At 40.5% G+C, this 57,671-nt stretch carries 58 protein-coding genes, 2 pseudogenes and 1 other annotated feature (2 of these 61 only partly in view); of the genes and pseudogenes, 18 read left to right on the top strand and 42 right to left on the bottom strand.

Features of this window, described 5'->3' with window-relative positions; all coding sequences use genetic code 11:
* The 7 genes and pseudogenes from MKY11_RS04270 to fabL all read right to left on the bottom strand — a co-directional run.
* Positions 1-468, bottom strand: partial view of an ABC transporter ATP-binding protein gene (locus MKY11_RS04270; RefSeq protein WP_080673806.1) — the 5' end (the start) only. It extends 510 nt beyond the left edge of the window; 468 of the gene's 978 nt are visible here — the first part of the coding sequence; the start codon lies at positions 466-468; its stop codon lies off the left edge, out of view.
* Entirely contained in the window at positions 437-1,459 is a 1,023-nt protein-coding gene (locus tag MKY11_RS04265) for an ABC transporter ATP-binding protein (RefSeq protein WP_342501892.1), read from the bottom strand. Before MKY11_RS04265 ends, MKY11_RS04270 begins: the two co-directional genes overlap by 32 nt.
* 112 nt (positions 1,460-1,571) lie before the next feature.
* Positions 1,572-3,314: an ABC transporter ATP-binding protein gene (locus MKY11_RS04260; RefSeq protein WP_282900890.1), complete on the bottom strand. Its 1,743-nt coding sequence runs from the start codon at positions 3,312-3,314 to the stop codon at positions 1,572-1,574.
* Positions 3,315-3,409: 95 nt separating this feature from the next.
* Complete coding sequence (locus tag MKY11_RS04255; RefSeq protein WP_008341956.1) at positions 3,410-3,940, bottom strand: DUF402 domain-containing protein; 531 nt, start codon at positions 3,938-3,940, stop codon at positions 3,410-3,412.
* A 147-nt stretch (positions 3,941-4,087) separates the two neighbouring features.
* Positions 4,088-4,348 (bottom strand): YgaB family protein, encoded by a 261-nt coding sequence (locus tag MKY11_RS04250; protein ID WP_039167929.1) that lies wholly within the window; start codon positions 4,346-4,348, stop codon positions 4,088-4,090.
* Positions 4,349-4,522: 174 nt separating this feature from the next.
* Positions 4,523-4,672: pseudogene (locus MKY11_RS04245) on the bottom strand (gamma-type small acid-soluble spore protein); the annotation flags it as partial.
* A gap of 76 nt (positions 4,673-4,748) precedes the next feature.
* Positions 4,749-5,501, bottom strand: a complete 753-nt coding sequence (fabL, locus tag MKY11_RS04240) for an enoyl-[acyl-carrier-protein] reductase FabL (protein ID WP_007496726.1) — start codon at positions 5,499-5,501, stop codon at positions 4,749-4,751.
* 81 nt (positions 5,502-5,582) lie between these two features.
* On the opposite strand from fabL, the gene MKY11_RS04235 reads away from it, so the two are divergent.
* Positions 5,583-5,807, top strand: a complete 225-nt coding sequence (locus MKY11_RS04235) for a hypothetical protein (protein WP_008341962.1) — start codon at positions 5,583-5,585, stop codon at positions 5,805-5,807.
* On the opposite strand, the gene mutY is transcribed toward MKY11_RS04235, so the two are convergent.
* A complete protein-coding gene (gene mutY / locus MKY11_RS04230) occupies positions 5,794-6,894 on the bottom strand; it encodes an A/G-specific adenine glycosylase (RefSeq protein ID WP_045034508.1) in 1,101 nt (366 codons plus the stop codon). The genes MKY11_RS04235 and mutY overlap by 14 nt on opposite strands.
* Positions 6,895-7,085: 191 nt before the next feature.
* Here mutY and MKY11_RS04225 point away from each other — a divergent pair, with 191 nt between their 5' ends.
* A complete protein-coding gene (locus tag MKY11_RS04225; protein WP_342501891.1) occupies positions 7,086-8,066 on the top strand; it encodes a metal-dependent hydrolase in 981 nt (326 codons plus the stop codon).
* Between the two features lie 18 nt (positions 8,067-8,084).
* Here MKY11_RS04225 and rsoA read toward each other — a convergent pair whose 3' ends face one another.
* Together rsoA and MKY11_RS04215 are read right to left on the bottom strand one after the other, a co-directional pair.
* Entirely contained in the window at positions 8,085-8,306 is a 222-nt protein-coding gene (gene rsoA / locus MKY11_RS04220) for a sigma-O factor regulator RsoA (RefSeq protein WP_034647223.1), read from the bottom strand.
* The gene (locus tag MKY11_RS04215) at positions 8,254-8,856 is read right to left on the bottom strand and encodes a sigma-70 family RNA polymerase sigma factor (RefSeq protein WP_342501890.1); all 603 of its coding nucleotides are present in this window, start codon (positions 8,854-8,856) and stop codon (positions 8,254-8,256) included. Before MKY11_RS04215 ends, rsoA begins: the two co-directional genes overlap by 53 nt.
* 166 nt (positions 8,857-9,022) lie before the next feature.
* Between MKY11_RS04215 and MKY11_RS04210 the strand changes: the two genes are divergently transcribed.
* The 3 genes from MKY11_RS04210 to MKY11_RS04200 all read left to right on the top strand — a co-directional run bounded on the left by MKY11_RS04210 (position 9,023) and on the right by MKY11_RS04200 (position 10,935).
* Positions 9,023-9,187 (top strand): YvrJ family protein, encoded by a 165-nt coding sequence (locus MKY11_RS04210; protein WP_003217819.1) that lies wholly within the window; start codon positions 9,023-9,025, stop codon positions 9,185-9,187.
* 94 nt (positions 9,188-9,281) lie between these two features.
* Complete coding sequence (locus MKY11_RS04205; protein ID WP_025206971.1) at positions 9,282-10,445, top strand: oxalate decarboxylase family bicupin; 1,164 nt, start codon at positions 9,282-9,284, stop codon at positions 10,443-10,445.
* 67 nt (positions 10,446-10,512) lie between these two features.
* Complete coding sequence (locus MKY11_RS04200; RefSeq protein WP_342501889.1) at positions 10,513-10,935, top strand: regulatory YrvL family protein; 423 nt, start codon at positions 10,513-10,515, stop codon at positions 10,933-10,935.
* Between the two features lie 4 nt (positions 10,936-10,939).
* Here MKY11_RS04200 and MKY11_RS04195 read toward each other — a convergent pair whose 3' ends face one another.
* Complete coding sequence (locus MKY11_RS04195; RefSeq protein WP_342501888.1) at positions 10,940-11,407, bottom strand: DinB family protein; 468 nt, start codon at positions 11,405-11,407, stop codon at positions 10,940-10,942.
* A gap of 206 nt (positions 11,408-11,613) precedes the next feature.
* On the opposite strand from MKY11_RS04195, the gene MKY11_RS04190 reads away from it, so the two are divergent.
* A complete protein-coding gene (locus MKY11_RS04190) occupies positions 11,614-12,747 on the top strand; it encodes an NAD(P)/FAD-dependent oxidoreductase (RefSeq protein WP_342501887.1) in 1,134 nt (377 codons plus the stop codon).
* 23 nt (positions 12,748-12,770) lie between these two features.
* Here MKY11_RS04190 and MKY11_RS04185 read toward each other — a convergent pair whose 3' ends face one another.
* From MKY11_RS04185 to MKY11_RS04175, 3 genes are all read right to left on the bottom strand, one after another.
* Positions 12,771-15,365, bottom strand: coding sequence for a YfhO family protein (locus MKY11_RS04185; RefSeq protein WP_342501886.1), 2,595 nt, complete (start codon positions 15,363-15,365; stop codon positions 12,771-12,773).
* Between the two features lie 87 nt (positions 15,366-15,452).
* Positions 15,453-16,436, bottom strand: a complete 984-nt coding sequence (locus tag MKY11_RS04180; protein ID WP_008341983.1) for a glycosyltransferase family 2 protein — start codon at positions 16,434-16,436, stop codon at positions 15,453-15,455.
* A 301-nt stretch (positions 16,437-16,737) separates the two neighbouring features.
* Positions 16,738-17,010: a YfhJ family protein gene (locus tag MKY11_RS04175; protein WP_017366871.1), complete on the bottom strand. Its 273-nt coding sequence runs from the start codon at positions 17,008-17,010 to the stop codon at positions 16,738-16,740.
* 116 nt (positions 17,011-17,126) lie between these two features.
* Between MKY11_RS04175 and MKY11_RS04170 the strand changes: the two genes are divergently transcribed.
* Both MKY11_RS04170 and MKY11_RS04165 read left to right on the top strand, forming a co-directional pair.
* Positions 17,127-17,276, top strand: coding sequence for a small, acid-soluble spore protein K (locus MKY11_RS04170; protein WP_003217849.1), 150 nt, complete (start codon positions 17,127-17,129; stop codon positions 17,274-17,276).
* A 25-nt stretch (positions 17,277-17,301) separates the two neighbouring features.
* Positions 17,302-17,475, top strand: a complete 174-nt coding sequence (locus tag MKY11_RS04165) for a YpzG family protein (protein ID WP_003217811.1) — start codon at positions 17,302-17,304, stop codon at positions 17,473-17,475.
* 226 nt (positions 17,476-17,701) lie between these two features.
* On the opposite strand, the gene MKY11_RS04160 is transcribed toward MKY11_RS04165, so the two are convergent.
* Positions 17,702-18,016 carry a YfhH family protein gene (locus tag MKY11_RS04160; protein WP_008341991.1) on the bottom strand — a complete coding sequence of 105 codons (315 nt, stop codon included), beginning with the start codon at positions 18,014-18,016 and terminating at the stop codon, positions 17,702-17,704.
* 3 nt (positions 18,017-18,019) lie between these two features.
* Positions 18,020-18,811 carry a recombination regulator RecX gene (recX, locus tag MKY11_RS04155; protein ID WP_342501885.1) on the bottom strand — a complete coding sequence of 264 codons (792 nt, stop codon included), beginning with the start codon at positions 18,809-18,811 and terminating at the stop codon, positions 18,020-18,022.
* Positions 18,812-18,906: 95 nt separating this feature from the next.
* Here recX and MKY11_RS04150 point away from each other — a divergent pair, with 95 nt between their 5' ends.
* The 3 genes from MKY11_RS04150 (at position 18,907) to MKY11_RS04140 (ending at position 20,183) form a co-directional block, all read left to right on the top strand.
* Positions 18,907-19,803: a TIGR01777 family oxidoreductase gene (locus MKY11_RS04150; protein ID WP_024720284.1), complete on the top strand. Its 897-nt coding sequence runs from the start codon at positions 18,907-18,909 to the stop codon at positions 19,801-19,803.
* Positions 19,804-19,855: 52 nt separating this feature from the next.
* The gene (locus MKY11_RS04145; protein WP_017358836.1) at positions 19,856-19,966 is read left to right on the top strand and encodes a YfhE family protein; all 111 of its coding nucleotides are present in this window, start codon (positions 19,856-19,858) and stop codon (positions 19,964-19,966) included.
* Between the two features lie 61 nt (positions 19,967-20,027).
* Entirely contained in the window at positions 20,028-20,183 is a 156-nt protein-coding gene (locus MKY11_RS04140) for a YfhD family protein (RefSeq protein ID WP_342501884.1), read from the top strand.
* Between the two features lie 34 nt (positions 20,184-20,217).
* Here the strand turns inward: MKY11_RS04140 and MKY11_RS04135 are convergent, their stop codons facing one another.
* Entirely contained in the window at positions 20,218-20,805 is a 588-nt protein-coding gene (locus MKY11_RS04135) for a nitroreductase (RefSeq protein ID WP_342501883.1), read from the bottom strand.
* A 270-nt stretch (positions 20,806-21,075) separates the two neighbouring features.
* On the opposite strand from MKY11_RS04135, the gene MKY11_RS04130 reads away from it, so the two are divergent.
* Positions 21,076-22,332, top strand: a complete 1,257-nt coding sequence (locus MKY11_RS04130) for a transcriptional regulator (protein WP_008341668.1) — start codon at positions 21,076-21,078, stop codon at positions 22,330-22,332.
* 35 nt (positions 22,333-22,367) lie between these two features.
* Here the strand turns inward: MKY11_RS04130 and MKY11_RS04125 are convergent, their stop codons facing one another.
* The 3 genes from MKY11_RS04125 to mprF form a co-directional block, all read right to left on the bottom strand.
* Positions 22,368-22,835, bottom strand: a complete 468-nt coding sequence (locus tag MKY11_RS04125; RefSeq protein ID WP_327855156.1) for a DUF393 domain-containing protein — start codon at positions 22,833-22,835, stop codon at positions 22,368-22,370.
* Positions 22,836-23,172: 337 nt separating this feature from the next.
* Positions 23,173-23,721, bottom strand: a complete 549-nt coding sequence (locus tag MKY11_RS04120) for a thioredoxin family protein (protein WP_008341670.1) — start codon at positions 23,719-23,721, stop codon at positions 23,173-23,175.
* Between the two features lie 93 nt (positions 23,722-23,814).
* Positions 23,815-26,385, bottom strand: a complete 2,571-nt coding sequence (gene mprF, locus MKY11_RS04115) for a bifunctional lysylphosphatidylglycerol flippase/synthetase MprF (RefSeq protein ID WP_017366868.1) — start codon at positions 26,383-26,385, stop codon at positions 23,815-23,817.
* Positions 26,386-26,553: 168 nt separating this feature from the next.
* Here mprF and MKY11_RS04110 point away from each other — a divergent pair, with 168 nt between their 5' ends.
* Complete coding sequence (locus MKY11_RS04110) at positions 26,554-27,033, top strand: MarR family transcriptional regulator (RefSeq protein ID WP_008341672.1); 480 nt, start codon at positions 26,554-26,556, stop codon at positions 27,031-27,033.
* Between the two features lie 17 nt (positions 27,034-27,050).
* Here MKY11_RS04110 and MKY11_RS04105 read toward each other — a convergent pair whose 3' ends face one another.
* From MKY11_RS04105 to MKY11_RS04080, 6 genes are all read right to left on the bottom strand, one after another.
* A complete protein-coding gene (locus tag MKY11_RS04105; RefSeq protein ID WP_041506577.1) occupies positions 27,051-27,335 on the bottom strand; it encodes a hypothetical protein in 285 nt (94 codons plus the stop codon).
* A gap of 12 nt (positions 27,336-27,347) precedes the next feature.
* Positions 27,348-27,875, bottom strand: a complete 528-nt coding sequence (locus MKY11_RS04100; protein ID WP_074041635.1) for a YfiT family bacillithiol transferase — start codon at positions 27,873-27,875, stop codon at positions 27,348-27,350.
* Between the two features lie 13 nt (positions 27,876-27,888).
* Positions 27,889-28,896 carry a zinc-binding alcohol dehydrogenase family protein gene (locus MKY11_RS04095; RefSeq protein WP_342501882.1) on the bottom strand — a complete coding sequence of 336 codons (1,008 nt, stop codon included), beginning with the start codon at positions 28,894-28,896 and terminating at the stop codon, positions 27,889-27,891.
* Positions 28,897-28,985: 89 nt separating this feature from the next.
* The gene (locus tag MKY11_RS04090; protein ID WP_326242035.1) at positions 28,986-29,483 is read right to left on the bottom strand and encodes a hypothetical protein; all 498 of its coding nucleotides are present in this window, start codon (positions 29,481-29,483) and stop codon (positions 28,986-28,988) included.
* A 99-nt stretch (positions 29,484-29,582) separates the two neighbouring features.
* A complete protein-coding gene (locus tag MKY11_RS04085; RefSeq protein ID WP_342501881.1) occupies positions 29,583-30,341 on the bottom strand; it encodes an anti-sigma factor in 759 nt (252 codons plus the stop codon).
* On the bottom strand, positions 30,338-30,904 hold the full coding sequence (locus tag MKY11_RS04080; protein ID WP_017358828.1) for a sigma-70 family RNA polymerase sigma factor: 567 nt from the start codon (positions 30,902-30,904) through the stop codon (positions 30,338-30,340). Before MKY11_RS04080 ends, MKY11_RS04085 begins: the two co-directional genes overlap by 4 nt.
* Positions 30,905-31,258: 354 nt before the next feature.
* On the opposite strand from MKY11_RS04080, the gene MKY11_RS04075 reads away from it, so the two are divergent.
* Positions 31,259-31,585 carry a YnfA family protein gene (locus MKY11_RS04075; protein ID WP_017358827.1) on the top strand — a complete coding sequence of 109 codons (327 nt, stop codon included), beginning with the start codon at positions 31,259-31,261 and terminating at the stop codon, positions 31,583-31,585.
* 251 nt (positions 31,586-31,836) lie between these two features.
* On the opposite strand, the gene MKY11_RS04070 is transcribed toward MKY11_RS04075, so the two are convergent.
* From MKY11_RS04070 to MKY11_RS04040, 7 genes are all read right to left on the bottom strand, one after another.
* Positions 31,837-33,552, bottom strand: a complete 1,716-nt coding sequence (locus tag MKY11_RS04070; protein WP_255816953.1) for an ABC transporter ATP-binding protein — start codon at positions 33,550-33,552, stop codon at positions 31,837-31,839.
* 12 nt (positions 33,553-33,564) lie between these two features.
* Complete coding sequence (locus MKY11_RS04065) at positions 33,565-34,491, bottom strand: ABC transporter substrate-binding protein (RefSeq protein ID WP_024720274.1); 927 nt, start codon at positions 34,489-34,491, stop codon at positions 33,565-33,567.
* A 111-nt stretch (positions 34,492-34,602) separates the two neighbouring features.
* Positions 34,603-36,207 (bottom strand): AraC family transcriptional regulator, encoded by a 1,605-nt coding sequence (locus tag MKY11_RS04060; protein ID WP_341015327.1) that lies wholly within the window; start codon positions 36,205-36,207, stop codon positions 34,603-34,605.
* Between the two features lie 75 nt (positions 36,208-36,282).
* Positions 36,283-37,323 carry an NAD(P)/FAD-dependent oxidoreductase gene (locus tag MKY11_RS04055; protein ID WP_024720272.1) on the bottom strand — a complete coding sequence of 347 codons (1,041 nt, stop codon included), beginning with the start codon at positions 37,321-37,323 and terminating at the stop codon, positions 36,283-36,285.
* Between the two features lie 153 nt (positions 37,324-37,476).
* Positions 37,477-38,106, bottom strand: coding sequence for a rhamnogalacturonan acetylesterase (locus MKY11_RS04050; RefSeq protein WP_039167979.1), 630 nt, complete (start codon positions 38,104-38,106; stop codon positions 37,477-37,479).
* Between the two features lie 150 nt (positions 38,107-38,256).
* Positions 38,257-38,721, bottom strand: coding sequence for a DUF6884 domain-containing protein (locus tag MKY11_RS04045; RefSeq protein ID WP_025206957.1), 465 nt, complete (start codon positions 38,719-38,721; stop codon positions 38,257-38,259).
* The gene (locus MKY11_RS04040; RefSeq protein WP_045034495.1) at positions 38,718-39,266 is read right to left on the bottom strand and encodes a VanZ family protein; all 549 of its coding nucleotides are present in this window, start codon (positions 39,264-39,266) and stop codon (positions 38,718-38,720) included. The genes MKY11_RS04045 and MKY11_RS04040 overlap by 4 nt, the downstream gene beginning before the upstream one ends.
* Before the next feature lie 172 nt (positions 39,267-39,438).
* On the opposite strand from MKY11_RS04040, the gene MKY11_RS04035 reads away from it, so the two are divergent.
* From MKY11_RS04035 to MKY11_RS04025, 3 genes are all read left to right on the top strand, one after another.
* Entirely contained in the window at positions 39,439-40,017 is a 579-nt protein-coding gene (locus MKY11_RS04035) for a TetR family transcriptional regulator (protein WP_125590608.1), read from the top strand.
* A gap of 80 nt (positions 40,018-40,097) precedes the next feature.
* Positions 40,098-40,442, top strand: a complete 345-nt coding sequence (locus MKY11_RS04030; protein WP_003217798.1) for an SMR family transporter — start codon at positions 40,098-40,100, stop codon at positions 40,440-40,442.
* Complete coding sequence (locus MKY11_RS04025; RefSeq protein ID WP_007496650.1) at positions 40,443-40,757, top strand: multidrug efflux SMR transporter; 315 nt, start codon at positions 40,443-40,445, stop codon at positions 40,755-40,757.
* A gap of 40 nt (positions 40,758-40,797) precedes the next feature.
* On the opposite strand, the gene MKY11_RS04020 is transcribed toward MKY11_RS04025, so the two are convergent.
* The 4 genes from MKY11_RS04020 to MKY11_RS04005 form a co-directional block, all read right to left on the bottom strand.
* Positions 40,798-41,610, bottom strand: coding sequence for a hypothetical protein (locus MKY11_RS04020; RefSeq protein WP_047946535.1), 813 nt, complete (start codon positions 41,608-41,610; stop codon positions 40,798-40,800).
* A gap of 310 nt (positions 41,611-41,920) precedes the next feature.
* Positions 41,921-42,247, bottom strand: coding sequence for a hypothetical protein (locus MKY11_RS04015; RefSeq protein WP_024720266.1), 327 nt, complete (start codon positions 42,245-42,247; stop codon positions 41,921-41,923).
* Positions 42,240-42,842 (bottom strand): class D sortase, encoded by a 603-nt coding sequence (locus MKY11_RS04010; protein WP_041506702.1) that lies wholly within the window; start codon positions 42,840-42,842, stop codon positions 42,240-42,242. The genes MKY11_RS04015 and MKY11_RS04010 overlap by 8 nt, the downstream gene beginning before the upstream one ends.
* Before the next feature lie 21 nt (positions 42,843-42,863).
* Positions 42,864-49,016 carry a SpaA isopeptide-forming pilin-related protein gene (locus MKY11_RS04005; protein ID WP_342501880.1) on the bottom strand — a complete coding sequence of 2,051 codons (6,153 nt, stop codon included), beginning with the start codon at positions 49,014-49,016 and terminating at the stop codon, positions 42,864-42,866.
* A 700-nt stretch (positions 49,017-49,716) separates the two neighbouring features.
* On the opposite strand from MKY11_RS04005, the gene MKY11_RS04000 reads away from it, so the two are divergent.
* Complete coding sequence (locus MKY11_RS04000; protein ID WP_342501879.1) at positions 49,717-51,225, top strand: helix-turn-helix domain-containing protein; 1,509 nt, start codon at positions 49,717-49,719, stop codon at positions 51,223-51,225.
* Positions 51,226-51,281: 56 nt separating this feature from the next.
* Here the strand turns inward: MKY11_RS04000 and MKY11_RS03995 are convergent, their stop codons facing one another.
* From MKY11_RS03995 to MKY11_RS03975, 5 genes and pseudogenes are all read right to left on the bottom strand, one after another.
* Complete coding sequence (locus tag MKY11_RS03995; RefSeq protein WP_017366847.1) at positions 51,282-51,563, bottom strand: hypothetical protein; 282 nt, start codon at positions 51,561-51,563, stop codon at positions 51,282-51,284.
* Between the two features lie 354 nt (positions 51,564-51,917).
* A complete protein-coding gene (locus MKY11_RS03990; protein ID WP_342501878.1) occupies positions 51,918-53,201 on the bottom strand; it encodes a hypothetical protein in 1,284 nt (427 codons plus the stop codon).
* Between the two features lie 26 nt (positions 53,202-53,227).
* A complete protein-coding gene (locus MKY11_RS03985; protein WP_144668000.1) occupies positions 53,228-53,794 on the bottom strand; it encodes a hypothetical protein in 567 nt (188 codons plus the stop codon).
* Positions 53,795-53,966: 172 nt separating this feature from the next.
* Positions 53,967-55,885 (bottom strand): annotated as a pseudogene (gene thrS, locus MKY11_RS03980) (threonine--tRNA ligase).
* Positions 55,886-56,197: 312 nt separating this feature from the next.
* Positions 56,198-56,421 (bottom strand) — a binding site (T-box leader).
* Positions 56,422-56,495: 74 nt separating this feature from the next.
* Positions 56,496-57,671, bottom strand: the 3' portion of a protein-coding gene (locus tag MKY11_RS03975) for a DUF1835 domain-containing protein (protein WP_342501877.1). Its footprint extends 9 nt past the window's final position; 1,176 of the gene's 1,185 nt are visible here — the last part of the coding sequence; its start codon lies off the right edge, out of view — the gene reads right to left on this strand; it ends in the stop codon at positions 56,496-56,498.

Below are 57,671 nucleotides of genomic sequence, written 5' to 3'. Positions count from 1 at the left end.
CTGCCTCTGACCGCCGCTGAATTGGTGCGCATAACGGTCTCCATAGGATGGGTCAAACCCAACAATGTGCAGCATCTCCTTTACCCGCTTTTGTCTTTCTGCTTTTGTTCCATGTTTATGAACAATGAGCGGTTCTTCTAAAATGTCTTTGATTTTCATTCGTGGATTTAAGGAAGCGTATGGATCTTGGAAAATCATTTGAATGTCTTTTCTGAAGGAACGCATGTCTCGTTCTTTCAGAAGCGTCACTTCTTTTCCTTTCATTTGGATTGAGCCAGAAGTCGGTTCGATTAATCTCATTAAGCTTTTGCCAAGGGTTGATTTCCCGCAGCCAGATTCGCCCACAATGCCGAGCGTCTCTCCTTCTTTCACGTGAAAGGACACTTGATTTAAAGCCAAAGTCGTCTGTTTGTGTTTAGAAAAAAATGCCGATGTGTCATAACGCTTCGTCAGTTGATTCACTTGCAACAGTGGGTGATTCAGTGTCTTCTCCTCCTTCCATTAGAAAACATGCGACGCGGTGATTGTGTGAAATGGATTGTAAAGATGGGTCTTTTTCAAGACATTGCGTCATTTGATATGGACAGCGTGGTGCAAATTGACAGCCGGACCGAATAGCTCCTGGCTTAGGTACATGACCCGCAATAGACATGAGTTTTTCTTTTTTCTCTTTAAATGATGGAACAGAGGCGAAAAGACCTTTCGTGTAGGGATGGAGAGGTTTTTGGAAAATACGGTCAACGGTTCCTTCTTCTACGATTCGACCGGCATACATAATCATGACACGCTGGCATATTTGCCGCACGACGCCTAAATCATGAGTAATAAATAAAATAGCGGTGTCCATCTCTTCATTTAACTTTTTGAGCAAACGAAGAATTTGTGCTTGGATGGTGACATCAAGTGCAGTCGTTGGTTCATCTGCAATCATGAGCTTTGGGTGACACAGCATCGCCATCGCAATCATCACACGCTGACGCATGCCGCCCGATAGTTCATGTGGATATTTTTTGAGTAATGACGCTGCTTGTTTCAGGCCAACCGTTTGAAGCAAATCTACCGCCTTCACTTTTGCTTCTTTTTGGCTGGTAGTCTGATGTGTGAAAAGGGCTTCTGTCATTTGCTTGCCGATGGACATGAGTGGATTGAGAGAAGTCATGGGTTCCTGGAAAATCATTGAGATGTCATTCCCTCTGACCTCTCGCCATTGTTTCTCCGACAGTGACAGCAGGTTTTGACCTTCAAATTGTATGTGACCTGTTGTTTCTGTTTGGTGATTCAGCCCCATTAAAGACATCGATGTGATGCTTTTCCCGCAGCCAGATTCGCCCACAATACCTAAGGTTTCTCCTTTTTGAATAGAGAATGAGATGTCATGGACGATCGGCACTCTCTGCTTTTTTTGCTGAAAAGCAATAGACAGCTGTTTGACATCTAGCAATACTTTTTGTTCTTTCACATCTTCACCACCCCGTCATACTTTTTAAAATTGTATTGAGACAAGCTGGGAAATATGTCATGTTTTTGACAAGCATAAAAAAGCCTATCCGCTAGAATCGGATAGGCTTTTACTAATTTAATGTTTGAATGGTAAATAGATGACGATAGTGGCTGTCTCGGTTCATTAATTCTTCATGTGTTCCTTTTTCCACAATCTCCCCTTGTTCCATGACCACAATGAGGTCCGCATGTGTAATCGTTGATAAACGGTGCGCAACAATAAAAGTTGTGCGATCTTTTGCCAGCTTTTGCATCGCTTCTTGAATGTAATGTTCACTTTCTAAATCAAGTGCAGACGTCGCCTCGTCTAAAATAAGAAGCGGTGGATTTTTAAGAAATACCCTCGCAATTGAAATTCGTTGTTTTTGACCGCCTGATAGCTTTACGCCACGTTCTCCTACCTTTGTGTCATATCCTTCGGGAAGAGACATGATGAACTCATGGGCATTAGCCGCTTTGGCCGCCGACACAATTTTCTCAAAGGATGCTTCCGGGTCTCCCACAGCGATATTTTCTTTAATGGTGTCACTGAATAAGAATGTATCTTGGAGCACCATCCCGACTTGATTCCGCAGGCTTCTTGCCTTGTACTCTTTAATATCAATGCCATCAATTTCGAGTGATCCGCTTGTGACATCATAAAATCTTGGAATTAAGCTGACGAGCGTCGACTTCCCTCCGCCGCTCATTCCTACAAGCGCAACGGTTTGACCTTTTTCTACTTTCAAGGAGATATTGTGTAAAATTTCTTCCTGTGTATGTTCGTAACGGAACGACACATCTTTAAATTCTACATCTCCTTTTAAGTGATTGGCTTCTTTTGCATTCGGCTTGTCTGTTACTTCATACGGTTCATCAATAAACTCAAAAATACGATCCATTGATGCTACTGACTGAGTTAAAGTCGTCGATGAGTTAATGAGACGGCGAATCGGGTTGTACATCCGATCAATGTAGCCGACAAAGGCAATCATTGTCCCAATTGAAAGCGACCCGTTAATGACGGTATAACCAGCAAAAGCAATGATGAGCAGCGGCGCAATGTCTGTGATCGTATTGACGACAGCGAATGTTTTGGCATTCCAATTCGTATGATTGATCGCTTTGTTTAAGAAATTTTTATTTTCATCGTGAAAATTCTCTTGTTCGTATTCTTCAATCGCAAAGCTTCGAATGACAGGCATTCCTTGTACTCGCTCATGCAGGTGCCCTTGTACCTCAGCCAGTGCCTGCGACCGCTCTTTTGTCAGCTTGCGAAGCCGTCCGTAAAAATACTTCACTGCTAACGCATACAGCGGAAAAATAATGACAGACACAATGGTGAGTTTAAGATCCAGTGTACACATAATGGCTATCACAATCAGGACGGTCATCAAATCAAGCCAAATGTTCATAAGCCCTGTGATGACAAATTCCTTTGTTTGCTCCACATCGTTGATGACCCTTGAAATAATTTCCCCTGTTCTCGTGTTGGCGTAATAACGAAGGCTTAACTTTTGAATGTGCGAGAAAAGCTTTTCCCGAATATCAAATAATACTTTACTGCCTGTCCACTGCGCATAGTATTGTCTGTAGTACTCAACAGGCGGTCTCATCACTAAAAATAATACAAGCATGATTCCCATAATAATAAAGAGAGTGGATGTTTTTTCTTCAGCCGATCCAGAGCCTTGAATGACATCATCTATGACATACTTTAAAAGCAGAGGCAATGTTAAGGGAATCGAGAACTTAATCATTCCGATCACCATTGTCAATGCAATCTGTTTTTTATACGGTGTTACAAAAGCCATGTAACGTTTTATGACCCCCATGTAAATCTCCTTCCCAATCTATCAGTGCCTCTTATCCGTACGCAATCAAAAACCTGTTGGCTTTGAAAAGCCAAACAGGTTTTAGCTGCTGTTACTTATTTTGTATAACGCAAAAAACGTTCATACCACATATCCACAAATTCTGGAGCAAACGGTCCCTTCCGCTGGTGAATCCAATGCAGTAATGTATTTAGATGCTCTCGTAAGATACTATCGATTTCTTTTGGATAATTCATCTGCCTCTTATGATCCGCATATTCATCCTCATCCAAAATATTATACGTCATGTCCGGAAAGACTTTGACATCTAAGTCGTAATCAATATACTTAATCGCCTCTTCATCTGTCGCAAAAGGAGAGCTGATGTTGCAGTAATAATACACCCCATCATCTCGAAGCATCCCAATGACATTAAACCATTGTTTTGCATGAAAATAGCAAATAGCCGGTTCTCTTGTCATCCATGTTCGGCCATCGGATTCAGTCACCATTGTTCGATCGTTTGCACCAATGATACACAATTCCGTTGCTTTCAGAATGGTGGTTTCATTCCAAATCCTGTGGATCAAGCCATTATGTTTATAGCTTTGAATTTGGATGGTTTCTCCTTCCTTGGGATAGCCCATATTTTCTCCCCTACTTTCTATAACAAACAAACCTAACAGTCCAAAGACCTAATTTCCCAACTAAACATGTCTCTATTATATTATACCGTTACATCATTAAAAAATGAAATGAAAAAGCCATTCAACCCAATTGAACGGCACACTCTTTTACATCACGGTTGAGCTCTTCTCCATTTGTTTATACGAATTGATGACTTGTTCAGTCTGTTTTGTAAATAGTGTTTGGACTTTTTGCAGTTCTTCTCGTTTCTGTTTGATTTGATCATGAAGCTTATGCCGCTCTTCCTTTTTTTCACCTTGCAGCAATCGTTTTTCTGTCTCTAAGTACAGATCAAGTTCTCCTTGTACATCGAGCAGCTGATCCATAAGCTGCATTTGTTCTTTGACAAGCTGGTCGAAATCAGACATCTAACTCCTCCCTTTCATTCGTATCGACTTTTTGTATCTATACCATTTCTTGAAAGAAGGAAGAAGTCCTTTGACTGTTTATGTAGAGGTTTTACAGGTTTTGTCGGATGGTGGGGAGAGGCAAAAAGAAAAGCACTTCATTCGTAGATGAAGTGCTTCCCTTTGTTTCAGTGATTAGCTGTTTTGTTGTTTGTTTTGCTCAGCTTTTTGGTTGTATTTTTTTACGTGCTGTGCGTCAGTCTCGCTAGCAAATTCAGTGCCATATTGACCGCCTTGTGCAGCAGCTTGGTTTTGTTTTTTCACTTGTTGTGCGTTTGTTTTGTTTTGTTGTTTATCCATCATTATCACCTCCACGCACATTAATTTGTGCAGAAGGTGTACATCTTATTCATGATTTTTTTTAAACAAGCAAAGAACGTCCGCCATCGACGATAATCGTCTGTCCTCTAATCATATCTGCTTTGCCTGATACAAGGAATTCTACACTGTCGACCATGTCTTTAATTTCCACCATACGGCCTGCTGGTGTATTTTTCTTAGCGTCTTCTAATAACTCTTCACGATTTGGGAAGTGCTTGAGTGCATCTGTATCGATGGCGCCGCCTGATACGGCATTTACGACGATATTTTTTTGTGACAGCTCAACGGAGAGGTAGCGTGTCAAAGCTTCTAGTGCTGCTTTAGATACACCGACCACCGTGTAGTTTTCAAGGTAGCGGATAGAGCCTAGTGAGCTAATGCTGACGATATGTCCGCCGCCGTTTTTCTCCATTAATTTGGCTGCTTCTTGTCCACAAAATAACAAGGCTTTCGCATTGATATTCATGGTCCAGTCCCAATGATTTTCTTCAAGATCCATGATTGGACGCTGAACGCCAGATGCCGCATTGTTCACAAATACGTCTAAACGGCCAAACGTTTCGTCAATTTGCTGGAACATGTCTTTGATTTTCTCTGGCTGACCAACGTTGGCTTTGACAACTAATGTTTTAACACCCATCGCTTCAATTTCTTCAGCTGTTTCAAGTGCTGCTTTTTTGCTTCTTGCATAGTTAATGACAATGTCATATCCTTTTTCAGCCAGGCGAAGGGCTACTTCTTTCCCAACACCTCTACTGCTGCCTGTAATTAGTGCACATTTACGCTTGTTCATTATGGTTCATCTCCTGATTTGAATAGTTTTCGTCCATTCGCTTCACACTAATAGGAAAGTTCCTATTAGGAGGTTACATTCATGTATGTCGGACGCGATTTAAGCCAGCTTGGCATGATGTCAAAGGATCAATGGAAAGATACTGAGCTTGCTTTTTTTCATCATGCTTTCCAACAAATTTTACCTTATTTAAACGAAGAAGGGCAATCTAAGTATCGAGAAATCATTTCTGAAATTGAAAACCGCGGGGGTCTGCACCGAAATGAAGCCGATTATACCCATGGTACAACGGTTAAATATGACTAGGCTGTTCAAGTGCCATCTTCCATATTTTTTGATGTGAGACTGGCAAAGCATATGCCTCAAATTCTTCTGTTGTGACTTTTTTCAGCATCGTGTCATCAGATACAGAGGTCACACGTCCAAAGAAAACAGAAATATTCCAGATGAGGTGGGTAAATACATGTTGAATGGTGCCTTCTAAATCACCAAGTTCTGCTTGTACACCCGCTTCCTCTTTTAAGAAATCAATCAGCTGCTCTTTTTCCGTTTTTCTTCCCTTCATTGTTTCCATGTTTGGGAACTCCCATAAATTCGCAAGCAGACCTGTACTTGGACGCTTATGAATATAGAGATGGCCTGCATCGTCAAATAACACCGCTGCTGCCATTGATTTCGCAGTCGGCTTTTTCTTTTTACTTTTCACCGGCAGCTCATGCTGAACGCCTTCCTCAAGTGCCGAGCAATGCATGTTTACAGGACAAATGAGGCATGCAGGAGAGGTTGGGGTGCAAATAAGTGCACCTAGCTCCATTAGCCCTTGATTGAATTCTGACGGCTTTTCCCGGGAAATGAGCTGATCAACCGCAAATTCGAAAATGTTTCTCGTTTTTGGTTTTGCAATATCATCCCATATGGACAAGATACGGGAAATGACCCTCATCACGTTGCCGTCTACCGCAGGGTATGGCTTGTTATAGGCGATACTCAGCACTGCGCCGCTCGTATACGGGCCTACACCTTTCAGTTTTGAAAATTGTTCTTTCGTATCAGGGACAACGCCCCCGTAGGATTCATAGACTTCTTTCACAGCTGCCTGTAAATTACGCACTCGTGAGTAGTAGCCAAGACCTTCCCATGCTTTCATGACCTTTTCTTCATCAGCTAAAGCAAGATCTTTCACCGTCGGGAATTGCTCCATAAACCGATTGAAGTACGGAATGACCGTATCCACTCTCGTTTGCTGGAGCATCACTTCTGATACCCAGACGCGATATGGATCTTGATTTTCACGCCATGGAAGTGTACGTTGTTCTTTTTCATACCAATCGATTAAATCATGCTGAAAGCCCGCAATATCTTTGCGGTCCAGCTTTTCTTGAATGTCTTTCATATCTATACTCCTTCTCATTGGACCGAGGGCTAACGTTCTGAAAAGAACCTTATTTGTTGTATACTGTTTGTAGATACGTTAACATGTTACATTAAATCGAGATAAAGCAAAAGTGATTTTGCACATAGTCTTGATTGGAGACGTATACTTTGTATGATTGTTCCTAAGCATGACAACTAGGAGGTAATCAATTGGATACTGGTACTCATGTAGTAATGGGCATTTCTCTTGGGGGACTTGCGCTTTTAGATCCAGCCGTCAGCGCAGATCCACACATGGCACACGCCGTGATGATCGCGACCATCGCCGGCTCCCAATCACCAGACATTGATACTGTGCTAAAACTAAAAAATAATGCAGTTTATATAAGAAATCACCGGGGATTTACTCATTCCATTCCGGCTGTACTGTTTTGGTCATTGCTAATTCCGGCTGTGATTTTCCCATTTGTGCCGGGGGCGAATTTACTTCACCTCTGGCTATGGACACTATTAGCCGTTGTGCTTCATGTGTTTGTCGATATTTTCAATGCATACGGCACACAGGCCATTCGCCCATTTTCAAAGAAATGGGTAGCGCTTGGGATCATTAATACGTTTGATCCGTTTATCTTTTTTACACACCTTGTCGCCATTGTCGTTTGGGCGATTGGCGGTCATCCCGGCTATACGTTCATTACGCTGTATGCCGTGATTTTCTGTTACTATATCGTCAGGGTCATCATGCAGCTTCAGATTAAACGTCAGCTGCGTGCACGATTCGATGAGATTGAAGACATTATTATTTCGCCTACAATGAAGTTCAGACAATGGCGCATTGCTGTGAAATGTAAATCCTCTTTCCATGTTGGACGCAGTATGAATGGTGAGATCATCATTTTAGACACCTTTAACCGTGTGCCGGTCCCTGATACTGAGATTATGAAAATTGCCAAACAGGATGAAAACATTTCAGCCTTTCTCTCCTTCTCCCCTGTCTACCGGTGGGAAGTAGATAAATACAAGGATCATTATGAGGTACGGTTCATTGATTTGCGCTACCGCAGCAAAGGTCACTATCCTTTTGTTGCGATCTGCCATATCGACATGGACCACCAAATCAAAAATTCCTATACCGGCTGGATTTTCAGTGAAGAAAAACTGCAAAAAAAATTAAGACTCGGCTCTGTGTGAGCGAGTCTTTTTTTGTGCTTACATCTTCGTCATATATTCCACAATAAACTCCCAAAAGCCAGGTCCTTCTTGGTAAATCAGCCGGTCTATTTTTTCGATGAGTTTGATGTAGAGTTCTTGTTCGAGGTCTTCTCTTTCTTGATATGCCGTGTTTTGTAGTTTCTTTTTGATCATGGGTGTGAAGGTTTCAATGAGTTCTTCCATTTCTCCATTGGTCATTTTGTCTTCGTTCACGGACATTTCCCCCTGTTTCTTCTTTTAGTTTGTTGAGCGCTTTTTTGTGGATGTTTGAGATGTTTTGTCTTGATTCGCCCAGCCGGTCGGCTATTTCTTTCATTGTTTGACCTTCAACATAAATATGGGTTAAAACCATTTTTTGTTTGTCTGTGAGCTGCTGATAGGCCTTGTACAATCTTGGGTCTTGCAGGTGCTCCCCTAAGTCTTGTTGGTTAAAGAGCACAGCTTCATACGTATCTGTTTGAACAGGGTCTTTCACTTCTTGCGTATCAGGATGATCGAGTATGAGCGGAAAACGCTGCTGCTTTTTTTTCACTCGTTTGTCAAAGTCGACTGAAAAGATGCGGATCATTGTGGAAATATACTTGATGATGCGGATTTTTTGATAAAACTGCTTGAACTCGGAATCTAGTTTTTTCGCATTTTCTTCGTTTGGCTCTTCCATGACTTGCCGGAGCAGCTGCTGGTTTTTAGGATTGCTTAAAAATTGCTGAATGAGCGGGTGATCAACGATTTCCTTCCATTTTGCTTTCAATAACAGCCGATAATCCATGTGCATCCTCCCCTTTGTTCTCTCTACTTGCATTAAGTGGACAAAAGTTAAAAAAAGTAAACTTTGTGAAACGGGTCTAATGGTTCATTTTCTCCCCTTTTGATTTCCTATTTCTTCTTTCATACCACTTATAGAGAAGACGAGCATCCGCTGGGAGGTGAGACAAATGGAGACCTTTTTTTCGGAGGAATGGCTGAAGCAGCTCGGTCAGGCAGGCTTTCCTGCCATTTTGACAGTTTACTTGCTGACACGTTTTGAACGAAAGTTTGATGAATTAAGCAAGCTCATCCAACGATTGGTCGCTGTTCAAAAAAATGATGAATCAGATTGACATCTTCTTGATTCGTTTCACCTTATGAAAACGAGGGCGAAATGAAAGGCCTTTTGTCACCTCACACAATACGATGTTGAAAGGGGATTTTATCATGAGTGAAAAGCAAAATGGTGTACCGCAGCCGATTCGAGGAGAAAAAGGAGCAACGGTCAAAATTCCACGTAATCTCGAGCGAGACAGACAAAACCCAGATATGCTCACGCCACCAGAAACCGATCATGGAACGGTTCCCAACATGAAATATTCTTTTTCTGATACGCACAACCGTTTAGAAAAAGGCGGTTACGCAAGAGAAGTCACGGTACGTGAACTACCAATCTCTAAAAGTCTTGCCTCTGTGAACATGCGGCTAAAGCCTGGTGCGATTCGCGAGCTGCACTGGCATAAGGAAGCGGAATGGGCGTACATGATTTATGGGGAAGCCCGAATTACATCGGTTGATGCAGAGGGGCGCAATTTTACAGAGGATGTGACCGAGGGTGATTTATGGTACTTCCCTTCAGGCTTGCCGCACTCTATTCAAGCACTTGAACCGGGAGCGGAATTCTTGCTTGTGTTTGATGATGGTTCCTTCTCTGAAAATAGTACGTTCCAAGTGACTGATTGGCTTGCCCATACCCCAGAGGAAGTCGTTCTCCAAAACTTTGGAATGACAAAGGAGCAATTTAAGAAGCTGCCAGAGAAAGAGAAGTATATTTTCCAAAAAGGAATTCCTGGTTCCCTTGAGTGTGACAAGGTGAAAACAGAGCAAGGAGAAGTCCCGAATTCCTTTAAATATGAGCTGTTAAAGCAAGAGCCGATTACGTCAAGCGGCGGACAAGTGTGGATTGCGGACTCTACCAATTTCAAAGCGTCTAAAACGATTGCATCCGCTCTTGTGAAAGTTGATCCAGGTGCCATCCGTGAGCTGCACTGGCATCCAAATACGGATGAATGGCAATATTTCATTTCTGGAAAGGCACGAATGACGGTATTTGCTTCTGATGGACATGCAAGAACCTTCAACTATCAAGCGGGAGACGTTGGCTATGTGCCATTTGCGATGGGGCATTATGTAGAAAATACAGGCGACGAACCGCTCTATTTCTTAGAAATCTTTAAGAGCGATCATTATGCAGACATTTCACTCAATCAGTGGCTTGCGGTCACACCGAAACAGCTTGTTTTGGATCATTTAGATCAAGGCGAAGATTTCTTAAAACTGCTTGATACAGAAAAACACCCTGTCATCGCTGCCCCTAAAAAAGAGGATTAATTCCACCTTCCTGCAAAAAGGCTGTCCTTTTTGCAGGTATCTTCATGTAAAGGAGTGTTGTTTACCCATGCAACAATCTGTTCACGCTTTATGGCAAGGGCTGAAATGGCTCATGGCGCTATCAGCTGTCTGTTACATATTTTTGTTGTTTTGTGTGCTGTTCTTTCATTTGACCGGTGCTTTTTACCAATCGATTTTATCGCTGCTACTGTTTATGGGCATCTATGTTGTACTTGGGATCTCTTTTGAACATCTGGAACACGTGCTCATGCGGTTTGTTCGTAAGTGTCGGTCCAAAAAACGATCCATCATTTTCTATGCCGTTTTATTTCACCTTTTGTTTATTTGGGGTGCTGTCTATGTATCAGACGAATTAGTTGACGGCATTTTGCTGACTACTTCTGAAGAAATTCTCTTTGCGCTAAGTCTTTGGCTATTTCATTTTTTGTTTGATTATGCGACGTTTTCGTTTGATAAGGAAACTTCGTGAGGCGCTATCGTCTTTTTGTGAAGAGCGCTTGTTTGACCTGCTCCATATGATGGAGATCATGTTTAATCAAACCTTGAAAATAACTTGATAACGTCAGCTCGGTTTGACCGATCAAAAAGGATGTATTCCAGCGAGATGCTTCGATTTTCTTCATTTCTTGAAGCAACTTTGTTCTAACAGCAATAAATCGCCCGATCGTCTCGCTTCTCTCTTCCTTTCTTGCTCTTTCGGCTGACTGCCGGTTCATTTCATGCACATCAGGTGCCTGAGGTAACGCTTTATTGTTCCAAAATTCCTTTAGGCGATCGTGTAAAATAAATTCATCCCATGGAACGAAATGTGCGATGATCTCAGCAATGCTCCACTTTCCATCAGCGATGGCGCTACGCCATTCTTCTTCTGTTACTTCCGTTAGTGACTGTACCCATTCAAGGGTGTGTTCATAGTGTTTTATCACGGTGTCTTTGTTCATGTTTTGTTATCCCCTTCATGTTTTTAAAAGAAGTTGATCAGAAATTGGTTAGTTTCATTCTTGCTAAATCATTTATAACATATTATCATATACTTTAATTACCAAATGAAAAGGGGGAATTGTGATACGCTGTCCTATATGAAAAAGCTTATTTTTTCGCACTAAAATAAACCGACCGGTCTGTTTATAAAAAGGGAGGAAAAATGATGAAATCTCAAAATGTGATCATTATCGGCAGTGGTGTAGCAGGATTGGCTACTGCTTTATTTTTAAAAAAGGCTGGAATGGAAAGTACGATTTATGAAAGCAGGTCAGATGAAGAATTAGAAACAGGAGCAGGTTTTTTACTGTCTCCGAATGGGGTAAAGATTTTGGATGGAATCGGGTGTAAAAATGAAGTGATAGCAAATGCAACAGTGATAAAGAAGATCCAGCAAATAAACAGTGAAAATGAAGTAGAAGCGATCTTTCACAATTATAGTGAAAAATATTATGATGCCCCTTTACTGAACGTCATGAGAGACCAAATCATCAAATCACTTTTAAAAGAAGTTCACCGTCAAGGAATAGAAGTGAAGTACAACAAAAAGTTAATCTCAATCAAACAGCAACCTCATTCCGTTCAGGTTCTTTTTGAAGATGAAACTGAGATAACAGGTGATATCGTAATAGGAGCAGATGGAACTTTTTCTAAAACAAGAGAGGCTATTGCGTTTAATGCTAAATTAGACTATAGCGGTTTTTGGGGACTACAAGGAGTATCGTTTGTGAAGGATTTTGTATTGGATGAGGCAACAAGTTATTTTTACAATGACGGAAACTTCCAATTCATTTTTGGAAAAGCGCATCCAACAAATAAAATGAATATTTTATGGCAAGCTTTCTCTCAGTGTCCTGAGAAGTTACCTACAAAACATTTTGAGAAAGCCAATCAAGAAACCATCCGACAGTTATTATATAAACAAATGGAACATTGGAACATTCCTAAACACCTTTCTGACATCATCGATCATACAAACATGTTCTTTCCAAGAAGTATCTATGAAATAAAGGATTTTCCTGTGTGGTCAAAAGGACGTGTTGTTCTTGTAGGTGATGCGGTACATACGGCGAACCCTTTTGTTGGTCAAGGAGCATCGTATAGTCTAGAAGATGCCATGCTCATAGCAAAGATGCTAAGAGATCATGATTATCGAGATGCGTTCTATTATTATGAAAAGGATCGAAGAAAGAGGACAGAAGAATTGAATGCGCTATTTCAACACATGAGTATTCAAAACGATATTGATAAAAAAATGAACGAATACACGATTGAATGGGATGAAGAAACTTACGTATGAGATGAAAGATAAAAAAACACCACTTATGCTGAAAAGTGGTGTTTCTTGTGTTTTCTCCGTGCATAGAGGATCGCACCGATCAAACTGACGAGTGAAATCAATGCGAGAATTCTGATATAAGGTGGATAGTAGGTTAGCACGATCTCGTTTTTGCCTTTTTCTATTGGAAAACCGATAAACGCATAATTGGCTTGTTCAATATCGGTTTGATGGCCGTTCACCGTGAGCTCCCAGCCTTTTTCATATGGAACAGGCAGAATCATATAATCATCGCCGCGCTTGTTCTCATAAGAAATCGTAAAGCGGTTATTTTTAAGTTTCACCTGCTGGCTGCCATCATCTTGTTTTCCTTTTTCATATGCCCGCGCAAGGGTGCGGTAAGGCTCATGATACAGCTTTAATTGACTCAGCTCATACGTCCCTTTTGGAACTCGTATGGAAAGGATTTTTTCCGCAGGGACTCTGATCGTCACGTCATTAACGCCTGTTTTGTAGATAGACGTATTGCTTTTGCGTGATGTGACGTAGTCATCCACAGATAACTGAAACCCTTCGTTACGGTCGGTCCGCTTCACATAAAAGCTCACATACACATCCCCCACGCGAGCGATATCATCTGGAAGGGTGATATTCAGCCCGCCCGTTTTCCCGTATACATCAAGCACGCCATTTTCGTATACAGATTGTTCAGTATGAATGTTTGTATCCTTTATTCGATCAGGCGATTGGTCGATTTCAGCATTTCCTTTTTTGTTTAAGATCACACCTTGCAACATCGCATGTTCTTTATCAAGTGCTGACGCATGCTCTAGTGACTTTTCTGAATAGACGGTACTCGTTGTTCTTGCAAATGGGAGCGGACGTGTATTTTCATACACTTCATAATGTTCGCTTTCCAATATGGGCTTAAAATAAACCGGCGGTGAGAAAGACATCGATTTGTCTCTCATATAATACTTCCCGTAGGTCAGACTGTATAAATTCGCCCTGTCCCCCATTGTTGCATACCGGCTGACACTTTCCCGTCCCATATCAATTTGCAGGTCATTCCAGTAGAAATGGAGCAGATGCTGATTCAATATACTTGAATACGCACTCATGCCTTGAAAGCCTTCAAATAACGGGGTGTTGTTGCGCACGCCGTTCATCCAATCAATCCGGGCAAACGGATCTTCTTTTGAGCGGCTTTGAATCTGCTGAATGAGCTTCATTTGCTCATGTCCAGCATACGCCTCACTATTCAGATACGTATCTGATACGCTCTTAATATTGCTTCTTTCAAATAAGTAGCCCTGCTGATACACGCCTGCTGTCAGTAAGCTCACAACGATGAGCACAGCTGAAAAGAGACGAAGGTGCAGACGTTTCCCCGCATGTATCGAGAGGAAGAACAAGCTGATCACAAGCAGTCCTATTCCGGTAAATACAACAACATCCATATTTCCCTTTGCTCGTTCTGAAAGGGCGACTGCGAGAAGGAATACAATCCAAGCGCCTAAAACCGCACGTTTTTTCCACTTCCACTCCATTTGCGAGAAATGCTTGATGGTGATGGCTACGACTGCTCCGACTGTAAAAGCAAGAATGTATTCAAATCTGTACTGCGGTGCAGAAAAACCATTAAACACGCTCGCCATCTTTGGACTGTAGTGAAAAATGATCAGCAGAACACTGATCGATGTGAACATGAAAAACCATCTGTTCCGGTATAGCGGAACGAGAAACAGACAAATCAGAAAGATGACCGGCAATAAATACACCCTGCTTGTAAACAGCAGATGATCATGCAGCTCAAACCAAGGAATTGCCTGTTCATACGGCGGTCTTACATTATTGAGAAAGCCGTAAACAGACGGGATAAAAAAGGCAGCACTGATCCCAAACGATAACAACGTAGAGATCGCAAGGGTCCAGAACACCTTCCAGCCTCGCTCCTCGCTTTGAAGCTTAATCATATATCTGAAGACGAGATAAATGGCTAAAAAGATAAAGTGAATGTAAGCAAAGTAAAAATTATTGATCAGCATGAGACTGCAAGCCGCAATAAACCAAGCCGGCTTGCCTGTTTTAAAAATCCGTTCAACCCCGAGCACAAGCAGCGGAAGCCACATCATGCTGTCGGTGAAAAACTCCCAAAACGTTTGATGCCGAAAGTACACAATAGACAGTCCGTAAATACCGGCTCCTGTCAGCGCCCCCAGCCTATGCTGCACAATCGAAAGGAGCACACGATATGCGATGAACAGAATGACTGTCAGCTTGATCACACTCAGCCAAATAACAGCATTTGCCCAAAAGTGAATGTCTGTTGACTGTACAAGGTGAAGCGCATTTAACAGCCAGACAACAGCGACTGTGACCATAAAGACCATCGACGTTGTAAAATAATAACCTAATTGCGTATATGTACCGCCGCCTAGACCAAATTGATAGGAATAAAAGAAGTTTCCTTTGACGTATTCGTCATACAGCAGCTTTTTAAACGGGAGCATTTGTGAAATGCCATCCCCATCTCCCGTCATATATCGGCCTTGCGTATATTCATATAAGAAAAAGGAGTGGCCTAATAAAGCAAGAATGAGGCACATTCCAATGAGTATCCATCTACGTTTCATCATCTAAATCCTTTCTCCAAAAGATCCACTGTTCATTGAAACAAAACAACCCAGCAAGCGATTCGTGCTTGCCGGTTATTTGACTCCACGTTATTTAAATAACTGTGTTAACACTCGGTCTTGTTCTTTTGAGCTTGTCTCTTGTTCCATGACATTTGATTCTTGAATTAAGTAATGCGGCCTCTTTTTCGTTTCATAGTAAATCCGGCCAATGTATTCTCCGATCACACCTAGACTCAAGAGCTGGACACCACCGAGGAAAAGCACAGCTGAGATTAAAGTGAAATAACCCGGTACCATGATGCCCGTTCTGACGATTTGAATAAAGGTCGCCACGATGTAAATCAAAGAGAGAAATAAGATCAAAATACCCGTATAAAAACAAATACGCAGCGGGCGGTTGTTAAAGGAAATGACCCCATCAATCCCGTAGTTAAATAATTTCTTCAGTGACCATTTTGTATCACCGTGCTGTCTTTCCACATTTTCATAATAGATGACCTTTTCTTCAAAGCCAATCCAGCAAAAAAGGCCTTTTGAAAAACGATTTCCCTCTTTCAGCTGAAGCAATGCGTCGATCGCTTGACGGGAAATTAAGCGGAAATCTCCTACACCATCACGCAAGTCCACTTCGACCACCTTGTTCATCACTTTATAATACATCGATGATAGGTAAGAACGAAGCTTGCTGTCCCCTTTACGGTTTCGTTTGGCAATGACTTGATGATAACCTTCTTCGTAGCCTCTAACAAAATCCTGAATCAAATACGTTGGGTGCTGCAGGTCGGCGTCCATAATGATCGCAGCTTCCCCTTTTGCATGCTCAAGACCTGCTAAAATTGCAGCTTCTTTCCCAAAGTTACGAGAAAAGGAAATGTATTTGACTTTTGCACTTTTGTGAGAGAGCTCTCTCATGTATTGAAGCGTATTGTCTTTGCTTCCATCATTCACAAAGATGATTTCAAAGTCATAATGAAAATCGCGAAACTCTTCCTCGAGTGCCTCAAAGATTCGTCTGATGTTTTCACCTTCATTGTAAGAAGGAATTATAACAGAGAGCAGTTCCCGTTCCATATCGCACCTTCTCTTCACTTTTTTCACATAGTCTGTTATGTTCATTATTCCTTTTTTGTCAGAAAACGAAACCCTTTTTTATTATCCATAAATTTCATGTATCCTTAATCGTTACATTATATCAGAGTTTTATTTCCAGTGATTTTCACCAACATGAATTTAATGTAATTTTAAGTTTATCCATTGTAAAAAGCCTGTAATTTTGATCACAGACTGGGTATTGTTTCATAAAATTGTTTGGTCAATTATATATTTTCCTGTTTATTGAAAAAGATGAGTGGAAGTGAAAAGGGCAACCCTTTTAATGCAGCAGCCCTTTGTCGTTTTGTTGCAGATGCTCATTTGCCTTCGATTGTTTATTTTGAAATAAATGCAGCTGAGCGCCGTAGCTTTCGATCCATTCTCGGACAATCCGTTCAGTCGTTTCTTGTCCTTTATACTTGCGGCCAGCCTTTGCATAGGTTGTTTCAAAATCACTCCAAAGGAGCTCTACCCATGTACGTGCTTCTTCATATGTGAGCATATTGTTTTTTTCCATTAGTTGTTCGGTTAATCGCTCAAAATATTGTTCCATACTGGTTCCTCCTTCATCTAGCAGAAAGTGCCTTTTTAAAAAAATCTCTTTTTTCATATACTACCCTTACGTCTTCAAAAGACGCAAATGATTTGTATTGTTTGGAGGGAATCAGTATGCGTAATAAAGCAAAGGGCTTTCCAAATCAAGTGAATCACAAGTTTGAAGGCGAACCAGGGGCCACAGATGCTTATGCGTCTAAAAGGCCGAACGGTGAGACGAATACACGTCCACAGGAACGTATGAGGGCATCAGGGAAACGCTAATTTTTCCAAAGGGAGTGCTTGAGATATGAGTTCAAATGGGAAATCGTATATGGAAGACTTTGTTCAATTAAGAACAACCGCTTACCCTCAACCATGGGCGAATGCTAAACATTCTGCCTCTCAGGTCAACGGAGAAACGCAGCAAACGCAGCACGACATCGTACTTCAGAACAACGTCCGTAAACAACGTTCGAAGTAAAGAAAAGGACTGATCTCTAACGATCAGTCCTTCAGATTGTTGACAAAGGGCTAAAATGAACTTTATTTTAGCCCTTTGTCTTCTTTTCAGCGTGATAGAAAACCTTTGCAGTCTAGGAAGGACGAGTACTGGCGCGGAGCGAATTTGACATTCGTGAGCACCAGCACGCAGGACTGACAAAGAATGCGAGGGTTTGTCTACACGCTGAAGGACTGATCTCTAGGGATCAGTCCTTTTGAGTAAGCATTGAAATCGGCAGGGCATCTTCTTTATTTGGCGCTGATACTCTGTAGCCCCAAGCAAAAACACCATTTAAATACTCCACATAAAACTGCTCGTCTGTATCTTTGATGTGATAAGTCGTTTTGGTTTGAATAGCAGCTGGATCTAATAAATAGGCTTTCGCCATGTCAATTTTCCGCTCCAACACGGCATATTCATTCACAATGCCTAGCTGCTCAGCTTTTCTTGCTTTTTCAGAAAGAGCGGCAATCTCCTGCTTTAATTCGTATTCTGTCATTTCACTATAGCGTTTTTCCATCTGTCATTCCCCTTTGTCTAAAACATGATCAATTGTATCAAGATCAAATCCTTTTCGGTAAAGGAATTGCTTCACTTTCATTTTTTTCTCAAATGATCCGTCATAACCTACCTTGCGTTTTGCCTTCTCAAGCATATAGTGAAGGGCTTCTTCTTCCTTTTCCTCTTCTTGTCCATCATAGGCTTCTTGAAGGGCTTTATCAATGATATCAAATGAAAATCCTTTTCGCTGAAGCTGCAATTTGATACGCTGTTCAATTTCTTTTGCGGACCGGTTTTTCTCTTTCTTAACCAGCTTTAGCACTTGTTTCACTGCTTCCTCTAGCTGCAAATCATTCGGATATTGCGATAGTGCTTGTTCGATGGTGTCATCGTCTATGCCTTTCAGCTTTAATTCTTTTTTTAGCACTGACGGGCCTTTGCTATTCGTTTTTCGGTGGGTGCTTACATACGCTTCTGCAAATTCAAAATCATTTACATACTTATAATGTTTTAATTTGTGTATAATTTCACTAATAGCAGGTGCTGGTATGTCTTTTTTCGTCAAATAATCGGTGACTTCTTTCACTGATCTCATCCGATACGATAAATAATCGACGGCCTGCTGAAATCCTTTTTTTACTGCATCACCGAATTGAATCTCTATGATATCGGCTTCGTCCAGCTCTTTTCCCTTTTTCAAATCATGCTGGACGAGCACATCTAGATCAACGCTAAAAGCGTACTTTTCATCAAGAAAGATGTTCACGCGTTCTGTATTGTTTTTCTGAGCAGAGATTTTCGTAATATAGGGCATCCTGTGATCACTCCTTTTTTCAAACAGTCAGGATGTTTCTTCTGATTCAAAATCGTGAAAGATATAGGTATGTATATGAGAGGAGAAGATGTCAATTGAATATCGCCATTACCGGAGGAACCGGGTTTATCGGCCAGCATGTCACAAAGGTGCTCGCAGCTGAAGGACATCATCTATATATTTTAACAAGAAATCCAAAGGAATCCGAACAAAATCATTTACATTACGTGCAGTGGCTGACAGATGGTGCTAAACCTGAACATGAATTGCCTGCGATTGATGTATGGATTAACCTTGCTGGAAAATCTATTTTCACACGCTGGACGGACAAAGCAAAAAAAGGCATTCTCTCCAGCCGTATTCAATCCACACAAGAAGTGAGACGCATTATAGAAGCGCAGGAATCGAAACCATCTGTGCTCATTCAAGCAAGTGCTGTCGGTATCTACGGCACTTCCAAGACAGAAGACTTTACGGAGGAGGCCCCTCCAGCCGATACAGACTTTTTAAGTCATACATCTAAACTTTGGGAAGCTGAAGGGCAAAAAATTGAGGCGCTCGGTATTCGCACGGTTTATACACGCTTTGGGGTAGTGCTAGGAGAAAAAGGCACACTTCCTCTTATGACCTTGCCATACAAGCTGTTTGCCGGTGGAACGATTGGCTCTGGCTCGCAATGGGTATCTTGGGTTCACGTGGAGGATGTAGCACATCTCATTGCGTATGCCATTCAACATGAACACATATCAGGTCCACTCAATGTCACATCTCCAAATCCTGTTCAAATGAAGCAGCTGGGGCAAACTATTGCATCTACCCTTCATCGCCCTCACTGGCTGAAGGTGCCGTCCTTTGTCATCAAAACCGCACTTGGCGACATGTCATTGCTTGTATTAGAAGGCCAACGTGCTCTGCCGAAAAAGGCACTGCTGTCTTCTTATGAATTTTTACACCCTGAGCTAAAAGAAGCGATTTTGCATTCAGAGGAATAAATTTTGTCAAAAACACCCATCCTATTAAAAATGAGATGAGGGGGCGATTTTGATGAAGAAAAAAGAACACCAGCCGACTTCAAAACTGAAGAAAACCCAGGAAGTTCTGTATCAGCAGGAATTCAAAAAAGCGGAAAGAGCAGCAGAAAAAAGAAACAAATAAAACGGATATTCCTCTTTTACAAGCACATAACTAAAGTGATCTTGTAAAGGAGGGAAAAGCTTTGAAAAAAGACCAACACAAAAAATCCAACCACCAGCTTGAGGCACAAGAGACGGATGGCGAATATGTTGAATTTTCCAAAGAACTTGCAGATCCGAATGACGTAAAAGCGATGGCACGTATGAAAGCAGCCGATCAGCGTGCCAAAAAACAATAAGTAAAAAAAACAGACCCTATCAAAAGGTCTGTTTTTATTTGATTTCAGTTAGCAGGCTTGATGCCTTCTGACGTGACTTTTCCTCAGGCACCTCTTCTGGATAACCGATGTGAAGAATCGCGGCAAAGCGTTCGTTTTCCTTTAATCCCATATCCTGTTGAAACCCTTTGTCGTATAAAATTCGGCCGCTCTTCCATACCATACCGATTCCTTGATCCCAAGCCAGCAGCTGGAAATTTTGAATGAGCGCACTCACAGCGGCAAAATCATCATTTCTCACAACTATATTTTCGTCTTCTTTTAGAACAACAAGTAAAAGTGCTGGTACTTTAGAAAAATAATCTCTGTACTGATTGATCTTTTCTTCTTTTGCGTCTGGATTGTTGCGTTTAAAGAAAGCAATAAACCGCTCAACAAATACCTCTTTTGCTTCATCCGTCACTGCATATAAAAAACGCCAAGGTTCCGTGATTTTATGATTGGGTGCATAGACTGCATCCTCTAATAATGGCTGAAGCTGCTCAATGCTCACCGGCGTTTCTTTGAATTTTCGAATCGATCGTCTATATCTGACAGCGTCTCGAACCGTTAACGCTTCTGTTTGTTGTTTTGTTTCTGGCATATATGTCATCCTTTCAATCAACCTTAATTGAAATTGATTCTCATTCACATTATAAACATGATCATGTGCTGTTTGCAAATAAGACCTCACCTCTCTGCTAAAAAGTTGTTTGCCTTTTTCAAGTAATGTTACAATCATATTACGTTTTAAACAAATTTTGAGAAAAAAGCCAAGATGATGAAATGATTTCAGGTATTTCCACTTTGTCTCATGCGGCTATTTTTTCAAAAAGCTTTCAACCCATGATTGGAAGGGAGGCTTCTGAATGGAATGAAAATCAATATTGGGCAAATCATCAAACTCTATCGTTATAAACAAAATATGACCCAATCGGAGTTGGCAGAAGGAATTTGTTCTGTCTCTCATTTAAGTAAAATTGAAAATGGCTCAAAAGAGGCCAATCAAGATACGATCAATCTTTTGCTTGAACGGCTTGGAATTAGTCAAGAAACGCTGTCGCAAAAGGCGCGTCATCTGTTGTCATTACTCGATGAGTTTCAGATGAACATGTATTTCTATGCGCTCGATCAAGCAGAGCAAAATGCAGAAATGATCATTCATCACGAGGAACAGTTCTTTTCGCTAGATTTAGGGATTCAGTATCATTTGTCCTTATTTCAATTTTATTTATTAACAGAAAAACAGCAGCTTGCCTTAAAAACGCACCGCGTGCTTAAGAAGTTTGAAAAAACCTTTATTGACACAGAAAAAGAAACGTTTGAATATCTAGATGGCATCCACCAGATTAAAATCGGTCAGCTCGAAGAAGGATTGAAAAGACTTGAAAGCTGCTTTTCTTACGCTTCTGTTGAACAGAGCGACCTGTATTATCACTATGCAAAAGCACTTGGAGCCATGGGGCATCTCGGTGATGCGCTTGAGGCCACACATCAAGCAATGGATTTGTATAGACAAAAAAATAATTTCAAGCGGGTCATTCATTGTACACTCATTCATGGGGTCATCTCACTGGAATTAAAGGCCTTTCAAACAGCTAAAAGATATTTAAAAGAAGTGATTTTACACACATCGCTTCACCCTGATGCTTATATTAAGATGACAGCTTATTTTTATTACGGGGTTCTCTTAAAACGCCAAGGCGATTTCTCATCCGCTGTGCCTTATTTACTAGATTCACTCAATTATTTTAATCAAGAACAGATAGAAGATCGTTACTGTGAAACGCTTTATGAAATCGCGACATTGTATGCGGAATATGATCGCAAAAAGGCGCTTCCATATATACACGAGCTGCTCAAACAGCCTCGTATTCAACCAAACTGTTTATATATGATTAAAATCTATAAATTGATGATTGAAGAGAATCCTCATGATTTGAAAACTTATTTAGTAGAAGCAGCGATTCCTTACTTTGAACACAATCAGCTCCACAATGAGTACTTGTTTGCTCTTAGAACCTTGCTTTCCTATGCGGCTTCTGAGCTTGATAAGCGTGCATATATGTCTTACACAACGAAGCTGCTTGATCACTTAGCATCATATATCCCGTATTATAAAAAAGCATGACCTTCTGCCGATCGAAGGTCATGCTTTTTCTATGATTAGATGGTCTTTTGTTGATCTGTATCGGGACGGGTGACTTGTTCGACAGAATGAATGTACCGTTTTCTCGCAAAATAATCGTAAGCATGCTGCCCAAAGCCAAGCCAAATGCTGAGTACAATGAATGGGACCGTTCCCCATAATGCAGGGATGTGACAAGCCATTTTCAGCCACGTATAAATCCCTGAGTTTTTTTGATTTTTCGCTAAGGAAATAGACACGATTCGTTTCTCTGCCTTCTCTTCACTAATTTTATTCAGTCTCAGCAGCTGTGAGTTTCTAAATGATTCAAAGTGAATTCGATTTTTCCAATCGAGTGATTTCAACAGGTCAATTGCTTTTGCACATGAAGGACTTTGTCCGTCATAAAACACAAGCAGTCTGAGTGATTTGATGGAACGCTGTTCTCTTTTCTTTGATTCAGCGAGCTTCTTTTTTTCTTGATCGAGATAGATGATTTTTTTCATAAATTGATCGCCAGCCCTTTTCCTTCATTTATTTTTTTAGTTCGTTCAAAGGAGATTACAACTAGATTACTATAGTTGCTGGGCCTCTTGTATTGGGAAAAAGCCATCCGACGTGCGTTATATGAGCCTTTAGATAAGGGCAAAATAGCTGATTTCATGGCATATATGAGGTTTTTCAACTAAAAGTGGTTGGGAAAATCGTGATGCTTTGCGGTTTTCTGCGGTATTTGATAGAATTCTGCGGTTTTTCTACATCTTTATGCGGTGTTTTGTAGGTAAAACGCAAAAACAAGATAAAAAAAGACTACTTCCCATTGCGGCGAAGTAGTCTTTTGGTTTATATTTTTGCCAAAACTTCTACTATTTCTTTCTCAATATCTTTCCATAAGTAACGATCTGTCGTATAGTGATGTGCGGCTTCTTTCGCAAACACTTTAAATGCTTCCTCAAAATCGGGTGCATCTTTATCCGGCTTTTTCTCGTCGACAAAGCGCTGAGCTTCTGCTGAGCGAGGTCCCCATTTCCCCACTTCTTTCCCGTCCTGATCAATGATGACGATAATCGGAATCGATCTTGCGGTCCCGTTCGTTAAATACTGATCCATCAGGTCTAGGTGCTCGTCCCGAATGAAATAGCGCGCATCAATCAGTGCTTCATTTGCAATACGCATGAAAATAGGTACATTAACCATCGCATCACCGCACCAATCTGCTGTAATCACAAGCGCTCTGAGCTTTTTCTTTTGAAGTTTTTGAAGCAGCTCTTTTTCCTTTTGATGAATTGCGTACTGGTTGTACACCGTGAGTAAGTTTTCACGATTTTTCTCCATGTTGTGTACATATGTACGTTCAGCTAATCCCTTTGTAAACCATTCATTTAGTGTCATGTGAACATCCCCCTTACCCTTCAACTTTACCACTTTTGCTATTCTTTTGTCTAAAAAAACCTTCACCTAGTGAAAGGTAAAGGTTCTTTGGACTTATGGACGCCGTTTTCGATTTGGGTCCATTCCTATCAGCTTAGTGACGAGCACCATTGTGACAGGCAATGATGTATTCTTTTTATACGCTAAATATTTTCCGCGCCATTCTGGTTTATATTTCTGTTTAAACGACCGTAAGCCGCTGAAACTATACATATATCTGACGTTATTGAAGATGACACTCGCCAAACGTTCTGTCAGAAAGGACTGGTGGAACGTGCCTACATTCGATAATGGCGCCATTCCCATGTTAAAGGATGTGTAGCCTTTTTCTTTCGCCCATTGAAACAGGTGGATAAAGAGTGCATCCATCATCCCGTTCGGTGCATCATGCATATGACGCATGAGGTCGATGGATATCTCTCCTTTTTGATACATCGGCATTAAGGACACAAAAGATATGATCTGCCCTTGTTCATCCTTTAAAATCGCAATCGGTGCTTTTTGAAGGTAGTCTTCATGGAAATAGCCTAATGAAAATCCTTTTTCTTTTTTCTTGCCCAGCCAGCTGTCAGAGATTTGTTTTAAGGTTGAGATCAATTCCTCTGAAAAGGGCGGCTCCAGCATTTCAAACGTATAGCCTTCTCGTTCAAATTTATTTGCGACAGCCCGTAAGTTTGATTTTTTCTTTCCTGACAAAGAAAACGTTTCTAAATCGACCATGGCTTCTTCCCCAAGCTTAAAGAAGTGAAAACCTAGGTCATGATAAAGCGCCATTCCTTCACGTTCTACTTGATAAAAAGCGACACGATAGCCTGCTTTTTCTGTCTGCTCCAAAAATTCTTCCAGTACAAGCGGATAAGAGGCTTTACGCCCAGAAGGATCTCCAAGCACAATAACGCAACGGCCAATCCGGCCAAACTGAAGCATCGCCTCTCCATCACTTGAGAAAAACAGTTTTTTGTCTCCCAAAAAACCTAGATGACTAAGAGCATTTCCTCCCTTTTCTTCGAGAAAAGTTTTTAATTTTTCTTCATCGGCTTCTTCACCGATTGGAACTGCTTTTTTATTAAAAATCAATTTGCTAATGAAAAAGAAAAGAGGAACACCAATTAAAGCAATCATACTGGTCATCGTGATATGCCGTTCATTATGAACCAAATAGTCCTTGCTTAGGAAATGACCAATTTTCATCCAAATGAAGTTCCCAATGACATTATAGTTAAACAACACGAGTAAATATCCGGCGGCGGCCGCCACAAACTGATTCAAAGAATAAGGGGCCTGCTGCTTCACAAATTGATTTCGAAGCGAGAAAAATACCACCATGATGACCGGCAATATAAAGATTAAACTCAGGTTAAACCCTTTTAGTAAAGTAAACACAAAGCCGCCTGCTAGGGCAATCATTGTCAATAGATAAGACCGTTTCGTTCTTTTATACACTTCAATGGACAAAATCATTAAAATGATCCCGAACATTAAAGAAAGACCATTAAACCCTGATAACAAAAAGCGTGGAATGGTTGTGATCACACCTAAACGATCAACAGGAAGCACAACTGAAGCCATAATGAGCAAACCGCTTCCAAACGTTAAAATGGACAAAGATCCGTACAATAAACGGATGAGCAGAGCTCGGTGCAACACAATTAAGACGTTTGTTGTTTCAATAGCAGGCGCCATTCTCGGATTGCCTTCAAGACGCCTGAGTGTTGTTCCAGTTAAATCGTATGCCGCTAGACAAAGTCCAAGAATAAACGGGAAAATGGAGTAAACGAAGCGGTACAATACAAGCGCTGTCAGTACCATCTCTTTATCAAACCCAATGTATTGCATACTGAGTAAAAAGATCAGATCAAACGAACCAAATCCGCCCGGAACCATACTGATTAAACCGCCGATTGACGCAATCGCAAAGACGCCTAATACAATACGGACATCAACGTTCATCCCCATAGAGACAACAGCCATATACATGACAAGACCAGCTGCCAGCCACTCTAAAAACGATGCACCAATATAAGCATAGATCGGGTGCTTCAGTCCGTTTTCACCGCTCTCAATCGAGCTTTTTCGAATGGACGCCATGATGATGTAAATGGGCACAATACAAGCAAAAATAATGACAAATGCCCATAACCACGGCTCCTGACTAATAATACTTTCAACTGGCAGGACCCTAACTAAAATCAAATCACTGAAAATAGATAAGCCTAGCAGAACAGAGGATGTTAAAAGGGCAATGCCTTTCAGCAGTTTTTTCGTATCTGTTATGTATTCCTTGTATAGAAGCGTTCTAAGCCCTGCTCCTGATAAACCACCGAAACCAAGCACACTATTAAAGGAGTTGGCGATCCAAGAAATTCGGATCGTTTTCCAGCCGCTGATAGGCATATTAAGGCTTTTTCTTAAAATAAAATCATATAAGGACATGGATAAAACAGCGACAAGTCCAAGAAAGACAAGAATAAACAAGTCCATTCGATTCAAGCTGTCAATAATATAAAACGTCTTTTTAATGGAAAGGCCGCTCAGCTCCTGCTTGGCGACAAAAATTAAGACAAGGATGATCACGATCGGAAAGAGCATTTTTAAGATCGTCATACCCGTTTTTTTGTTCCACATGTTTTTCCCAACTTTCTAAGTTGCTTCATTAATTTCAACTGACCATTATTATACAACAAATACCACTTAATTCATGCAGTTTAACATTCAAAAGCTTCATGATACTTTCAATTAGAAGTAAAAATCAGTAATATAAAGAAAAGAGCCGCTTAAAGGAAGTGAACAAGCGTGGAATATAATATTCATGACACCACCGTACTAAAAGAGGAAATCCTATCTCCTGAGGAAAAAAAGACATGGGTGCTGTATATGAAAGTACTCACTGCTGCAGGACTTGGAGATGTTTCTGAATGGATGAAGCTGGATATGAGTATGCCTCAAATGAAGGTGCTCATGCTGCTCAATAACCATGGCTCTCTTAAGGTGTCCGAAATTGCTGAAAAAATGGGGGCTTCTTTGTCCAATATGACAGGGCTGCTTGATCGGTTAGAACAATCGAACTTTGTGGAACGAAAGCATTCTGAGCGTGACCGTCGAATCATTGTCGTAGAATTGACAGAGGAAGCGAAAAATATTTTCAGAAGTATTTATCAAAAAGGGCATGAAAAAATTAAAAATTCCCTGCAACGGCTCAATGATGAAGAAAAAGAAAAAGTCAATGAAGGTCTAGCTATTTTAGAAAAAGCACTTCGTCCCGAACGTGGCTAAAAAAGGAAAAAAGACGGTCACTTGAGGTCCGTCTTTTTTAATTCTTCTTTTCCTTGTTTATCTGGGGTGAAAAGATATTGACGAATGACTTCCCGGTCATCCCACAAGAGATAACCTAAACCGATAATGAGAAAAATGATGCTGATCCACGTACCGCCTGGGAGTATATCTTCCAGTTCCTCAATCGTTCTTTCTCCGCCTACATTTCCACCATAACGAATCTCAAACAAAACGAATTTTGCTATATAAAACAATGCCGCCGTGCAGATAAACATAGCGCCGACAATTCTTCTACTAGACATGTGTTAACTCCTTTACTTCCACTGATTTCTTTTGATTAATTCCGTGATATGGGCAAGATGATGCTGTGAATGCCAGACGTACATTCCTGTTGCATCATATAAGGACACCGTTTGTTGATCGGCTGGATGGTAATATGCAGCGTTGAAATCTTCCTCTGTCATCTCGCGAAGTAATGTGACCCACCTGCGATGCAGACTGCTGATTAACGGCAGTGATAGGCTGATAGGCGCCTTGCTATCAGGAAGTGAAGCAAATGCCTCCTGATCATATGGACGTATGTGCGGTGTTTCTTCTGTCAGCGCAAGTTTAAATCGCAAGTAGGCGTTCAGATGGCTGTCCGCTACGTGGTGAATGAGCTGACGAACGGTCCATCCTCCTGGCCGATATGGGGTATCCAGCTGATCATCTGTCAATGGGACAACTGCCTCTTCATACTTTTGAGGAATGAGTGCCAGCTCATCAATCCATGCCTCCAACTGCTTTTTCGTTTGTTGGTCCACCGGTTCATATAAGCCAATCGGATATTGTAATGATGTCATCTGCTGCCCCTCCTTAAAATCCTTCTAGAACAAATTTACCTATCATCTTCCCTTGCTCAAGTGTTTGATGTGCCTGCTTCAAATTGGCGGCATTGATGGGGCTGAGCACCTTTGTTAATGTATGTTTTAACTTCTTCTCTTCAAATAATGTACTCGCTTCTTTTAAAAGCTCATGCTGCTTCATCATATCCGAGGTTTTGTACATCGGCCGTGTGAACATGAATTCCCATACAAATGCAGCACTTTTATTTTTGAGTAATTGAATGTCTAAATGGTCCTGATTTTCAACAATGGTACAGATCGTCCCTTGAGGTTTAATCGCTTCTGCCATCCCTTTGAAATGGCCATCTGTATCATTTAAGCATAAAATGTAATCCACTTCGCCAATCCCTTTTTCCTGAAGCTGCGCTAAGAGCGGCTGGTGATGGTCAATGATATGATCAGCCCCTAATGAGAGACACCATTCATTTGTTTCAGGTCTTGATGCAGTGGCGATCACAGTCGCCTTTGCTAATTTGGCGAGTTGAATGGCGATAGAGCCCACTCCGCCTGCACCACCGATGATCAGCAAGGTCGAGCCTTCTGCATTCCGCTTCATATGCATTCGGTCGAATAGCGCTTCATATGCCGTAATTGTTGTAAGAGGCATGGCAGCTGCTTCAGCAAAAGAGAGATTTGCAGGCTTTTTCGCCACAATTCTCTCATCCACAAGCTGGTATTCACTATTTGAGCCTTGTCGCGTGATATCTCCTGCGTAATAGACGTGGTCACCCGGCTGAAACAACGTACACGCTTCGCCCACTTCCACCACCGTACCGCTTGCATCGTAGCCAAGAATTTTCAATTCATCTTCTTTCTGATTCTTCGGTGACCTCACCTTTGTATCCACTGGATTCACCGACACAGCCTCTACTTTCACCAAAATATCCTTGCCAGCTGCTTTGGGCTTTGCCACCTCCTGATCGATCAAGCTTTGTTCATGCTCAATTGGCAAATACTCAAATAATCCAACTGCTTTCACTCGCTCGCACTCCCTTTCTCCATGCTTCTTTTCCACATTTTATCATACATTTCTGATGCTGATGGATCAGTCAGCAAGCGATTGTACATTTAGGATTTCTTCAAAGCCCTTCGTTCCCTCACGATGTAAGAAGGACGTGCCTTTTGTAAAGAGAGGACATAGGTGAACCAGCCGCTCGATTTAAAAAAGTACTGAACATAATAAAACTGAATGTGCTGCAAGAAAACGACGATAAACAGAAAAATTGTGAATAATAACGTCACAATGTCTCCCTGCATCCATCCACTGATCAATAACATCACAAAACCCAGCATCATGAGCTGTTCGAGCCTCTGCATGATCTGGACAACGAGATGTCCCCGTTTGGTTAGGTCACCTGATTGACGCTTTCGAATGTTTCTTGATTTATAAAACCATACGATACTTGTCACTAGATGATGAATGATAAAAAGAGCGATCATGACCATAAGTAAAGGAGTTGATTTAAAAAGGTCTTTTATAATGAATGGGATCACCAAAAAATAAAATGCGGTAAATGCGTGTCTACCTGATAAGAGAAATAGTTGTTTTTCTATGTATCGCTGCATGTGTCTCACCTCTATATGTAGTACGTCTCATTTGTCATAAGGTTCCTTCTGCCTATCAAAAAAGGATGCCCTGAAAAAGGCATCCTTCATGAATCAAGCTTAAAATGCAGCACTCAGTACGACAGGGCCTTGCGGAAGCTTGTTATTCTTTTTTGGTTCAAGGGTGACAGCCACAGTATCCCATGATTCGTTTGCTTCTTTTTCAGATAATGCATAGGTGACGGTGCCCTCCCCTTTGCTATCTGTTTTAAAGGCACCGGCCGGAACGGGCTGATCTCCTTTAATGAGCCATACTTGATAAACAGCTGATGAATCAAGCTGGCCTTTTAATCCGTCTGCACTCACTACAAGCTCTTTTTTGCCGTGATGCTCAATCACTGAAAAAGCACCCGTTGTTTTTGCCGATTCGGCAGATGCCAGTGATTTTGTCGCAACAATTTTGACAGGTTGTTCTGCTTGATCTGTTCCATTTGTTAAGAAATACACGTTCCCAGCTGCAGAAATGAGAAGTAGTGCGGCAACGAGAGGCAAAAGCCATTGATTTTTCTTCTTCATTGACGGTTTCGTCTCATTTGCATCACGAACTATTTTGAGATCTTGAGGCGGGTTCGATTTTGCAGCGATTGTTGTCTCTCGTATCTCTTCTTCAAATACTCTTGATAAAATGCGGTCTTTCATCCCTGCCGGAGGCGTTTCGTCCTCTGCTAGAAACGGAATATCAGACATGAGCGATGTCAGTTCTTCAAGCTCTTCTTTGCAATCCGAGCAATGTTTGATGTGTTCTTCAAATTGCGTCTTTTCTTCTCCTTGTAAATGCCCGTTAAAGTAATCAATGACTTGATGTTTACACTGAGTCATGCCTCTTCCTCCTTTCCTCCGCGAGACAGTTTCGTTCGTAAATGCTTCAATGACAATCGAACTCTTCCCTTCACCGTTCCAATAGGGATGCCTAGTTTTTCCGCAATGCTCTTTTGTGTCATTCCTTTAAAATAGACATCTTCGATGATGGTTTGCTGTTCTTTCGACAATGTTGATACTGCTTCACGTATGATTTGTTTTTCTTCGTTCCATTCTACTTCTTTTGACACATCTTCTTGATGATCTGCCAAGTATTCAATATGCTCATCTTCAAGAGCTGTTTCATTTCGATGTTTCCTTAATAGATCGATTGCCGTGTTTCGTGACATCATAAATAACCATGAGGAAAATTTCCCTTTATCTGTATTGTATTCTCCTATGCCGCGCCAGAGCTTGATAAAGACTTCTTGAAGCACTTCCTCCGCCAGCTCACGGTTTCCAGTCATTTTATAAATAAACGAATATAACACACGTTCATAGCGATCGTACAATAATTCAAGCGAGGGCTTATGTCGATCATGTTTGATCTTGTGATACAGCTCAAAATCCTTCAGTGTGTCCATGGTCATCTCCTTCCTTTTTCATGAGAAAGAGCATTATGCATTCATCATGAAATCTTCACGTATGGCTCATCTCTCAAATTGCTGAGATAAGCCTCCTTTGTACTTTACTCTTTTTTCAAGGAGAAAAAAAGAGCGCTGAAAAAGGAAATGTGTTCCTCATGAGAATGTACTTACTAAACGGATGGATTGACCATTTGGATCACTCGCCTCAAGGAAAGTCAAGAATCCATGTGTTTCATTCACTGTTCAGTTGATTTTAGCAAACTCTCATTAGTCTCTCAATTTACATCAGGTAGAACGCATCCTTTCATCATGTCATAATAGAACGAAACTGGAGAACTGGAGTGTCCGAAAATGATTGTAACGATTGTTCTTTTTTTATTAGCTGGTCTGGCTGAAATAGGTGGCGGTTATCTTGTCTGGCTGTGGCTGCGTGAAGCAAAACCCGTCAGCTACGGAATCGCAGGTAGCCTCATCTTGGTCGCTTACGGCGTCATCCCTACATTCCAGCAGTTCCCGACCTTTGGGCGGGTTTATGCGGCCTATGGCGGTGTTTTTGTCGTTCTCGCTGTGTTTTGGGGCTGGTGGGTCGATCGCAAGACCCCTGATTTCTATGACTGGATGGGTGCTTTGATCTGTTTAGCTGGTGTCAGTGTGATGTTATTTGCCCCCCGCAGTTAATGGTCGGATGATGATCACACGCTAAAAAGCCGGCAATATGCCGGCTTCAGATTGTTGACAAAAGGCTAAAATGAACTTTATTTTAGCCCTTTGTCTTCTTTTCAGCGTGATAGAAAACCTTTGCAGCCCTAGGAAGGACGAGCATCGGCGCGGAGCGAATTTGACATTCGTGAGCACCGAAGCGCAGGACTGACACCGAATGCATGGGTTTGTCTACACGCCGAGCCGGCAATATGCCGGCTTTTCCTCTTTTACATTCTAAACTGTGTTTCATACAAACGCCGGTACATCCCGTCCATTTCCAGCAGGTCTTCATGCCTGCCTTGCTCCTTTATGCCCTCTTTTGTTAAAACCACAATCCGGTCAGCATGCTGGATGGTTGCTAGGCGATGCGCAATAATAAACGTGGTTCGTCCTTCAGATAGTTCTTCAAGTGAGCCCTGAATAAAGGATTCTGTCTCCGTATCCAGAGAAGATGTGGCTTCATCTAAGATAAAAATTGGCGGATTTTTAAGGAAAATACGTGCAATGGAGATACGCTGTTTTTGTCCGCCAGATAACATCATTCCGCGTTCACCGATGATCGTATCAAGCCCATTTGGCAAGCTATTTACAAGATCCTTCAGTTGGGCTTTCTCCACTGCCTGCCACACTTCTTCATCAGATGCATCGAGTTTTCCGTATAAAATGTTTTCTCGGATGGTCCCATGGAATAAATAAATATCTTGCTGGACGACACCAATTTGTCTCCGCAGCGAAGGCAGTGTCATCTTTCTTGTCTCTATGCCATCAATTGTAATGGTACCCTCCTGCCATTCGTAAAAACGTGGCAGCAAACTGCAAAGCGTCGATTTCCCAGCACCAGAGGGACCTACGACCGCAATGGTCTCTCCTTGTTTCACCTCAAGATTGATGTCATGAAGAACCGGTTTGTCTGATTCATATTGAAAAGACACATGCTCAAAAACGATATCCCCATTTAACTGATCAACTTCAATGGCATCATCCGCATCCTTTTCATCTGGCGATTGATCGATGAGTGATGCAAATCGTTTAAAGCCCGCTGCACCTTTTGGATACATTTCAATGACTGCATTGATTTGTTGAATGGGTCCTAAGAAGATGCCTGTTAATAGTACAAATGACACAAATTCCCCATACGTCATATTTTTTTGCAGCACAAACCATGCGCCACATACAAGGCCAAACACTGTCACACTCTTAATAAGAAAATGACTGACAGCGGTATGCACAGCCATCATTTGATATGTGGTTAGCTTTGTCTTTCTAAATTGCTCGTTATGTTCAATAAATCGGTCCATTTCATGTGATTCATTTCCGAATGCTTTCACAACCCGTATGCCACTAATATTGTTTTCCACACGTGAATGGAATTGACCAATACTCGAGAACATTTTATCAAAAGCAGCAGACATTTTTTTCGTAAAGTAGACGGATAATCCGATCAAGAATGGAACGACAATAAATGTGAGAACTGCCAGCTGCCAATTAATCGACAGCATCAAGCCAAAGGCACCCGTGAGTGTCATGATCGCGATAAATAAATCCTCCGGGCCATGATGCGCAATTTCACCAATATCCATTAAATCATTTGTCATACGGGACACGAGTTTTCCCGTTTTCTTTTTGTCAAAGAAGCGAAAGGACATTCTTTGTACATGAGAAAATAGCTGATTCCTCATATCCGTTTCTATATTAATGCCTAATTTGTGCCCAAAATAGGTCACGACATAATGCATCGTAGAACTGATCACGTATAAAATGAGGAGCAGAATGCCCCAAAACCAAATGGCATCCCAATCACCATTTGGCAGCAAATCGTCCATCACTTTACTGATGGCAAGGGGAAAGGATAATTCGAGTAAGGCTGCCAGTACCGCACAGGAAAAATCTAATATAAACAGCCCCATATATGGTTTGTAGTATGAGAAGAAACGCTTTAGCAATTGACAGACCTCCTACCGATCAGACATTTCTGTCAATATGTCAGCAAACTCTTCCGCTTGATTGGCTACTGCAATCGGATCGTAAGGCCAGAAGAACTCTGTATCCATTTGATAGGTCTGCTCTTTTTTGACAGATTCTAGACTCTTCCAAATAGAATTGTTTTTATCAAATGTTCCGCCGTTGCTTTCATCAATGAAAATGTAATCTCCTGCATATTCAGGAAGGGTTTCATACGAAATGACTTCATACCCTGTCTTACTTTTTAAAATTGTATCTCTGACCTGTTTTGGTGGGTTTACCTGTAATTGCTGATATAATGCCTGCCCGCCTCGATAAATTCCGTTACCATATACATAGACATCATTTTTAAAAGCGCCCATGATCGAGACCGTTTCATTCTCTTTTAAAGCAGACTTCACTTTTTTCCTAGCAGCCTCGATTCGTTGATCGAAGGCGGTGAGGAATGCTTTTCCTTCCTCTTCTTTATTTAAAATTTTTGCCAGCGTCGTCAATTCTTCATGTGCATCTTTGAAAGAACCGTAAGGATACACGATGGTAGGCGCTATTTTTTTGTACACATCATAGACTTTTTCATCCTGTACTGCTGTGATAATCAGATCAGGCTTTAAGCTAAGTGCTTTTTCAGCTGAACGCTCGTCACTGATGTCCTCTATTCCTTTTATCTTGTCCTTTAAGTGTACGTTCTTTAAATCCTGCGTGGTCGATCCCACAGGCTGAACGTCAAGTGCAATCACACTCCCTAAATATCCATCTACGAGAATTCGTTTAGGTTCAGCTGGAATCTCTATCTTTCCTTTCACTGTTTCAACCGTTTTCGTTTCTTGCTTTGATTCTGCTGTTTTGGCTTGTTCTTTATTGCCACAAGCCGTCAATATCATTAGAAGAATGACAGCACATATCCAATACGTCTTTTTCATCTCCATATTCCTCCTTCATTTTCACCACTACAAATGAGAATAGTTATCAATTACTAGTCTCATGTATTCTATCAACCTCACCTGTCGTGGTCTATGGAGGATTCTCGCAACTTATATATGGACAATTGTTGGATAGGCTGGCTGTGTCAATTGAGAGACAAACCGGTCCATCAAAAGAAGTGCACGCTCCCCTTCATCAAATCGAAACTCCTCCAGTTTTACTGGATAAAAGGTACCATTTTTTACAGCCGATAATTGACGAAGAACATCACTTTCTTCCATTCGCTTGTCCATTTGCTTATACCACCCATATTGGTCAGAGACAATAAAAAACATATGATCCGCCTCGTATTCTCCAAGTCTCTCTAAAGGAATGACTGTATGTTGATTAGGAAGAAGAACTTCTTCTAAAATGGCTTTTGGAGGTTTTAAGCCAAGCGTTTCGTAAAGATAGAAGGCCCCTCTTGCCTCATAGGACCACATATACACTTTGTCATGTCCTCTCATTTCATAGATTGCAACGGTCTCGCCTTTTTCTCTAAAGGAAGACAGGGTGTTTCTTGCCTGTTGACTATGCTGTTCAAATCGCTTCACCCAATCGTTTGCCTCATTTTCTCTTCCTAAAAGGCGTCCTATAGACAGTACCTCTGGTACAGCATGATGACCGACGTATGGCAGAACAAGAACTGGTGCGATTTGCTCCAACCGCTTGATCAATGCAGGTTTTGAATAATAATAGTTAGGGACGATGATGACATCTAATTGAAGTGATTTAAAGACGTCATCAGGCGTATGTTCATTTATGACGAGCGAACCGGCCAGTTGTTCTTTCAGTATATCTGAATGGAGATAGGTTTCTTCGTCAATACAAACAGGCTCAATGCCTATTGCAACCAATGACCCGACAAATTGAAAAGCAGCAATACGCTCTGGTCTTCGGTTCATTCGAAACTGACTGGGCGTTCTTCCTGTTTTTTGACGGAACTTCCTGCTGAAATATAAACTGTCTGCATACCCGACTTGCCGTGCTATGATTTGAATTTGATCGTCTGTTTGCAGAAGACGTTTTTTGGCTTCGTCTATTCGAATTTGTGCAATGTATTCTGTCACACTCATCCCCATACTTTGTTTGAAAAAGGTAGAAAAGTAACTCTCATGAAACCCCATCTTATGAGCTAAGTCTTTTCTTGTTAGTTTTTGATCATAATGCTCAGCCATATACTGCAAGATCATGTTAATCGAATAATGCACTTTTTCGTTGTATGGCTTGGATTGTTTGCGGAAAATGAACATGATTTCTTCCAGCCATTTTGCCTGTTCTTGTATGATTTGGCTCGTCTGTATTTGTTTGATGTAAGAAAAAAGAACGGCAGAGCCTTTCACCACTTCCCCGTTATCAGGGAGATTATCGTGATTCACCTTATAGACCAATTCATTTTGTGCATCTTGTGCCAGAGTGAATTGGTCAAATGTGACAGTATAGATCACCACTTGCTCGCTCGATAAAGATTGAACCATGACATCTATTCCTGAGCGGATCAACACACTGTCTTTGGCGTTTAGCTCATATCGAATTCCTTCCATGTCAAGTCTCACCGCACCGTCCGTAGTCAAGAACATCAGTGAAGATGTTTGCCATGAGTCCGTTTGTTTCACAGAAAGAGATCGTTTACTGCTTTCTTTCATGCGAAGAATTGTATGAGTATAGGCGGTCATTTTCTCTTTCTCCTTCCATATAAAAAAGTGCTAAAATAAACCATTTTAGCACTTCAATGTCTGACTGAATGGTGATTATCGCGCTCCAGCCGTTTGTAATTCTTTGTTTTTCTCTTTAAAGCGTTCATTATGTGAAGACACGTACGCTACTTTTTCTGCTTCTGGTTCGATGTATAGCTTTGCGCTATTGAGTGCATTGACTCCATCAACAAACGTACCGGCAATTAAACGCACTTTACTTTTATGTGTGCATAAGTCGCCAACTGCATAGACACCAGGTAAATTGGTTTCCATCTTTTCATTGACCTCGATGAGTCCCCACTCACCTTGCTTGAGTCCCCATTCTGATAGAACACTTAAATCACCTTTCATGCCATGGTTGACGATGACAGCATCGGTTTCGATTCGTTCGATGTCGCCTGTTTCTAAGTGCTGAATGGTGACGGCTTCAATTTTGTCACCTTGACCATGAAGCTCTGTGAGTTCATGCGGTGTGAGAATGCGAGCACTAGATGCTTTCATGTTGGCGACGTTTTTTTCATGTCCGCCAAACATATCACGACGATGCACAACGGTCACACTTTCAGCAATTGGAACGAGGGCATTTGCCCAATCAACAGCTGAATCTCCGCCTCCAGAGATGACCACCCGCTTCCCTGCAAACGTCTTTAGCTCCTGTACGGTGTAATAAAGATTTGTTACTTCATAACGGTCTGCATGCTCGATTTCAAGTTTTCGCTGAACTGGTATTCCGTGACCCATGGCTAAGATGAGGGTCTTTGTCAAATGACGATCACCATTTTCAGCCGTCAGCAGGATATGACCATTCTCATCCCGCTCGAATTGCGTGATTTTTTGATTCAACGCAATCTCTGGTTCAAATGTTTTCGCCTGCGTTTCTAGCTGCTGAATCAGCTGTTCACCTCTTGTTGGTGGCAAACCACCCACATCCCAAATAACTTTTTCAGGATATAGGAGGATTTTTCCGCCAAGGCTTTCGTTATACTCCAGTACCTTCGTCTTTAAATCCCGCATCCCACTATAAAAGGCAGTGTACATTCCTGCTGGACCGCCGCCAATAATGGTGACGTCAAACAATTCAAGCTGATCTGTCATTTGAGTCCCTCCGTTTTTTCATTGAATGATCTATTTATCGTTGATATTGATTCTCATTATCATATGTATCTATTGTAGTCTACTCTAGCGAAGGGAATCAATAGCTTTCTGCAAAAAAAGAACAGGACGAGCGCTTTCTCGTCCTGTCATCCATCACACAATCGTTAATCCAAGGTCCTTTAATTCCAGCGAAACAAGTCTTGCAATCGCATCTGCTCCTTCTTTTGTAAAGTGCGTGCGATCCTCTATGCCTGTTGACAGCATAAAGTAAGAAGTCGTTTTCTCTATGCCGGAAATTTGATAAAACTGAAGGCTTGCCGTATTTAAATCTACAAGAAGGACTTCTTCTTCATCAGCTAGTTCTTTCATCGCGGCACAGTAATCAGGGAAATCATTGATATATTCTCCGTCTTTTTCATGAAAGCGGCCGACTGGCGTTAATAAAAGCGGTGTAGCTCCTTTCGCTCTTGCTCCGTGAATATATTGAGACAAATAGCTTTTATACGTTGTGAAAGGATCTGTATGCCGTTCGGGCTTCTCCGTTGAAGCATCATTGTGCCCCATTTGTGTAAACAGCCAGTCCCCAGGCTGAATGTCAGCCAATATTTTATCAAGCCGTCCTTCTTCAATGAATGTTTTTGAGCTTCTTCCACCGATTGCGCGGTTGTCGACGCTCACACCCTGTGCTGTGTAGCGATGTAAAAACTCTCCCCACCCTCCTTGAACAGGACGATCTGGGTAAGATGAAACGGTTGAATCACCAGCTAAATAGATGGTTGTCATGTTCATACGCCCCCTTTTTCATATAGCCACTCTAATAAGCGATGCGGACATCCAAGTGGCTGCTGAAAAGATATGAAACAATCAGCATCGCTACTTCATTCATTCTCTTTTTAATGATCAAAACCCTGCTTACCGGTAGATGTGAATACGTTAAATATGCGGCGGAAGTTCTACTTTTGTCTCAACGGCTTGCTTTAACGCCTGAAGCATATAGCCAATTCCCTTATATGGAGCCAGCGGATAAATCGCTGTCTGATGAGGAAGTAATAAAGGATCGATCACCTTTCGATATTTCTTTCCACCTAGTATCACTAATTCATCATATGCAGTGAGATGTTTTTCATGAAATTGCTGACTTAGTGCTTCTCTTGTTATCTGATCAGTATGCGGTGTACCAAAAGCCACATCATAATTTTCATGAATAATATCATCTGCCTTTAAGAATCCATGCTTCGCTGAAATGATTAGGTAGTCTGAAAAGAACGTTCGGGCATAGCTTTTCGTACGCTGATGCAGCGGACTTAAATAAACGAGGTTCGCCGGCTGGCTCCCTGCCTCTGGATGGACGTCCCATATTTTCTTCGCCCCACATGGAATGATACAAACTCGCTTCACTTGATTTTCTCCTTCCTTCGTTGATACATCCGATACAACATACAACCTAGCGCTGTGCCAAGTGTATTTAAGAGAATATCATCAATATCGCTGCTTCTTGTAATCATACCAGATTGCGAGAATATCCATTGAAGCACTTCAATTATTGTTGACAAGAAAAAGCCAGCAAGAATCGCCTTTTGCCAGCGCAAGGTTCGGAATGCTTGATAAAGAAAAAAACCAAGTGGCACAAATAACAAAATGTTCCCTGCCAAATTTAAAAAAACAAGATTGGGATAGCCATGATGATAGGCATGGAGATTTTGATAAATGGACTGCAAAGGCATGAGGTTGACACTCACCTGATCCCTTGGTGCGGAAAAACGATTAGGAAAGACCGTCAAATATAATAAAACATTTGTATACATAAACAGACAGGCAAGAACGATTTCAGTTCGTAAATAGATAAATCGTTTTTGTTTTTTCGCCTGTCTGTATCTCATATGTAAATAGAGCGGGACGAGCAAGAGAAAATAAGTCATGGAAAACATCGCACTGAATGTCATACGGAGAGCTGCCCCTTTCTCACATCATGCTTGACCATATTTACAGCTTATTCAGGCCTGCCCGCATCTATTCATCACTTTTCTCCTATTCAATGACGAGAAACCCATATTGACAAATCGTCAGTTTTCCGTTAAACTGACTGACATTCAGTCATTTAAGGTCGGTGATGATGTGTCGAAACGAGATAAGATTATGCTTGCTGCCATTGACGCGTTTAAAGAAAAAGGAATCGAAAAGACGACCATTTCGGATATTGTGAAAGCAGCAGGAGTAGCGCAAGGAACGTTTTATTTATATTTTCCTTCAAAGCTTTCCGTCATGCCTGCTATCGCTGAACATCTGATCGCACAGATGGTGCCTGCGATCGAAAAGGAATTAACTCAGCATGCAGATGTCCTCGATCAAGCAGATGCGCTTGTTGAATTCATTTTCGCTTTTACAAGGCAATACCGTGATGTCCTTGCCCTCACCTACTCAGGCTTAGCTGCCACCGAGCATTTAAAGGAATGGGAAGATATTTATGAGCCGATTTACAAATGGGTCGCTGCTTTTTTAGAAAAAGCTAAGCGGGACAAAAGAGTCCGTGCGAATCTGAACTGTCAATATGCAGCCAAATTCATTATCGGTTTACTTGAATCATCAGCTGAGCAAATGTACTTATTTACAGAAACAGATACAGAAGAGGTTCTGATTCAAAAGCAAGAGGTCAAGCAATTCCTTCTTTACGCACTCGGCATAGAGACACCTTAACTTAGTACAGCACTTGCTGTACGCTCTTTTTTGGCTTCAAAATGACGAATCGTCAGTTTTCAGTTTTAGGAGGAAATACGATGAAAAAAAGTTGGATGTATGTTGCACTCACATGTTTATTTGAATTACTTTGGGTGTTTGGTTTAAATAGAGCTGATGCTGTGTGGGAGTGGGCGATCATTATCTGCCTGATCCCGGTTGATTTTTATTTTTTAATGAAAGCCTGCGAGAAGCTGCCGACAGGGACCGTGTACGCCGTGTTTGCCGGAGTTGGAACGATTGGTACATCTTTGATGGATTATGCGCTGTTCGGCGGTTCGTTTTCATTAGAAAAGCTTTTATTTATGGGCATTTTAATTCTCGGAATTATTGGACTGAAAGTGTCTGATGGAGATGCACATGAGCAGAAAGGAGAAGCGGTATAAATGGGCTGGTTTTTTGTACTGTTAGCCTCTGCCTGCGAAATTGGCGGAACCATTGGTCTCAATATGTTCAGTAAGAAAAAGCAACTCACGACAGGCATTTTATTTGTCGGCGGATTTGCCTTATCCTTTTTGTTTTTGTACGCCTCGTTCTCTTCCGTTCAAGTCTCCGTTGCCTATACGGTTTGGATTGGACTTGGAACAGCGGGTTCTGTCTTGTTTAATATGATTCTATTTAAAGAGCCGAAAAACATGATTCGTATCCTCAGCTTGCTGCTGATTGTGATTGGCGTCGTTGGGCTGAAGTTGTTTGCGTAATAGAAAAAGCAATGGAATAGATTATCCATTGCTTTTTAAGTTAATTTTTATACTTTTCTTGGTACGCTTTAAATTGTTCTTCGTATTTTTGCAACTTTGTCCCATCGACTTTTGAATTTAATTTCGGTTTCCGCTTTCCAATTACCATTACATCTTTATCTACAATAGGACTTGATAAAAAGATGTATGGTGCAAAACGATCACACTTCGTATTTGGAAGGGTTACGGATAATCTAGCGTATTCTTCTGTCGGGAATTGGTTTGAAATGTCAAGCTCCTTGAGTCCCTCTAATGCCGATATTGGTTCTAAAGACTCGTCCTTCACTTTTATATTTGATAAGCACAGATATTTTAAATTCTTAAGGTATCTTAAAGGTTGAAGAGTATTTAAATTTAATGTATTCCAAATCCCGCCTGACAATTGCAACCATTCTAAACCAGTGTTTTTTTGCAAAGGGGCTATGTCATTCAACTTTGAAAAATCTGTTATGGATAAAGATTTTAAAAAAGTGTTTTTTGATAGATCCCATAAACTTTGTGCCTTTGTATTCCATTCAAGTGCCAATACCTCAACATCTTGAAGAGAACTGATGATTGATAAATCTTCTACTCTCAGTTCACGCATATAGAGCATTTTGGGATTAACTAAGCTCAAGATCGTATTGAATTCCTTTTGGCTCACTTTGTAAATCCACAATGTCGTGAGGTTAGAAAAAGAGTTCAACCTTTCAATATTTTTTGTTTTTCCTGTGATTAACAACTCGGTGGCATTTTCATCTACATCGGCTAAATCATGAACAACTTCTGGTTGGGCATCATGACGAAAAATATAATCAGGGTCTTCTTTGAGCATTCTTTTACCTCCACACCTACGAATGATGGATATCTAAATGAATTTTATCAGAAGTTTGGAGTCAAAATATTATTCTTTCCGATTTATAAAATCTTTATCATCTAAAATATGGAGCAACAACATATCAACGATTTTCACTATACTCCATATATTCTGCACAGGTCTTGACGATAGCTCGTACTCTTTCATATAAACAAATAAAAGAACTCCAATTCATATACGAATTAGAGTCCTCATTATATGACTAATACAACTTTCCCACCTTAAAACCGCACCCGTTAATTAAAGACCTTCCTTTTTTATTTCTTGTTTAATGTGGATCATGCTGCTCTAGCAAGAGATCCATTGCGTAAATCGATTCGCCTTTTTCATCCAATAAAAAGTACACAATCAAAGGCTCTCCAAAGGACTCTGTCTGCTGCGTGAACAAAACACAGGTGAATTTTTCAATACCTATCGGAATCTTTCTTCTTAATAAAGGATGAAGAATAGGCGAAGTCCGAATTGTATCTATATCCACATCCCAACGTTCGTTTTTTAAAGTGGGATAATGCTCTACTAACAGTTGGTGTAACATGTCGGTCGTGAACGCTGCTTTTCCAGCATACCCATCATCTATTATGTTGGTGTTATACATCCGACGGTTGCTTATCCTTTGAAGCATTGATTCGTATTCCTTTTAAGACAAATCGTTTCTGGCCATCAAGAGTACAAGTGATCAATGTCAGTTCATTTTTCCCGCGATCCTTTAGTACATCAACATCCGTCGGTTCAATCGTAGCTGAGCTGACAATTTTGTATTCGTATGTTTCTGCTTGATGATGTAAGACGACTTTTTCTCCTTTAGGCACCTCTGGCAGCTGCCGGAAAAGCCGGTCGCCTCTATACCCTCTATGGCCTGCAATCGTGAAATTTCCTTCACCTGGCATTTGATGAGATTTGATTTGAGTCAGTGCAATCCCTAAATTTTCTTTTGTTGTAACAGGAAGCACTTTTTCGTTTAAATCAATTGACGGGATCTCAAGCTCCATCGTATCTCGCAGGTCTTCTTCTGACACTGTTAAATGTGGAATAGAAGAAAGGGCATCACTGTCATTTTCTTCAATCATTTTCAATGCCTGTTCCATGGCTGCTGTCTCCTGAGAAGTTCGCCACTCATATAGAAAAGGAACGGAGATGAGCATTAGTCCCGCGACCACCAAAAAGCTGCCTAATAAGGTTCTTTTTTTCATCAATACACTCGTTCCTTCCTTTTACTGAATGGTTCTTCTTCTGACAACAAGAAGAACAGTTCCAGACACTACTAGTAAAATCCCTGCATACATCAAATAACGAAGCCATTCTTCCCCAGTCTTTGGCAATTCACCGTTTGAGTCATGAGGCGGATGTTGATCCCCTTGATCTGAGGCTGGAGGATTTGTGTGGTCCACTTCATTCTTCATTGGAGCATTTTTTACAATCAATGTCTTGATCTCCACTTCGCCCATTTGAATTGTAAAAGCGAGTGGTTTTTCTAACGCTACATAACCATTTGGAGCTTTCGTCTCTGTGAGTGTATAATCACCAGGTTTAAGCCCTTTGACAATGGCTTCTCCGTCTTTTCCTGTTGTCACAGATTTTATCGTTTTCCCAGCTTTTGTACGAATGTCAAAGGCTGCACCTTTTAAGGTTCTATCTGTCTGCTGGTCTACCTTTATGATACGCAGACTTCCTAAAATCAAGTGATTCTTCGCTGTTAATTGAAGAGGCTTCTGCTGATTTTTCTCAATCGTAAACCGGATCGGCTGATCATCTAATTCATAGCCGTGAGGCGCTTTCGTTTCAACGAATTGATATTCTCCCGGTTTTAGATCGTTGATGTGAAGCTTTCCTTTTTGATCCGTTACAAGTGATTTCTTCAACGTTTTCCCGTCTTTACTCTGAAGAGCAAACTCTGCGTTTTCCAGCGTGTGTCCTTCAGCATCCACTTTGGTCAGTTCCACTGCTCCCGGCGTCAGTTTGTTGATCATTTCTACTTTTGCTGGTTTGTCTTGACCTAAACGAATCGTAAATGAGACAGGTGTCTGATCCAATTCATAGCCGGCAATGCTTGCTGTTTCAACAAATTGGTAGGTTCCTGGCTTCAATTGATCGACTGTCAGTTGACCGTTTTTGTCTGTCTTTAAGTCTTTCTTCACACGCTGACCGTGCGCATCAATCAGGTCAAAGGTCACGCCAGCGAGCAATTGACCATCCTCCCCTTTTTTCTCAAGCTTCACAGCACTTGTCGTCCGGATATTTTCTTTTGTCACTTTCACCAGTTGATTTGGATTGAAATCAATCTTGAAGTCTACTGGTTCTGCATCAAGTTGATGTCCAAAAGGAGCCTTTGTTTCAACCAATTGGTAAGCGCCTGGTTTCAAATCGTTGACAGTGATGATGCCTTTTTCATTTGTTGTTAAACCTGACATCAATTCTTTACCATCGTCATTGAAAAGTGTAAATTCTGCGCCTTTCAATCTTTCTTGTTCTTCCCCTATTTTTGTGAGTTCTACAGAACCTTTCTTGAGCTGATTGATGGCCTCCACTTGAATCAATTCTTTTTGACCTAATTCAACTTCAAAGACAAGTGGTTTCGTACTCAATTCATAGCCTTCAAGACTCTTTCTTTCAACAAATTGATAGGTTCCAGGTTTTAGACCTGTGAAGGTAACCTTTCCATCCTGATTGGTTGTAATCCCTTCTCCTCCTGCCACTATCTTTCCTTTGGCATCAGATAGATCAAAGACAACCCCTTCTAATGATTTCCCATCTTCACCTTTTTTGTGTAACAGCACTCCGCCAGTTGTGCGGCTATTTTCTTTTGTCACACTGACCAGCTTCTCAGGGTTAAATGGCATAGCAAAAGTGACAGGTATTTCGTCAAGCTCATGACCGAATGGCGCCTTCGTTTCAACAAACTGATAGGTTCCAGGTTTCAGATCGTTTACGATGATCTTCCCGTTCTCATCTGTGACGAGACCTGTTTTTATCTCTTTTCCATTTGCATCTACAAGCTTAAATTCTGCTCCTTCAAGCACATCATTCTTTTCACCGAGTTTCGTGAGCTGGACAGCTCCAGTTTTGAGATCATTGATCACTTTGATCTCTGCCGGTTTTTTTTGTGCGATTTCGATGGTAAACGGATAAGGTTTATTTTTCTTTTGGTAACCATCAATACTCTCTGTCTCCACAAGCTGATATTTGCCCGGTTTGAGGTGATCGACCAAAAGCTTTCCATCTTCATCTGTTGTCAAATCTTTACGTATAACTTTGTCATTTTGATCCGTGATTTCAAAGCGAACACCTTGAAGCTTCTTGCCATCTTCTCCTTCTTTCAACACTTCTAATGCACTTGTTTCATAGAGGTTCTTTTGTGAAATGATGACTGGTTCTTTTGGATCGAGTGGTACTTCAAATGTGATCGGTGTTTCATCTAATACATAACCATCGGGTGCTTTCGTTTCGATGAGCTGATACGTACCCGGTCTTAGTTCGTTGATCGTGATCTTGCCATCTTCTCCTGTGACAAGCGCATCATTTAGCTCATGCCCATCTTGATCTAAGAGCTTGAACTGTGCACCTTCTAGTCTCTCTCCGCCTTCACCTATTTTGCTCAATTCTGCAGAGCCTTTGATGATGTCATTTACTGCGGTGACAACCGTTGTTTCTGTTTGATTTTCTTTAATGATGAACGGCCATTTTTGCTGATTTAATTGATAGCCTTTTGGTGCGTTTGTCTCAACAAAATAATAGGAACCTGGCTCAAGATGTTTGAAAAGGATTTCTCCTTTTTCATCCGTTTTCAAATCGGTTTGGACGGTATCTCCAGATTCATTTTTCAGTTCAAATTCTGCATTTTCTAATGCCGCACCCGTTTCTTTATCTTTTTTCGTGAGCTTGACATGCTGACGGATTTCTTGGTTTTGCACCGTCATGCTATTTCCTGTTTTCGTTTGATCTCCTGATTCGTAAGGCTGATCAATCGTGACATTGATCGGTTCCTTCGTTTTCAAATAACCATCAGGTGCTTTCTCTTCTGTCACGATATAGTCACCATACAGAAGACGATCAAATCGAAGAGCTCCTTCTTCATCTGTTGTCTTTGTTCCAATGACGATACCGCTCGCAGCATCTGTCAGAGAAAAGCTTGCTCCTTTTAGCGCTTTTCCACTACTCGCATCTACCTTATGAATGGTTAAAGCGCCAATCGCTCCTGTGCCATCTCCCATGCCAGCGGTACGTTTGACCACAATTGAGGCTTCGGATTCCTTTTTGATTTCTTTTACATTTTCACCTCTAAACGTTACTTCGTTTTGAAGTGTACTTCCCACCTTATCTAAAATGAGAGATTGGTATTCTAAAATATAGGGTCTCGTGATTTCTTCTTTAAATTTGATTTGAAAAGAATCTGGATCGAATTCAAGGTCTAGTTCATAATCCTTCCCTTTTTCCAGTTCTTCCTTTTTGGTCACTTGCCCCTTTTCATCTATTGTTGTCGAATACAGATGAAATGAGTTTTCTATTATGGCTTGGTTACTGCTCGGATGGTCTATAATCGTCGCATCTTGGACTGTTGATTGACCAAAGTTGATATTCAGTTTCCAATCAATGACTTTCCCTTGTTGATTTCCTGATTTGCTCGTGTATTTCCCTCCATTTGGAATGGACACCACAGCATTCACATCTGATTCTTTCGTCTTTCCATCATAAAGGGTCGCTTTATTTTCGTAGGTTTTCTGTACTAAATCCATTCCTTCAACACTTGTTTGATACGTGATTTTGTATGGGGAGTCAATGGCATGTTTGAAAATGACTTCGAAGCCTGATTCTCCCTTTTCATTTTCAAGGAATTTGATGTCATAATGTTCTTTCGCTAATACTTCTTTTTCTTCCGCACCATTTTCCCCGCCTTGTAAATCAAGCGAGTAGACGATAATTGAATCTTTAAGCAAACGCTGATTTCCTTGAATGAAATCCTCGATTTTTGCCTCTTCTAGATGTTTCAAATTATAGTTCACACCAATATTCCATGTGATCTCTTTTTTCTTTGCATCATATGTTCCGTTCTTGAATCCATTTGACTGCGTGTATGTGTCAGGCGTAAAGACAGATTGATTTTCCTTCGTCAAATCCTTGCCATCTTCATTTATCCATTCAAGTTTTACATGGTTACGCAGGTTCTTTTGATCTTTATCTGCTCTTTTCTCATAATCAAAAGACGTTGTATATGTGATGGTATGTTCTGTCTTGATTTCTTTCGTAAATTGAATATCAAATCCATTTGCATGTTCAACGATTTGATAATCTGTGCCTTCTTCAAGCACTGTATTACCTGTCGTCACTTTTAAACTATCTTTTTGCAGCGTCAATCCTTCGTTTGTGAACGTATCTTTTAATATCACGTTGTTCATGGTTTGTTGATCTTTGTTAAAGGTGATATGCCATGGAATGGTCTTGTTCTTGTAATTCGGTGTTCCGTGGTTTTTCGTTAGGATTTGCTGATCAATTCTTTGCTTCGCTTGTTTGCTCTCTTTGCCAGCTGTCACAGTATTGATAATCTCTTCAGCTTCGAAAATTCGATCAGTTGCTTTTGTTTGATATGTGATGAGATAAGCCGATTGAATTTCTTGATTGAATTGCAAGGTAAACCCGTTTTGTTCATCCTTTTTTTGAGGTTGAACCACGTAATTTTCAAATGCTTTTGTTCCTGCTTCGTTGCCGTTCTGATCAATTGTGACTTCTTTGACTTGAATTGAGTCAGATATTAGCGCCTGTGTACCGTTAAAGAAGTCTTCTATCAAAGCATCCTTTTGAGCCAGCTTTTTTTCGTTATAGTTATACCGAATTTCCCAAGTAATCGTTTGTGTGACTGGATCGTAGTGGGCGGCTTTTTTATTTAAAGGACTGCCTCTTGTCACATTCACTGTTCCTTCTGCTGAACTAATCACTTTATCAGCAGAGACAAGGGACGCTTTATTACGAAACGCAGACTGATCTTGATTCGTAATGTCCGTTTCATACATTAAACGGTAAGCGAGATGCACGTCATCTTTAAATTCAATCGTGAAATCTTGACCATCTGCTGTTTGGCCGATTGTGTAGTGGTTTTCGTCAAGCAGCTGTCCAAGCGATGTTTCACCATTTAGCTTTGTATCTACACGATAAAGCTTGATTGAATCTTTTTTTAACGCTTGACCTTCTTGAATCGGATCTAACAGTTTCGCTTGTTTCACATCATCTAAGTCCATATTAAAATCGACTGTCCATTGAATGGTTTCAGCATTGTAAGATCGATTGGGTTCTCCCTTTTTAGAGACATTTGGACCATTTGGAATGTATTGAATCGGGATCGATATCGTATCTTTGCCTTCAATCGGGGTAATCACCACTTCTTTTTCTTCAGTGATCACTGTTTTTTTATCTAATTGTGTCCATACTTGAAGTGTTCCTTGGATATTTGAATATTGTTTAATAAAATCTGTGAACTCGATGGAGGCATTTCCGCTTTCATCTACAGAAAAATAACCGATGGTCGATTGATTAAATTTCATCTCGAGACGATCGATTTTTTCATAAATGACTAATTCCTCTGGAACCTTGAAATGGAATTCATCGCCGCCATTATAGTTATGACCATTCGGGATGGCCCACTTATAGTTAATGGAAATCAGTGAGTTGATATCAGGCCTTTCTACTGAATTTCCTTCTTGATCTTCAAATATCAATTGCGCATCAGTGAGAAGATTTTCTTGGATCGTCATTTGTTTTGAGACACTTTGCAATCCTACACGTTTAGACACGTTCACTTTGTTTTTTAGTAACTCATCTTCATCGCTTTGTGTCTTTTGAACATTTTCTTGATTGTTAGCAGCTTTGTCTTTCTCCGATGAGGTTGAATTATCTTTTGAAAGATTTCCTTCACGCTCGTTTTGCTTTGTTTTCTCTTTTTTCTCAGCTATACTGGTGACGTCAATATCTATAGATCCTTCTAAATTCGGATCAAGCTCAATATCCTCATTGAATGTTACTGTCACTTCATTTTGTTTCGAAACGGTATACTCACCAACAGGTATGTCATCGACAGTAATGAGTTCTTTCTGCTCCTTCTCTACCTGAATGACTGAAGGAAGAGAGAGAATATAAGGATATTGCTTTTTGAGATCAATTCCTTTAATAGACCAATGCACAATGGCCTTTCTAACTTGCTGATCTTCTATGCTTGATAACTTGTTTCCTTCGCTATCAGCAAACTCAATATTCCCATAAATATTCTCTTGAATGTCTTTAGCTTGTGCCCCTGCTAAAGGCAAGATTCCTAATATAATAGACTGTATGACTAACATGGTCATCAGTGCCACCGACAATATTCTTTTCAATACATCCACCCTTTTCTACAATTATTTTTCAACAACGATTAAAAAATCATTTGTATACTGTCTGATCAATCACTCCGCTTCTGATCAAATTTTTCTAAAAATTGCACCTTAAGACCCAATGAATAAAATGAGTTGATGAATCATGAGTTTGAAAGGTCATCATGAGTAGTAGATATAGTAGCTGGATAGGGGTCTATAGCAATGGGGAATAGTGAGAGGGAACATGAAAAGAAGACATGTGAATTTTTCTATTTATACTGGAACGAACAACAAATGATTAGTACATGCATATATAAGCATGTATTCACATATAGAACGTTCATATAAAACAAGCATGACTCATATGGTATGTATGGTGAGATAGTTCAGCATCATATAGATCGCATTCCTTCTACTCCCTTCCATATGGTAATCAAAAAGCCGATGCTTTTTATTCTTACATTTACCGTTTAAGCAGCAAAAAAATAAACAAAATGATCCATTTTTATAGGATTCATGGCATACTTATCACCTTTTAAAAGAAAAATATGGAGAATCAGCGAATAACATTTGTTTTCGTCTAATTTTTTTCTCTTTTATCGTCAAAAGTGAAGACAAAACGATTTAGGCAAAACATTACAATCATTTCATGCCTATTTTGAGCTCAAATGTTCTTCATCTGAACTTCATAATATATAGAGGCAAGTCAAAGGAAGGAGTTAGTTGTTTGATGGAGCTCATTGATAATAAATCAAAGAGATGGATAAACATTTTAAAATTGCTTGTATCCAAAAATAAGTGGTGGAGCCTTCAAGAGATATCGAATGAAAATATCGGCTCGGTTCGTGCGATTCAAAGCGATTTAGAACAAATGAAATCGTTCCAAACAGAAAATGGAGAGCCGTTAATCCACATAAAGCCAAGACAAGGCATTTCCATTTGTTATACCGAGACAATTCGAGCGGACTACTATATTAAAGAAATTTTAAAAGATACGATTGAAATCCGATTGATTGACGGCATTTTTTTCGAAGAAAACAGATCTTTCTATGAATGGATGGACACGCTTAATATCAGTAGATCCACACTGTATAACACGATTCATAAAATCAACTCGATCCTTACATCCTATGACATTGAGTTACGTCCAGATAGTATGCAGTTTCATGGGAATGAGAAGGAGATTCGTCAATTCTTTGTTGAATTTTTATTTGAAGTGTATGGAAGCCGGCTTTGGCCATTTGATGATATTCAAAAACAAGACGCAGTTCATTTATTACAAGAACTATTTCAGGTGCTCGAAGTCAATGTACCAGATGTCGCGATAGATAAATACTGCCTGTGGCTCGGCGTTTCCATTCACCGAATGCGAAAAGGTTTTACAATCAGCCGTAAATATACATACTCAATGACTGAAGAAAAACAAACCTCTACAGCTAAAGGAATCTATGATCAAATTAGAAGATGGGAAGAGCACATCTGCCGAATGGCCAAAGACGTATTTGATGTGACGCTGGATCATCATGAATTTGTCTTTTTGCTATTGATCGAACCAGCTATTGGGCACTTTAAATCAATTGAAACTGTCGAAGAAAAATTGACGTTCTTTCAGTCGCATACACCACGCCTCTATGATGCCATTCATTCATTTATCACCCAGTTGGAGTCGATTTTTCATCAAGAAATAGCGAATCGTAAGGTGATGACACTCGTTCTTCTCCAATATTATGTGTATTCCAATGAAATTACCGTGAGAGATGGATTCCTTTTCAAAAAGAAATCGAGCTATTTATCAGAGGTGAAAAAACAGTTTCCCTACTTCTATTCGAGGATTAGTCATATCATCCAAGAGTTAAAAACAGACGATATCCTTGCTTCTTTTGTGAAAAATGAACGGGAATTGATTCGTATCATTACATCTTCCTGGAGAGGGCTTGTTCATTTGGAGATGGAACGGAGAAACGTGCTGAACATTTTTGTTATTTCAACATTAGGTTATTATCATAGTTTGTTTATTGCTGATTTAATTAAATTAAGCGTGCCTCCTCTCATTCACATTTTCACAAGTCCAGAAAATTCGTTAAATGATGTCACGATGGATCAACTTGGGGTTGATATGATTGTGACCGATACTGAGCTTCCTCTTCAATTCGGTCGATCTACGCTGCTGATCAGCTCTTTTCCAACAAAAAAAGAATTGGACAACTTACACCGAAGATTGGTTGATATGACAAACTAATGTTCATCATAAAAAAAAGCTGCTGAGACATTCTCAAGCAGCTTTTTGGTTCTGTATTAATGAAGCACGATTTGTTCATTCATCAAATCAATGGCGTAAAGCGATTGCCCATATTCATCTAATAGAAGGTATACTTTGAGCGGGGCAGTGGTTTGATCTGTTTGCTGTGTGAATAGGACACAAGTGAATTTTTCAATCCCATCTGGCAGCTTGCTTTTCAGAAAAGGATGAAGAATAGGAGAGATTCGAAGGGTATCAACATCTTTCAGCCAAAGCTCATCTTGTAACGCAGGATAATGGTCAACCAAAAACTGACGAAACACTTCCAATGTACTCAAGGTAGATATCCTCACTTTCTTCTAACTTGGCTTCAAACTCACCTAAAAACAAACGGAACCAACTCATCATATGATCTCGGTACACGTATTTTCGCATACGGCTTGAGACATGATCACTCACTTTTTAGACATGAACTGTAGATCGACTGTACTGTCACGAATGTTCAATATGTATAACGTTTCCTATGTCATCTCATTGACTCCACCACGAATTCAAACAATGGACCTATGATCATATTCTTACCTGTTTTCTTTCGTGATGAAACGACAACTTCCTGCTACAAAATTCCATTTTTCCGCAAAAAAGAGGAAGATGGGACAAAAAAAGAACAGTACTGACTGTTCTTTTGGAAGTTATGAAAAGTCTGTCAAAGAGAACACTTCGCCACTCACTGCATCAACGCCATCATGACAATCGAGCTTGCCGCATAAAACATATTGTTTTTGCACATCGTCATAGACATAGATGGGTGTAAGTTCGAGGCGTTCTCTCAATGTTTCAAAGGCTTGTTTCTGAGTTATGGTGATTTCACTAGCTGTTTGAGATGGATTGAGTATCCCACATACTTGAAACATCTCTTTTTTATCTATGTAATGAATGGCTTCAAAAGTGTTGGCATCAATGAAGACCTTGATTTTATCCATAAATCCACTGCCTTCTTGCTCATTCGTTTTTAATATCGCATGGATGTATCCCTGATCACGTTGGAGTGTTTTTAGAACCCACTTCCCTGTATCGTTTGAATATTTTTGCACCAAAAAGGTTCGAACCGCTTTGATACACTCATCCTGGTCTTCTTTTGATATCGGGAGGGAATCTGGTGACGGTTCCAATGAGAAAGCTTGTTCAGCTGAAATGTTCTCATGAATGTCCATTTCCTTTTTTTCAAAGGCATTGTTTATCGGTTCATTCCACTCAATGACTTCATTCATGTGTATACAATGCGTTTCTTCACGCCCAACCTCAAACGGAAGAGTTCCTGTTCCATCGTTCTTCACATAGATTTCTTCTAGAGCATAAATAGAACGGATTTGATTGTGCTCGAAGGAAGGCCATTGAAACATCTGTACTTGCTGCTTGGCTAAGTTCTTCACCTGATCAAGGGAAAGCACATATTTCTCATCTTTCAGTAATGTTTTGGCTAAAAATGGACCGTGGTGTGTAAAGTACATGAGCTGTCCATGTTCATTCCATTTCACTTCGATTCTGCCTGAAGGTGCTACTTTCACACCATCTATTGCTTCTTCGAAAGAAAGTTCCCCTTTCTCCTTCTGATGCATATGAAAATGCTCTCCATAGATCAATCCTGTTTCTTGTTCGATCCATTGAATGACATGAGCTGGATAAGGTCTCTTAAACGTGACACCATGCTGCGCATAGGTTTTGTCCATAACAAAAATAACCGACTCGGTCTGTCCTGTATTCAAGTTCACTTCAATGACAGCTGTGCCGTCTGGGTTTAGATCATCGTCCTCGGGTTCCGTTTCATGAGAGGGAAACCATTCCATATTCAATGTATACACCGTTTCATTGAACATATTGACGTAGCGATGAAAACTTTGTCTTTTTAGGTAGTAAAGATCTAAGCCAAATTTCGCCTTTGTCTGATCGATCAGTTGTTGAATGTTTGCATTCATTTGTTTCACCTCTAAATGATGATATTTTATGGAAGAAGAAAGGTGACAATAAAGCCGACTATGATGATCGCTGATAATAATCCTAAAACCAATGACATCATGTTTGATTCCTTTGTAAAGCCTTTTAATTCACCTTCAGTCGACCGGTCGATTTTTCTAAAGCGATAAAGCATGCTTAAATTAATAAGGGCTAGAGTTACAAATAATAAGAAAAGTAAAAGTATAGGTTGCATGTTTAAGAATGGATTCGTTACATCTTGGAAACTAAATGACTGGAGAAACATCAGACCACTCAATACCACTCTCGAAATATTTTCTGACCTCTTTTCTTTCTCCCACTCTTCCCCCAATTTTTCTTTTTCATAAATGGCTATCTGCTCGAAAATAGGAATGAAAGACTTTGTTGAGCCTTTCTTAATAAAACCATAAATACTTAGAAAGAGCATGATAGATCCTAAACAAAGAAAGAAATGTGTAAATCGAATGTCAGACATTTGAAACAAGATAAAAAAAGGAACGATCATGATGCCGACTATTAAATTAGAGACAGCTATTTGTTTTCTTCTCATCTTTTTCAGTGTAGCTTGTTCCATGTAATACTCCTCTCCTTTTTCAATGTTTCTGTTGAACGCTCTATCTTTGTTACGATTTGACTGAAAAAATGTTTCAATATTTTTCCTTTCTATTATCAATGCGGCTTTTTCACAAATGAAAAGACGCCCACCATTCAATGAACGTCTTATCCTTCTTCATGAAATCAGCACATCATATTTGAGCTGTTCTGTCTTTTATTTGCTGGGCTGCCAGGTGTTTAAAGTCATCAATAGACAGCAGCTTTGACATTTTTTCTCCATGTTGTCTGATGTTCAGTGTTTTTTCGTGCATTTCTGTATCTCCAATGACAGCGATATAAGGAATTTTTTGCATTTGTGCTTCTCTCATTTTATAGCCGAGTTTTTCATCCCGTTCATCGATTGTGACTCTAATTCCGATATTTCTTAATTGCTGCTGCACCTCTATGCAGTAATCAAGGTGAACGCTTGAGACAGGTATGATTTGTACTTGGATTGGTGCGAGCCATAACGGGAAGACGCCGGCAAAATGTTCAATGAGAATACCAAGGAACCGGTCAAGTGAACCAAAAATGGCACTATGAATGACAACTGGCCGCACCTTTTCATTTTTCTCGTTGATATATGTTAAATCAAATTTCTCTGGCATTTGAAAATCCAGCTGAATTGTGGCGCACTGGTGGCTCCGCTTTAATGCATCTTGAATATGAAAGTCGATCTTCGGACCATAAAATGCCCCATCTCCTTCATTTAAGTAGTAGTCAATCTTTAACTGATCAAGCACATTTTTTAGCGCTTTTTCGGATACATCCCAAATAGCGTCATCCCCTAATGCTTTTTCTGGACGAGTGGATAGTTCGACTGAATACTCAAAACCAAATGTCCGATACACATGATCAACTAATTGAAAAATCCGTTTGATTTCAGCTTCGATTTGATCTTCTCTTAAAAAATATGGGCATCATCTTGGCAAAATGTTCTGACCCTGAACAATCCATTTAATGCTCCGCTAAATTCATGACGATGCACCTGACCAAATTCAGACATTCTAATTGGAAGGTCTCTATAGGAATATAAGTTATTTTTGAACATGAGCATATGCCCTGGACAGTTCATCGGTTTTAAAGCAAAACTTGTATCGTCTACTTCTGAGAAATACATATTTTCATGATAATGATTCCAATGCCCTGACTTTTCCCAAAGTTCTTGGTTCATCATAAATGGAGTACTTACTTCTTCATATTGCGCTTGACCTCTCACTTCTCTAGAAAAGGCCATTAATTCATTTCTGACAATCTGACCTTTTGGTAAATAAAACGGCATGCCTGGCGCTTCTTCTGAAAACATAAAGAGGGATAACTGTTTCCCTAATTTCCGGTGATCACGTTTATTTGCTTCTTCCATGAAATGAAGATAATCAGCTAGATGATTTGGATGCTGAAATGCTACACCATACACTCGCTGCAAGACATCCTGATTGCTATCTCCCCGCCAATATGCCCCTGCCACACGCATTAGTTTAAATGCCTTTAAATACCCTGTAGAAGGCAAATGAGGTCCACGGCACAAATCTATAAATTCTCCTTGCTGATAAATCGTGATGGCTTCTTGTCGAGGGAGACTTTTTAAAATATCCAGTTTATATGGATCATGTGCAAACATCACTTCAGCTTCTTTGTAAGAGACCTCCATTCTTTGAATAAGGTGATTCTCGTTTATGATGTTTTTCATCTCTTTTTCAATCATTGCCAAATCCTCTACGCTTAACGTTTGATTCAGCTTCATATCATAGTAAAATCCATTCTCAATGACAGGTCCGATCCCCAGTGTCACATTGTCATATAACCTTTTCACAGCTTGGGCTAATACATGTGCAGCTGTATGACGTAACACTTCCAGCCCTTCTTTTGAATCAAGTGTTAGAATCGAAACCCCCGCATCGTTGTTTAACGGATAACTTAAGTCCACTGTCTGATCATTGATCTTTCCCGCTACTGCTTTTTTTCTTAAACTTGGGCTAATATGGGAGGCAACCTCTGCGACTGTCGTACCTGCGGAGAACTCCTTGATCTTTCCATCTGGAAATTGAATTTTTACCATTTTTTCTCTCATCACTGACACACCTTTCTCTTTTTTGAAATAAAAAAACACACCCATCCCTCATAGAGGGACGAATGTGTAATCCGTGGTTCCACCCAAATTCCCATAACGCGTATTCGCTTTATGGCTCTGGCGCCGTAACGTGGCGTAGACGGTATTGGATACTGCAATGTTCCCCAATCAGCTCAAAGGTGGTAAGATAGCTTTTCTGCGTTAGGAAGATTTCACCGTGACTTCCCTCTCTGTGAACCGATAAAAGCTGCTCATGTCCTTTTCAAAGCAATCATGCTATAAAAGTAAACAAAAAAACACACCCATCCCTCGTAAAGGGACGAATGTGTGATCCGTGGTTCCACCCAAATTCCCATAATGCGTAATTGCTTTATGGCTCTGGTGCCGTAACGTGGCGTAGACGGTATTGGATACTGCAATTTCCCCAATACAGCTCAAAGGTGGTAAGACAACTTTTCTGCGTTAGGAAGATTTCACCGTGACTTCCCTCTCTGTGAACCGATAAAAGCTGCTCATGTCCTTTTCTTCGCTTTTGATTTCTCCATATATTACATGATGATGGGGAATGATGTAAAGATTTATTTTGTACAGTGCTATTGAATTTTATTCTTTAAATGAAATGTCTTGTCATTTCACTGGGGCTATATTCGACTTGATACTTAGGAGATAACGCATTCTTCACTTCTTCCGTTATACACTCCCCTGCTTGATTAAACTTCTTTTCCATTTCTACCCCTTCTGGCAACAAGTCATCTGTTTCTTCATCAAACCAACAACCATACTGTATGGCCCAATCCCATATTTTGGAGAATAGTACATCGCTTATAGGTACATCATCTCTTTCTAAATGACATTGACAATGTCCGCATTGAAAAGGTTCGCCACCATAGGTTCCTTCAATTTTCACATAAGGTTGGTGCTCAAAATCACGACAGCATACCCATTTTTTGAATCCCTGACCAAATGTTGTCAGTTTTATCGAGTAATAACGCATGGACGTTCGTTTTCCTTTCATAGCAAAAACACCTTGATCAATCAGCTTCTTTAGCCGATACTCAATAAAATCATCTCCGATATATTGTTCTAAATGACCAAGGACTTCTCCAATTAAGCGTGGAGTTACGATGTATTCCTCTTCTGGCTCGGACAGATGAAGCCGCTTAGCCATTTTTACTAAATAAGCATCAAATTCATCTTCTGATACGTTGAGCGTTTGTTCATTTCGCCATATCCTAAGTGTATGATCTGTTTCGGCAATGTGAAGCCACTCTTCTTGTAATCGTTCTCTTTCTTCCTTGGAAATGGTGTGAAAGTGATTTTTACTTTCATAAATGATTTTAAATTTTTCAGATGGGATTTCCCCAGTATGTCGAAGGTCCATGCGAATCGTCTTTGTATTAAAATGGTGATCATATGCAATCGCTGTATTAATGACAGAGACGTCCACGTTTTTTCCTTTTAATAAATAGATGGCAAATCGTAGACCTATTTGTTCGTGTGCATTGTTGCCTATCCATATCATCATATGTGAGCCATCTTTTACATCCTTCACTTGTTGAATCATTTTTTGCTGATCGATTACCATATCATCAAATCTACCAAACTCATTGGACATGACATGTCGAAGCCACTCCATACGAGTCTCTTGTCCTTGACGTTCATGTAAGTGTGTAAGTGGGCCAATGGAGTAGATATCATCAAAGGTGATGATGCCTTCCACTGGTTTTTGCTTCATTTCACGTAATGCTTGCTTTAAACTACCAGCAGTTGCTGCCCCAAATACGAT

The sequence above is a fragment of the Bacillus sp. FSL W7-1085 genome, from assembly GCF_038595035.1.
GTDB classification, from domain to species: domain Bacteria; phylum Bacillota; class Bacilli; order Bacillales; family Bacillaceae; genus Bacillus; species Bacillus altitudinis.
This window is presented reverse-complemented; position numbering and strand designations above follow the sequence as displayed.

Bases quoted from the DNA above. Each gene is read 5' to 3' on its own strand.
- MKY11_RS04260 (WP_282900890.1), bottom strand. From the start codon at position 3,314: ATGGGGGTCATAAAACGTTACATGGCTTTTGTAACACCGTATAAAAAA.
- MKY11_RS04255 (WP_008341956.1), bottom strand. From the start codon at position 3,940: ATGGGCTATCCCAAGGAAGGAGAAACCATCCAAATTCAAAGCTATAAA.
- MKY11_RS04250 (WP_039167929.1), bottom strand. From the start codon at position 4,348: ATGTCTGATTTCGACCAGCTTGTCAAAGAACAAATGCAGCTTATGGAT.
- fabL (WP_007496726.1), bottom strand. From the start codon at position 5,501: ATGAACAAGCGTAAATGTGCACTAATTACAGGCAGCAGTAGAGGTGTT.
- MKY11_RS04235 (WP_008341962.1), top strand. From the start codon at position 5,583: ATGTATGTCGGACGCGATTTAAGCCAGCTTGGCATGATGTCAAAGGAT.
- mutY (WP_045034508.1), bottom strand. From the start codon at position 6,894: ATGAAAGACATTCAAGAAAAGCTGGACCGCAAAGATATTGCGGGCTTT.
- rsoA (WP_034647223.1), bottom strand. From the start codon at position 8,306: ATGTCCGTGAACGAAGACAAAATGACCAATGGAGAAATGGAAGAACTC.
- MKY11_RS04215 (WP_342501890.1), bottom strand. From the start codon at position 8,856: ATGGATTATCGGCTGTTATTGAAAGCAAAATGGAAGGAAATCGTTGAT.
- MKY11_RS04210 (WP_003217819.1), top strand. From the start codon at position 9,023: ATGGAGACCTTTTTTTCGGAGGAATGGCTGAAGCAGCTCGGTCAGGCA.
- MKY11_RS04205 (WP_025206971.1), top strand. From the start codon at position 9,282: ATGAGTGAAAAGCAAAATGGTGTACCGCAGCCGATTCGAGGAGAAAAA.
- MKY11_RS04200 (WP_342501889.1), top strand. From the start codon at position 10,513: ATGCAACAATCTGTTCACGCTTTATGGCAAGGGCTGAAATGGCTCATG.
- MKY11_RS04195 (WP_342501888.1), bottom strand. From the start codon at position 11,407: ATGAACAAAGACACCGTGATAAAACACTATGAACACACCCTTGAATGG.
- MKY11_RS04190 (WP_342501887.1), top strand. From the start codon at position 11,614: ATGAAATCTCAAAATGTGATCATTATCGGCAGTGGTGTAGCAGGATTG.
- MKY11_RS04185 (WP_342501886.1), bottom strand. From the start codon at position 15,365: ATGATGAAACGTAGATGGATACTCATTGGAATGTGCCTCATTCTTGCT.
- MKY11_RS04180 (WP_008341983.1), bottom strand. From the start codon at position 16,436: ATGGAACGGGAACTGCTCTCTGTTATAATTCCTTCTTACAATGAAGGT.
- MKY11_RS04175 (WP_017366871.1), bottom strand. From the start codon at position 17,010: ATGGAACAATATTTTGAGCGATTAACCGAACAACTAATGGAAAAAAAC.
- MKY11_RS04170 (WP_003217849.1), top strand. From the start codon at position 17,127: ATGCGTAATAAAGCAAAGGGCTTTCCAAATCAAGTGAATCACAAGTTT.
- MKY11_RS04165 (WP_003217811.1), top strand. From the start codon at position 17,302: ATGAGTTCAAATGGGAAATCGTATATGGAAGACTTTGTTCAATTAAGA.
- MKY11_RS04160 (WP_008341991.1), bottom strand. From the start codon at position 18,016: ATGGAAAAACGCTATAGTGAAATGACAGAATACGAATTAAAGCAGGAG.
- recX (WP_342501885.1), bottom strand. From the start codon at position 18,811: ATGCCCTATATTACGAAAATCTCTGCTCAGAAAAACAATACAGAACGC.
- MKY11_RS04145 (WP_017358836.1), top strand. From the start codon at position 19,856: ATGAAGAAAAAAGAACACCAGCCGACTTCAAAACTGAAGAAAACCCAG.
- MKY11_RS04135 (WP_342501883.1), bottom strand. From the start codon at position 20,805: ATGCCAGAAACAAAACAACAAACAGAAGCGTTAACGGTTCGAGACGCT.
- MKY11_RS04130 (WP_008341668.1), top strand. From the start codon at position 21,076: ATGAAAATCAATATTGGGCAAATCATCAAACTCTATCGTTATAAACAA.
- MKY11_RS04125 (WP_327855156.1), bottom strand. From the start codon at position 22,835: ATGAAAAAAATCATCTATCTCGATCAAGAAAAAAAGAAGCTCGCTGAA.
- MKY11_RS04120 (WP_008341670.1), bottom strand. From the start codon at position 23,721: ATGACACTAAATGAATGGTTTACAAAGGGATTAGCTGAACGTACATAT.
- mprF (WP_017366868.1), bottom strand. From the start codon at position 26,385: ATGTGGAACAAAAAAACGGGTATGACGATCTTAAAAATGCTCTTTCCG.
- MKY11_RS04105 (WP_041506577.1), bottom strand. From the start codon at position 27,335: ATGTCTAGTAGAAGAATTGTCGGCGCTATGTTTATCTGCACGGCGGCA.
- MKY11_RS04100 (WP_074041635.1), bottom strand. From the start codon at position 27,875: ATGACATCATTACAATATCCGATTGGCTTATATGAACCGGTGGACCAA.
- MKY11_RS04090 (WP_326242035.1), bottom strand. From the start codon at position 29,483: ATGCAGCGATACATAGAAAAACAACTATTTCTCTTATCAGGTAGACAC.
- MKY11_RS04085 (WP_342501881.1), bottom strand. From the start codon at position 30,341: ATGACTCAGTGTAAACATCAAGTCATTGATTACTTTAACGGGCATTTA.
- MKY11_RS04080 (WP_017358828.1), bottom strand. From the start codon at position 30,904: ATGGACACACTGAAGGATTTTGAGCTGTATCACAAGATCAAACATGAT.
- MKY11_RS04075 (WP_017358827.1), top strand. From the start codon at position 31,259: ATGATTGTAACGATTGTTCTTTTTTTATTAGCTGGTCTGGCTGAAATA.
- MKY11_RS04065 (WP_024720274.1), bottom strand. From the start codon at position 34,491: ATGAAAAAGACGTATTGGATATGTGCTGTCATTCTTCTAATGATATTG.
- MKY11_RS04060 (WP_341015327.1), bottom strand. From the start codon at position 36,207: ATGACCGCCTATACTCATACAATTCTTCGCATGAAAGAAAGCAGTAAA.
- MKY11_RS04055 (WP_024720272.1), bottom strand. From the start codon at position 37,323: ATGACAGATCAGCTTGAATTGTTTGACGTCACCATTATTGGCGGCGGT.
- MKY11_RS04050 (WP_039167979.1), bottom strand. From the start codon at position 38,106: ATGACAACCATCTATTTAGCTGGTGATTCAACCGTTTCATCTTACCCA.
- MKY11_RS04040 (WP_045034495.1), bottom strand. From the start codon at position 39,266: ATGACATTCAGTGCGATGTTTTCCATGACTTATTTTCTCTTGCTCGTC.
- MKY11_RS04030 (WP_003217798.1), top strand. From the start codon at position 40,098: ATGAAAAAAAGTTGGATGTATGTTGCACTCACATGTTTATTTGAATTA.
- MKY11_RS04025 (WP_007496650.1), top strand. From the start codon at position 40,443: ATGGGCTGGTTTTTTGTACTGTTAGCCTCTGCCTGCGAAATTGGCGGA.
- MKY11_RS04020 (WP_047946535.1), bottom strand. From the start codon at position 41,610: ATGCTCAAAGAAGACCCTGATTATATTTTTCGTCATGATGCCCAACCA.
- MKY11_RS04015 (WP_024720266.1), bottom strand. From the start codon at position 42,247: ATGTATAACACCAACATAATAGATGATGGGTATGCTGGAAAAGCAGCG.
- MKY11_RS04010 (WP_041506702.1), bottom strand. From the start codon at position 42,842: ATGAAAAAAAGAACCTTATTAGGCAGCTTTTTGGTGGTCGCGGGACTA.
- MKY11_RS04000 (WP_342501879.1), top strand. From the start codon at position 49,717: ATGGAGCTCATTGATAATAAATCAAAGAGATGGATAAACATTTTAAAA.
- MKY11_RS03990 (WP_342501878.1), bottom strand. From the start codon at position 53,201: ATGAATGCAAACATTCAACAACTGATCGATCAGACAAAGGCGAAATTT.
- MKY11_RS03985 (WP_144668000.1), bottom strand. From the start codon at position 53,794: ATGGAACAAGCTACACTGAAAAAGATGAGAAGAAAACAAATAGCTGTC.